This is a genomic window from Bacillus sp. L_1B0_5 (genome assembly GCF_000836715.1).
Classification (GTDB): domain Bacteria; phylum Bacillota; class Bacilli; order Bacillales; family Bacillaceae_G; genus Bacillus_A; species Bacillus_A thuringiensis_S.
The window spans coordinates 57672-115342 of sequence record NZ_JXIS01000051.1 but is presented as its reverse complement, the minus strand read 5'-3'; the positions used below and the strand labels follow the sequence as shown (position 1 = coordinate 115342).

Here is a 57671-nt window from a genome sequence, read left to right as displayed (position 1 = left end):
TAAAACCAGGAGTTACCCCAAAAACTTCTGGTCCGTTAGTACCAAGTTCTTTACTAAAAGCTAACGTTAAAGCATTAATAGCTGTTTTGGAAGAATTATATCCTAGTGTATTAATTGGATGTGTTTCACCATTAGCAAACATTGTTAGTGAGGCCATGTCAGTTGTTACATTTATGATTTTACTGTTGCTTGATTTCTTTAATAATGGTAAAAAGGCTTGCATCATTTGGAAAGTTCCAAAAAAGTTAACTTCAAATCCTTGGCGTAAAGTTTCAATATTTAATTCACTAGGTAGCGTATTGAAGTCTAGCGCTATGCCTGCGTTATTAATTAATAAATGTAAGTGGTCAGTCGTTTCGTAAATTTTCTTTGTTGCTTCTTGAATGGATTGTGCATTTGAAATATCTACTTGAATATAGGAAACGTTTGAAACATTTAAAGATTCTACGGCTTGTTGTCCAAGTTGTTCATTACGAGCACCTAAAAATACGTGATAATCTTTTTCTGCTAATTGACGAACAAGTTCATATCCAATTCCTTTATTCCCACCTGTTATGAAAGCATATTTTTTCATATTGAATTCCTCCAGTAGTGTTATAGTAGGTTACAAGGAAAAGGATATAGCCTAAACTTAAGTTTAGGTCAAGAGAAATTTTTAAAAATAAATATAGAATATCTATATATAAGATTGAGAATTCTTATCATTTAAGAGAAAGTCTGTTATTATAAGAGATGTAGGTATTATATTTTCAAGGGGATGAAAACATGGAGTACAGAATTGAAAGAGATACAATAGGAGAAATAAAAGTTCCAGCTGATAAATTATGGGCAGCACAAACACAGCGTAGTAAAGAAAACTTTCCAATTGGAACAGAGCAAATGCCGCTTGAAATTGTAAAAGCATTTGCAATTTTAAAGAAGAGTGCAGCGCTTAGCAATCAAAAATTAGGAAAGCTATCAGAAGAAAAAGCAGAAGCGATTGTAGAAGCTGCTGATGAAGTGATTGCAGGGAAATGGAATGAACATTTTCCGCTTGTCGTATGGCAAACAGGTAGTGGTACACAGTCAAACATGAATGTGAATGAAGTAATTGCAAATCGTGGGAATCAAATTTTGAAAGAGAAGGGATCTGACGTACATATTCATCCGAATGATGATGTGAACATGTCACAAAGTTCAAATGATACATTTCCAACGGCGCTTCATGTAGCTTGTGTAATCGCAGTAGAAAATCACGTATTACCAGCAATTACGAAATTAAAAGAAACTTTAGCAGAAAAAGTAACTGCATTTGAACATATTATAAAAATTGGTCGTACACATTTACAAGATGCAACGCCGTTAACTTTAGGGCAAGAAATTAGCGGATGGCACCGTATGCTTGAGAAAACAGAGCGTATGATTGCAGAGAGCAATACATATATGAAAGAGTTAGCAATTGGTGGAACTGCGGTTGGAACAGGTATTAATGCTCATCCTAAATTTGGTGAGATGGTATCAGAGGAAATTAGTCAATTTACAGGTAAACAATTTGTTTCTGCACCAAATAAGTTCCATGCATTAACGAGCCATGATGAAGTTGTATATACTCACGGCGCATTAAAAGCATTAGCTGCGGATCTAATGAAGATTGCTAACGATGTACGTTGGCTTGCAAGTGGTCCACGTAGTGGTCTTGGAGAAATTATTATTCCAGCAAATGAACCAGGAAGCTCTATTATGCCAGGTAAAGTAAATCCAACGCAAAGTGAAGCATTAACGATGGTTGTAGCGCAAGTGATGGGGAATGATGCAACAATCGGATTTGCTGCGAGCCAAGGTAACTTTGAGTTAAACGTATTTAAACCTGTTATTGCTTATAACTTCTTACAATCAGCTCACTTATTAGCGGATGCAATTGTTTCGTTTAATGACAATTGTGCAGTTGGTATTGAAGCAGATGAAGAAGTAATTAATGAAAATGTGAATCGTTCACTAATGCTTGTAACAGCGCTAAACCCACATATCGGATATGAAAATGCAGCGAAAATTGCGAAGCATGCTCATAAAGAAGGATTAACTTTAAAAGAAGCAGCATTGCAATCTGGACTACTAACAGAAGAGCAATTTGATGAAATTGTAGATCCAAAGAAAATGATTGCTCCAAAAGAGTAATAGAAAAAGCCAAGGTTCTTAGTATAGAATCTTGGCTTTTTTGATGTTCATTTTTATGTTTCATCTACTTGCAATACTGCAAGCTTCAAAAAATATTATTTGTTAGCAGGCGTATTCATTACTTTCATCTGTGGGCAGTTCTCTTTTAAGAGTGAAATGAACTTTTCTTCTTCTTGGGGTACAAAAACTGTTACTGAGTCAAATAAATTGTAATGGATTTCTAATTGCTGTCTAGTCCATTTTTTTGAATGAAGTTTTTTACCGGAGTATTTAACGTGACGAATGTCTTCAAATGGAATTTCAGTATGAAATATGAAACCGTGTTTTACAATAAGAGATGATGCAGTTATATTGTAGTGAGAAAAATAGAATGAAGAAAGATTCACGACATTTAATAGCATCATGAGAGTGAAAAAAATAGAATGTTCATTTTGGAAGAATAACGAAACGAAAAAAATAATTATAAATAATGTAATGAAAATGACGTGGAATGGATTTTTTTTCGCTTTAAACTTCAAGTTAGTCACCTCGGTATACTTGTTCTTTAACTAAATTAAATCATAACATTGTGATAAAACGTGTGAATATGCAGAATTGCATATTCGCACGTTTTATTATTCATGTAAAATTTCTTGATGGGATAAATTCAAAAGAAGTTTTGTAATAGTGGAGTGACATGAAGTGACTTACAAGAATAGAAAGATAGCGTTAGTCATAATTGGTTGTATGATGATTATGAGTAGTTGCGCTAATAAATTTGTTGAAGATAGAAACCGAAAGCATGTATTTGTACAAGCAAGTAAGGTTTTAGTAGAGACTGTAAATAGAATATATAAAGTGAAACTTTAATCAGTGGGGGTCTTACTGCCCATTAATGCGGGATAAAAAGTAAAAGGTGTTTTCTTATACGGAAACATCTTTTTTGTAGTTAAAATTGAATACTGAAGTTTTGGAATGAGTGAATACCGGTTCCATATTTACTAATCGCATAAGTATTCCGTGCAATTTGCTTAACGATAAACCAAGGGTCTTGAAGAATATTCATGTTCTATTCCACATCATATAAAATGAATTTGTATAAACACATTCGCTTTTCGTTGTATTAAACCCTTTCGATAGATGTTTTTATAAAAGTTTATAAAATGGGTAAACGAAACATTGAAATGTTTATTTGTGTTGTGATAAGATGATGAAGTGATAATAAACGTTATAGTAATTCGTTTGGTTTTTAAATAAACATTTTGAAGGAGTGTTTAGTGTGATTGATATTTCGGAGCAGTTTTGGGATGCGTCAATAGAGGAATTAAAGAAAGGGTATGTGTTTGATGAAGAAAAAGAGGAGTACATTTGCTTAGCTTGTGGTGAAAGATTTATTAAAGGTGTTATTTATCAAGATAACCAAGTTTTGTATGAAGCAGAGAAATTCGTCCAATTGCATATTCAAAATGAGCATACGTCTATGTTTGATTATTTATTAAATATGGATAAGAAATTTACTGGTTTAACAGATTTACAAAAGAAAATGGTTCAATTTTTCCATATGGGACTGAATGATAAAGAAATAGTAAAAGAGATGGATGGCGGAAGTACATCAACAATTCGTAATCATCGATTTACACTGCGAGAGAAAATGAAGCAAGCAAAAGTATTTTTAGCGCTAATGGAATTATCAGAAGAAAAATCAAAAGTACAAACGAAATTTGTACCAATTCATAGAACAGCAACGATGGTGGATGATCGATACAATATTACGGAAGAAGAAAATGATGAAGTATTAAAAGCTCATTTTACAGAAGGATTAGATGGACCTCTTTCTAAATTTCCGAAAAAACAAAAGCGTAAATTAATTATATTACGTCATTTAGTAAAGAAGTTTGATAGTAATAAAAAGTATACTGAAAAAGAAGTAAATACAGTGATAGAAAATGTATACCCTGATTTCGTAACTTTAAGAAGATATTTAATCGAATATGGATTTTTAGATCGAACAGCCGATGGAAGTCAATATTGGGTGAAGTTATAATCATGCGAAAAGAAAATGAATAGAAGCACAGTATAATAACAACTATACAAAGAGATAGATATTGAAAAAAGATTTTTAATAAAAGGAGAAATGAAATTTGAAACCACCTGCAGATAACAATAAAGAAGGTGCGGAGTCGCATAAGTTGGAAAGTGAGAGTAAACCGATTTGGAAATCGATGTCGATGTTTTTAGTACCGTTATTATTAAGTAATGTACTACAATCAGTTGGACAATTATTTGGTATGGTAGTAGTAGGAAGATGGCTTGGAGTTAATGATTTAGCGGCTATATCAGCATTTTTTCCTTTGTTCTTTTTACTTGTTTCATTCGTAATTGGAATAGGTTCGGGTAGTTCTATTTTAATTGGTCAGGCGTTTGGTGCTAAAAACGAAGATCGTTTAAAAGCTATCGTTGGTACGACGTTGACATTTACCTTTATTATTGGAGTTGTGTTAGCGATAATAGGCAGTATTTTTGCGATGGATATTATGCGTCTAATGGGAACGCCAGAAAATATTATTGAAATAAGTGTACATTATGCACGGATTTTATTTATATCGATGCCAGTATTATTTTTATATTTCGCATACACAACATTTATGAGAGGTACAGGAGATTCTAAAACGCCATTTTACTTTTTAATTGTAAGTACAGCGCTAAATATGATCTTATTACCGATTCTTATTTTTGGATGGTTAGGAGCTCCGAAATTAGATGTGTATGGAGCAGCCTATGCCTCTGTTATATCCACAGTTATTACGTTTATTGTCATGCTCGTGTATTTAAAGAAGAAAAATCACCCATTACAACTAGATGGAACGGTTAGAAAATATCTTCGAATGGATGGGGAGTTATTAAAGTTATTGTTAAGGCTCGGTATTCCAGCGAGTATTAATATGATATTAGTTTCATTATCTGAAATTGCGGTAATCGCATTTGTAAATCGTTACGGATCGGATGCAACAGCTGCTTACGGCGTTGTGAATCAAGTTGCAAGTTATGTACAAATGCCAGCAGTTAGCCTTGGTATTACAGTTTCTATTTTTGCAGCACAATCAATTGGGGCGAATCAATTTGATCGATTGCAGAAAGTTGTGAAGGCCGGAATTATTATGAACTACGTCATCGGTGGTGTGTTAATATCTCTTATTTACTTATTCTCAAGAGATATTTTATCACTATTTTTAACGAGTCAAACTACAATTGAAATTGCTCATAGCTTAGTTATGATTACGTTATGGAGTTATTTAATTTTCGGTCATGCACAAATTATTAGTGCGACAATGCGAGCGAGCGGTACAGTACTTTGGCCAACTGTTATTGGAGTTGTTTCAATTTGGCTTGTAGAAGTACCCGTAGCATATTATCTTTCTTACCATACAAGTCTTGGAATAGAAGGCATCTGGATCGGGTATCCAGCAGCATTTATTGTCAGCTTAATATTACAGTATGCATATTATAAGCTTTCATGGCAAAAGAAACGAATTACACGATTAGTTAGTTAAATAGAAAAATGTCCCTAAGTTATTAGACTTAGGGACATTTTTTCGTAAGTGCAGGTTTACAAATAGCTTTTTAAAGTTATATCAAAATGTTGTCTAATGAGTGTTTTATCACTCATATAAAACTCCCACGCTTTTTCCGGTTCACCGATAATCTCAAAGGATTCCTCTGTAATATATAAAGCGCAATTATCCTCCAGTGCAATTCCTTCTATATTCCCTTGATGATTTTGTAAAAAGGAATGGAAGGCGTTCATTCTGTTTAATTGATTATAATGTGGACAAAATCTTTTATTAACAATCCCCCATCCGTTACTCTCTATATAACCAGCACCTTCATAATCTGATCGGATACTAGACGTGAACCAACACATAGCACCAGCGCTATAACCAGCAATAAGTGTTCCTTGTTGCAGAGCCAATAATAATTTTTCATCGAGTCTATGTTCTTTCCATTGCGTAAGCATGTGAATATAGTTCCCGCCACCTAGATAAATTAAATCGGCTGAATGAATCATCTCGTCTATTTCATACTTAGAAGGTGAATCTGTTGTAGTACGTAAAATTTGTACTTCACAATGTAATTGTTTTTCAAACGTGTCTAAAAATAATTTTATATAGCTTTCATCATCATGACTAGCCGTTGGAATAAACAATATTTTTGGGTACTGTTTATTTGTTAATTCTATAAGGCGTTCATTAATAGGCAAGTGATTTGAATCTTGTAAATCACCGCCACCAATGACAGCTAATTTCATAGTAAAGCACCACCTAATCATTTTTGTTATATAAAAATTCGATAGAAGAGAGTTACATTCCTTCCGTAATGTAATCAATAATTAGAAAATATAGCTTAAGTATATCGGAATAGTAAAGAAAACACTGACTATATATATCAATGAATTAAAAACCTTTCATTGATATATAATATTTCATACTAATGTTTCAAAATATGGAAAAAATATGTTTAAATAGATATAATGACGCATTAATTCATATTGAATTTATGCTTATATTTTAAAAGGGCATCGGAAATAATAGTGATTTTCCAAAACGGTTTTTACTTTTAATAGGAACTTGTATTACAATATGGTAAAATTATTTCAATATATTTATTTAATATGAAATACAAAGAGGGAGCGTGAAAAAAGTGGATTTTCGATTTGAATTTACAACGAAGCTGAAAGAATACTTAGACGATGAGAAGGATGAAAAAATAATAAAAGATGGACACAGAGATGTAATTTTTCACTATTTATATGCGTTAGAGACTGAAATTGGCGTTGTTAAAAATCCTAATTTTACTTTTTTTGCATCAGGAAGACGTTCACATATAGTGTTAGAAAACGTTGAATTTAAAACAGAAGTAAATGTAAAAAGTAATATAATTGAAATTACAAAAATCGTGGATAATGTAGCTATTCCATTAGATACTATCGTAGCGAAAGATCGGGAATTATTTGCACTTGGGCGTAATGAGAAGTTTAGTGTGCAAATATTAGAGCAGTATCTCTTTGATACATTTGGAGATAAGTTAGGCTTATAATGAATAGAATGAGGTACGTATTTATAGGTAGTGAATTTTAGTTTATATTACTCGTGTTTGACCTCTCATTTAATTTGTACTACAATTCGTAGTGTGAAAGGAGTCATACGATGTTTACGCAAAACTATAGGTTAAATGAGCAAGGATTAAATCATTTCTTTGGACCGCTTGAAGCGAAGATTATGGAGATTATTTGGTCTACTGAAGGTATTACTATTAAAGAAGTCCAGCAGAAATTAAGTGAAGAATCGTCTGTGAATTTTAATACTGTTATGACAGTTATGAACAGGCTAGTAGAGAAATTACACCTAGAAAAACAGACTGTAAAAAGAAGTGGCATATATCGTGCTATACAAACGAAAGAAGAATTCTTATCCAATCAAACGAAGAAAATGACACAGGAATTAGTGGGGGAATTTGGAGATTTAGTTGTAACTCATATGATAGATGAGTTAGAGCAGGCTGATCCGAATTTAATAAAAAAATTAGAAGACAAATTGAATCAGTTAAAAAAAGAGGATCGATGAAATGAAATGGCAAATGCGTAAAATCGTATTGTTAGCGCTCATTGTTAGTACCCTCTTTTTCAGCTTGTTATTGTATTACGTTACATATCCATTTCTTTTTCAAAATAAGGCATTCTTCCTTTCAAAGTTTTGCTTGTTTCAGTTAGAAAAACATATGAAAGAACTATCAATGGTTCGTATTATAATAGCTGGGTTATTATTAATTACTGTATTGACCGTGTGTAAAAGAATTTGGCGGCAATTTTTTCGTGGTAAAAAATTACAAAAAGCACTTATCCCATTCATTAGAAAAGGGAAACAAATACATATACTGCCGACTGCGGAAGTTGCAGCGTTTACAATTGGATTATTCCGTCCGAAAGTTGTCATGTCGGAAGGTTTGCTTCAGACGTTTTCAGATGAAGAAATTGATGCAATTATTTTCCATGAAGAATATCATCAAAAGAATTGGGATCCGCTAAAATTATTTTGTTTTACGTTATTAGCAGAAGGAATGTTGTACATTCCGATATTAAAAGGATTGTTACAACGATATCATACGTATCAAGAGTTAGCAGCAGATAAATATGCGATGCAAAAAATGAAGTCTTCATTTGAGTTAGGTAGTGCGTTATTAAAATTAATTAAAATAAAGACAATGGAAAATCGATGTGTTACAGCTTCATTTGCAAAAACAGCAATAAATTTACGAATCGAGCAAGTGTTAAATGAAGAAGTTGTGAAGCTTAATATCCCGTTACATACGAATTCGGTATATGTAACAATAGGTTTATTCTGTGTGTCGATTGTACTTATTGTCGGGGAGTGCATATAGCCTCTTTTTTTAAGAATAAACACTACTCTATGTAGTGTGAGTTAAGGTGTTGTCATTTATGTCATCATGCTTTTTACCGCTATATACATCTTATTTATCATATATTACAGGTGTTTTATTGTATACAAATCAAATGATGGAAATCACAGCGTTCATTATTCGTCTATTTGGTGTGGAGTTACAGGATTTTAAAATAAGGAGGAAAAAGAGTGAAGAAACTAATTGCTATTATACTAGTAGGGGCACTCGTTTGGGCGGGGATCAATTTTTATAATTCAAAGAAAGAAGAGAAGGAAAGAAGAGCGAAACAAGCAGAGTTACAAGAGAAAGAAGTATTACCACAAGTAGGTTTTAAAGCACCTGGCATCACATTAAAAGGATTAGACGGAAAGTTGCAGTCGTTAAATGATGCAAAGGGAAAACCGTATATTATTAATTTTTGGGCATCATGGTGTGGGCCGTGTGAAATGGAGGCACCTGACTTAGTTCATATGTATGATAAATATAAAAAGGATGTTTAAATTTTTGCGGTGAATGCAACTGTTAGTGACCCAGTACAAGAAGCAAGCGCATTTGCTAATCGCTATGGGTTTGAGTTTCCTGTTCTATTAGATATGGACGGAGTAGCTGGACTAGATTATAAAGTATTCTCTTTACCGACGACATTTTTTGTTAATAAAGATGGAATTATAGTAGATCATGTACGAGGTGTATTACCACCAGATCAATTAGAAAAGAAATTTAAGAAATTGATTGAGAATTAAAAGGAGATTTCGTGACGATGGAGTGGATCGTGAGGTTACAACCCATATCTCTTATAATTGGAAGTCTATTTGGATTTATGTTGATGAAACGAAAGATGAGGCATCAAAATGTATTATATGAAAAAATGATGGATGCCGTAACAAATGCTTTTCTTATCATCGTATTTGTATGGAAGTTTGCACCAGCAATTTTAAATCCTGTATGGGCTTTTGTGGCGCCAGTGCAAGCAATATTAGCTGTTGGAAGTATGCAACATATTGTAGTAGGATGCGTGATTGCGAGTGTATACATTGTTTGGAAAAGTAAAAAGGAGCAATTTTCGCTTCGTATTTTACTTGATGCATTGCCTTTTGGTCTGTGTGTGAGTATTATCTTTTATTTTCTATTACATCATGAAGTAGGTGCACAAACGACACTACCATGGGGAATGAAAATATATGAATCTAAACTTTTATATCACCCTATTTTCGTATATGAGATCATCCTTGCTCTTTGTATAATGGGCTTGTTATGGATGAAAAATGAAAGGCTCGGAAATGGAAAGAATATAAGTGTTTTTCTAATTGTTGAGGGGTCTTCACATATCATTATTTCAATCATTAGTGAACAAAATTCAGTTTTATTCGGTCTATCAATACAGCAAATAATGAGCTTTTGTATTATTAGTTTAGGGATTTTGTTGATACCGAAAAAATAAAAATAGCCATGTACAGAGAGTATCTGTGTATGGCTATCTTTTATAAGCGTATTTCTTCATCATATGCTAAATCATTATATTGTAGAAATCTAAAAACCCCTTTATTAGGGGTTTTTAGGTTTCTATAGGTCTGCATGTGTTTCTTGTTTATCTGTATCCCATTTTGGAAGTTGTTTTGCTTGTTGACTTTCAGTAAAATTATTAAATCCAAAAGCAAGTATGCATGTAAAGGTTAAAATAGCTAAACTAATCTTTTTCATTATCTTAGTGCCTCCTTAGTTAATAATTTTTGTTTTGCTTCGTAAGTTTTGAAAAAATATTTTTGAGATTTCTCTATTTTATTCACTTTATGAAATTCTACTGCTAATAATTCGTAATATTCTTGTACATAATCGTATAATTCTTTACTGTTAAAATATGTAGTGCCTGCAATGATTGCGTTTTCTAAGTCGTCTAGAATACCAGTGTGTTGTGTTTTTAAGATAGTGAAATGGTGTTTATATTCTTGATTATTTAATTCATTACAAATTTCTAAGCCTTTTTGAACCCAATCGTTTGCAAGTTCTTTTTCATTTAAACTAAAATGTTCTTTGGCTTGTAGAAAATTGGCTTTTAGGTGTTTAGGTAATTTGTTTGTAACTATTGTAAGATGTCTAATAGCAAGGGTTGATAGATTTTGAGAAGAGTAGAGCCAACCTAAGTTATTTCGAACTTTTAAGATTAGTGTGTCGTCTTTCAGTTTTTGTAAAATATTGATTGCTGAATTATAGTTCTCTTCGGCTTGCTCGAATTGTTTTAAATAAACAGAACATGAGCCTAAAATATTTTCGCATAGAGCTATTTTAATTTCATAACGTGGATATTTTGAGAAGATCTCTTTAGCTTGATTTGCATAATTGATTGCTGTAAGTGGTTTGTTTGTATGGTGATTAAATATAGCGAATTTATATTTATATTCAGCTTCTTCTAGTTCGCCTGGTACATGTTTTAAAAGGGATTCAGCTTTTTCGTATTCTTTTTTTGCTTCATCATAATTTCCAATAATGGTAGCATGTTCAGCTTTAAAAAAGTGATAATAATAAGTAATAAAGTCTTCAGTTATTGGATTGTCTAAACGCACAATTTGACTAAAAGTATCATACTTAATGTTTGTCCAATCGGTTAGGACCTTATATTTAAAGTTTAGTAGGGAGTAGTAAAGCGATAGATTTTGATCAGCTTCAATTTTATTAATCTGTTCCTCTATTTTTTCTTTTAATTGTTTCGCTTCAATTAACTGCTCCGCTACCATTACTTGATATAAAATGTTTAATTCGTTGACAATCTGTTCATGTTCTTTTAATAACACACTCATTATATATTCTCCCATCCGATAAAAGTATCCTAATTTAATTATTTCTATAATAGCAAAACAGAAGAAGTATAAGAATGATTTTACCATATTTTTCAACAAAATTCTGAAAAATCAATTAACTTCCATATAAATATTACAAATGCCTCTGGTAGTGGTGGGATGAATCTGACTCATGATACGTTAACATCAATGGGGGAGGGATAGTTTCACTTGTAAATATGTTTTTAGTAGGATTGTTCGGATTGGGTCCAACTGTTAAGTTTTTAACAAAAATTTCACTTTCTTATTTAATAAAAACAGGATAATCCGTATTTTATAAGAATCATCCTGTTTTTATTGATATATTAAAAAATCGGTGGAGTAACAGAAAATAAAACTACCGCATTTTTCTCAAAATGATTCACCCATTTATGCTTTAAATAAGCAGGTATTTTTACACTATCGCCAGTTTCTAATATGTATTCTTCCTCGTTTAAATATAATGTGATTTTCCCATCTAAGACAAATGCTAATTCTTCTCCTTTATGTTCTAGTACATTTTCTGATGAAGCTGTATTAGGCGGGATAGTCATAATTGCTGTTGCTAAATTTCCAGTAAAATCAGGTGAAAGCATTTCATATGATAAATTATCGATAATCATTTTCTTTCGTTTATGGGAACGTACAATTAAATCGTCTGTATTTGTTTCTTCCAGTAAAAAACTAAATGTTGGAACATCAAGAGCTTTAGCAAGTACTTTTAATGTTTGAATAGAAGGGTTAGCAGACCCGCGCTCAATTTGACTTAACATAGATGGTGTAATATCGGCCATCTTTGCTAGTTCTTTACTAGTTAAACCCTTTTCTTTTCTTTGTTTTTCAATCTTTTTACCAATATCTATATTTTCCATAATGAAAATCTCCTTAATGATTATTAAATTATATTTAAATAAATTAAACTAAAATTAATTTTTATGTTAAACTATATTAAAATTAATTTAATTATAATTTATTAAATCGCAAGCTACAAGGTGATGAGGAGGAAGAGGAATGAAGGAAATAGAGAAATTAAAAGAACAATATCCACTATTAAATAAGCTAATCGCAACGGAAGAAGTCTTTTGGATGAATCCGAATACGAAAAAGTATGAGACGGCAATAAAAGACTCGCCACTGAATGAAGGAAAGGTAAAAGACGCGGAAGAGAGATTAAAGCGTTTTGCACCATATATTGCGAAAGTTTTTCCTGAAACGAAAGAGACGAACGGCATAATTGAATCACCTTTAGTGAAAATACCTTCTATGAAAGAAGCTTTAGAGAAAAATTACGAGCAACCTATTTTAGGGGAATTATTATTAAAATGTGATAGTCATCTTCCGATATCAGGATCAATAAAAGCTAGGGGCGGCATTTATGAAGTATTGAAACATGCTGAACAACTAGCATTGCAGCATGGAATGTTAACAGAAGAAGATGATTATTCTATTTTAGATAGTGATACATGTAGGGAGTTTTTCGCGAAATATTCAATTGCGGTAGGTTCTACAGGTAATTTAGGATTGAGTATTGGGATTATGAGTGCAAAACTAGGTTTTAATGTCACTGTTCATATGTCAGCAGATGCGAAACAATGGAAAAAAGATTTATTAAGAAGTAAAGGTGTAAATGTTATTGAATATGAAGATGATTATAGTAAAGCTGTAGAAGAAGGAAGAAGGCAAGCTGATGCTGATCCTAGCTGTTATTTTGTAGATGATGAAAATTCACATGATTTATTTTTAGGATACGCAGTAGCGGCATCACGATTACAAAAGCAATTAGAAAAGTTAGAGATTGTAGTAGATGAAGAACATCCTCTATTCGTTTATTTACCATGTGGTGTCGGGGGCGGACCTGGCGGAGTAGCATTTGGTTTAAAGTTATTGTATAAAGACAACGTTCATTGTTTCTTTGCAGAGCCAACACATTCTCCATGTATGTTACTCGGCTTAATGACAGGCCTTCATGACAAAATTGCTGTTCAAGATATCGGAATTGATAATGTAACAGATGCGGATGGACTTGCGGTAGGAAGACCGTCTGGATTTGTTGGGAAAACGATGGAACCATTTTTAAGTGGAAATTATACAGTAAGCGATGAAGAGTTATATAGATTGTTAAAAGAACTGGCTGATACGGAGAATATTTATTTAGAGCCTTCTGCACTAGCAGGTATGATAGGGCCAGTGAAAGTATGTAAAGAAGATGAGTATTTACAAAAGCAACAGTTAACAGAGAAGGTGACAAAAGGTACTCATATTGTGTGGGGAACGGGTGGAAGTATGGTTCCACAAGATGTAATGAGTGATTATTATAAGAAAGGTTTAGAATTAACAATATAAGAAAAATGAGGCTAGTTGTAGCCTCATTTTTTTCATGTACATAAAAATCTTTGTTATTTTCATAATAGTTCTTTATAGTATATATAAAGGATAACTAATATTGAATAAATACAACAAAAAGCTTTATTTTACATAATAAGAGGATGTGTATACGATGTCATTACAGACTAAATATATAGCGGGTATTTCGCTTGGGGTTATGGGTGTCGGTTTTGCGGCTTCTATCCCTTTTCAAGGAACGGTAGCAGGGGAGATTATACAAGGGGGATTTGAAGCTGGATTGGTTGGTGGACTTGCGGATTGGTTCGCGGTTACAGCATTGTTCCGTCATCCGATGGGGATCCCAATTCCGCATACCGCATTGCTACCTAAAAATCGTAAACGGGTAACGAAAGGGCTTATTCATACGTTAGAAAATGAATGGCTGACGAAAGAAAGTATTACGAATAAAGTAAAAGAGATGCAGTTAGCACAAATGGTGCTGCAAATTGCTGAAAGAGAAATACAGTCTGATGCTGTGAAAAAAGGGATTGTAACGATTGCAGAGAAAGCGATTGTAACAATAGATACAGAAAAGCTAGCTGTTATTATTGAAAAAGAATTAAAAACATATTTACATACAATTAATACAAGTAACATTTTACAAGTGCTTGTTGATCAATTAGTTGTGCAAGAATATGATGAAAAGACACTTGATCACATATTAGTAAAAGTGAAAGATTGGACAGCGCAAGATGAAGCTCGTTACCAACTCGGAAGCTTAGGTATGAAGGCAATGGAAAATATAAAAGTAGATGGGTTCTTGCAGTTTACTTTGAAATCATTTATGAATATTGTAGATGAAGATAAAATTGGTGGCATTTTGCAGAAGTTTATCATTAGTAATATTAACAGCTTACAAGAGGCGGATAATAGCACAAGACAACTTATATTGGCGAAGATTCGTCAAGAAATTATAAATGTAAAAGAAAATGAAGCTTTATTACAGGAATTAGAAAATTGGAAAGAAAAGTGGATTGCGAATTGGAATGCTACTGACAAAATAAAAGAGATGCTGGAGCAAGTGCAACAAAGAGCAGTTACTTTTGTAAGAAATGAAGAATTTGCTGATAAATATGTTATTCCATTTTTACAAAAACAAATGAATCAAATAAAAGAAGACGAAATGACTGTTCAAAAAATAGAAGATTGGTTACAAAAACAAGTTGTGAATCTTGTTGAGAAGAACCATTCGAAAATCGGTAAGCTTGTACAAGAAAACCTGGATAAGTTAGATGATAAAACATTAATCGAAATGATTGAAAATAATGTCGGTAAAGATTTGCAGTGGATCCGTGTGAACGGTGCTGTGTGTGGATTTATGATTGGATTAATTTTAGAAGGAATTAAAGCGATTATATAAGAAAAACCTTCCACAATTGTGGAAGGTTTTTCTTATTTTTCGATAACGCTCATATTCAAATTATAAGCTTTCTCAATATTTAACTTGTACGTCCCATTTCCAGTTTTAATCGAATTTTTATACCAATGTTCTTGCTCGTTTAATTCTGGATGTTCTTCTGAAGAATTATTTTCTTTTTTCGTTAAATCTTCTACTTGCTCCCAAGGTGTGTTTCCGTGTGTTTCTCTTTGATTTGTTATTGCTGTTAAAGAAACATCACTTTCTTTAGCTAAATGAACAGATACACTTGAGTTGTTTTGTACAAACCAATTATTTTGTAATTGGCCAGGATAAAGAGATAGCTCGTTATTTGAAGCGCGAATTTCCACATTTTTATTTTGCGGAAGAACAAGCGTTGTTTTCACCTGTGGTGCTGAGTTAAATAACGTATGCTGAACAGGTAATGATTTTAAAGTGATGTACATCGTTTCTCCAGCCGTTTGAACCGAAAGGAAATCATCTCGTTTTAAATTGAGTTTTTCATTTGCTTTCGTCGTCATTTCATAAGTTCCCAAAAGATGAATTTGATTTGTATTATTTCCCTCTATCGTTAGAGGTTGATGTCCCGCATCTACTACGATTTTTTTGATAGATTCAGGTATATCAAATTGTCCGTCTGGAATATTACTCGTTTGCCTCGTTGTGTTAATAGAATGACGAACTTCTTCTAGTAATCCAGTTGATAATAAACAGTAAAAAGCAATTCCGACACTTCCTAAAACACCGATAAAGAAAATACTAAAAATATCATATTTAATAAATGATTGTTCCTTCTTAGAAAATAGAAGGTATAGTAAAACTTCAGCTCCAAGTATGATAAGTAAAACTGGCCACCATGCAGTTAATGTATCTAATACTTGAATTCCTTTTACGACTGAAAATAGTAAAAAGCATCCTAACGATATAATAGAAAGCCCCATTGAGAATGTTCCAACACGCCAAGTCCTCATTCGCTTGTCCCACCTTTGTTTTCTTTATTTCCAAGTAACAATTTAAAGCCGCCGCCAATTAAAAGGAGCGCAACGATAGATGTCTGGAAATAGCGATAATATAGTTCACTAAGATGAATATTAAATATAGTTACAAAATAATCATTCAAAATAGGAAGGACTGTTTGATTTAATAAATAATAACCACCGAGTGTAATTAATCCGATACCAATCCATCTTTGATGATTTATAAAATAATCGATAATGGGTTCGTCTTGTACTCGTTCTTTTCCGTATTTTGCTGTTTGCTGTAACGCATCAAAAAAGCTATAGAACCAAATGATTGGTACTAAAAATAAAAACGCAGAAAGTCTTAATAAGTCGAGTAAATAAATAGATAGTAAAAAGGCTGCCATAAGTTGAAGACCACGGCGTTGTAAACCTAAATACATATGACCTGCTCCAGGGAACATCGCTAAAATAGAAGCAAATGTTTTACTTTTCTTTCCTTGCTCTCGATGTTCTTCAAAATCTTCGAAAATAGTACGGTCAATTAATTGCTCGTCGCGTTCTTTTTTCTGTAGTTGCTGAACAACGTCAAAGAAATTATAAATCCATAAAACAGGTAACGTAATAAGAAAGATAAGGAAACTTCCTTGAGATGTTAATAATGTTACAAATATAATCATGCTGCCTAAGCCAGCGCAAGCGACTAAAAACGTAAGGCCGCGTTGCATAAGTCCTAATTGGAAATGGCCAAGTCCAGGGATGATGGATAGGAGAATGATATAAAATCGTTCGCTCTCTTTAGAAGAATTTATCAATTCTCCAGCTTCTTGTTTTTTCGTTTGTTTTATAATGGTGATAACTAAATCTAGTAAGTTAATTACCCATAGAACAGCTAGTAAAAATAGAGAAAGAAAAGCAATATCACGTCCTCTTACTACTATGGTACAAAATACTGCAAAGGAGAATAGAAATAAAGATCCTCCGCTATATAGAATAAACCGTCCTAGCTTTTTTAAGTATAAATGTCCAAGCCCAGGAATTAGCCCTAATACAAGTGCTAAAAAGGGGTTTTTATTCATGCTTTAAACCTCCGTCCTTTTTTGATGTATCTACCGATTTGTTTACAATTTGTTGTGAGATAGAAGACTCGTTATGTTTTGAAGATTTCTCGAAATTTGATGTCGCTGTAAAAATATATTGGAATAAACCACTTACCATAAAAATAATTGTAGCTGCAGTCGCAATTATGTAGTGAATAATTGTGCGTTTTAGTGAGTTTGTTTTTATATTTTCATTAGGTTGTAGCGTTTCAAAATTAATTTGCGTCATAACTTCGTTCGTAAATGAATCATCATTTATCATTGGAAGGTTTTCATGTTGTTCATCAATACTTTCCATATAAAGTGCTAAACAATGATCACATTCATAAAGGTGTTCTTCCATAGATTCACGTTCATTGTTTTCTATAAAATCTAATGTATAATTGCGCCAATCTTCTTTTGAATAATGCATCATAGAAACTCTTCCTCCTTCCAATGTTTTTTTATCCATTTTCTTGCCCGATACAGTTTCATTTCTACTGTTTTCACTTCGATGTTTTCTTGGAAAGCAATTTCTTGATAACTTTTTTCCTCTAAGTAATGCGCGAGAACAACGTCACGGTAATTTTCCGGAAGTTCTTTCAGTTTTTGAGCAATAAGTAATTTTTGCTCTTTCGTCAATAGTAAAGCTTCAATGTTATGAGAGGATTTTATATTTTCCTCTGTTTCTTTACATAAGGAGAGTTCTTCGTGTTCTCTAGCTTTCTTTCTCTTATAATCAATAGCGTGATTGGTGGCAATACGTGCCATCCACGTTTTTAATCCGCGAAATTGATAATTTGGGAGAGAGGTATGAATTTTTACGAATACTTCTTGTGTAACATCTTTAGCATCTTCTTCATGTCTTAAAATAGAAAAGATAACTTGAAAAATATAATGACGATATGTTTGTACAAGGATACGAAAAGCATGCTCGCTTCCTTGCTGTGCTTTTTCAATTAATTGTTTTTCCTCAATCGGTCTCTCCCTCCTTTTTGACGCATTCTATTATATAGACGTAAAGAATGATAAGTCACCCTACACATTTTATAAAAAAAGAATAATATATTTTTTGCAGGAGAGCTAGATGAAAAAAGGTGTGAAAAAATGGTAAAGAGAAGTATATAATGAGCAAGTAGGAAATGTTACGGGAAGAAAGGATGTGAATGTTAGTAGGGGATGGTCCATACTAACAAACATGAAAATTAAAATATTAATAGCAGATGATAACTCTTTTATTAGAGAAGGCATGAAAATTATTTTAAATACATATGAAGAGTTTGAAGTTGTAGATACAGTAAATGATGGGAAAGAAGCAGTGGAGTATTGTAAAAAGAACGACGTTGATATCGCTCTATTAGATGTTCGTATGCCAAATATGAACGGGGTAGAGGCGACGAAATTCATTTGTGAAGAGACGAAAACAAAACCGCTTATTTTAACGACGTTTGATGATGATGAATATATTTTGGATGCAGTAAAAAACGGAGCGAAAGGTTATTTATTAAAAAATAACGATCCGGAGCGGATTCGTGATGCGATAAAAGGAGTATATAACGGTCAAACTGTTATGCAAGATGTTGTCCTCGATAAAATTAAGTCTAATTTAATGGAAAGTAAAGGGGAAGAATGTAAAATTGATAAGAGCCTTTTCACAGAAAGGGAGCTTAGTATTATCGCATTAATTGCAAAAGGTTTCTCAAATAAAGAAATTTCGAAACAGCTTTTTATATCTGAAGGAACAATCGCAAATTATATTACATCAGTTTTAGGGAAAACTGGACTTGAACATCGCACACAAATTGCGATTTATTACTTAACAGGGAAAGTAGATTAATGATATGGAAATTTGGTTAACTGTAAGTAAATTAATTGTCTTTTTATATATTGTGTTTAGTTATATTTACGCAAATGTAGCAAATTTACCGTGGGTTATATTTACTTTACTTATTTACCTCTCTGTAAATGTAATGATTTCTATATTTAAAAAAGATACGTATAAAAAAATATTAATCTGTATGTCAATTGGTGTAGTTATGTTATTTACATGGAGGGTTCATCCATTTTTTATGTTGTTTTTACCGTTGAATTCATACGAAATTACATTCTATTACATAGAAAAGAATTGGCCACGCTTTGTCATTATGATGCTCCCAATTACGATTGCAGATGAAAGTATTCGAATGACTTATGGATTAATTGCTGCATTTTCTTTACTCGTTTTAACTATTGCAGATCGATATATATCGCGTGTAGTAAAGCTTGAATCGCAAAATGATAAGATGCGAAAAGATATGCAACGACTTACGAAAAGCTTACATGAAAATAAAGAGTACATAAGACAATCTGAATACACATTTAAGTTAGAAGAGAGAAATCGGTTATCACAAGAAATTCATGATAAAATTGGCCACTCGATGACGGGTGCACTAATTCAAATGGAAGCAGCAAAGAGATTAATGGGGATAGATAAAGAAAAATCTGCGGAGTTATTACAAAATGCAATTCATATTTCAAAAGATGGAATTGAAAGTATTCGCATTACATTAAAAAATATGAAGCCACCAACTGAGCAAATTGGCATTCACCGCATGAAATTATTCATAGAGGAATTTGCCGGTAAGAATGATGTGAATATTCCTTTCGTGTACAAAGGGAACCTAGATATGATTTCTCCCATTCAGTGGAAAATTATCGGTGAGAATGTTACAGAAGCACTAACAAATGCAATGAAATATGCTGATGCGACAGTTATTTCTATAGATATTCATGTGCTTAACAAGATGGTTAAGGTGCAAGTGAAGGATAACGGAAACGGGGTAGCTCTTGTTAAAAAAGGTCTCGGTATTATGGGGATGGAGGAGCGAACGGCGTCTGTAAACGGAAAAATTATTGTAGATGGGACAAGTGGTTTTTCAGTAACGATGTTGTTGCCAATATAAAGAGAATGGTACGAGGATGAACCATCTCATATGAAAAAAGTGAATATTCTCATGTGAAAAGAATGAACTTCTGCACTGAGCAGGTTCATTCTTTTTGTTTATACTAAAAGCAGAGAAACCGAAATAGGGGTGAAAATGATGAATACATTAGAAATTAAAAATTTAACGAAAAAATTTGGTGATTTCATCGCAGTTGATAATATGTCTTTATCTATTAAAGAAGGAGAAATATTTGGCTTTTTAGGATCAAATGGTGCTGGTAAGAGTACAACGATAAATATGATTGCTGGTTTGTTAAGAAGTAATGAAGGTGAAATTAGCATACTAGGAAAAAATATAAAGAAACATAATCGATTTGCGAAAATGAACATCGGCATTGTTCCGCAAGATATTGCGATTTATGAAGAGTTAACTGCCTATGAAAATGTGAAATTCTTTGCTGGATTGTACGGATTACGAGGAGCCGAATTAAAAGCTAGGGTAGAGGAAGCTCTTCAATTTGTAGGACTTAGTGATAAACAGAAAAGCTATCCGAAGAACTTTTCTGGTGGGATGAAGCGAAGACTGAATATCGCTTGTGCAATTGCTCATAGACCGAAGTTAATTATTATGGATGAGCCGACAGTTGGAATTGATCCGCAGTCAAGAAACTACATTTTGCAGTCAGTACGTAAATTGAATGAAATGGGAAGTACAATTATTTATACGAGTCACTACATGGAAGAGGTAGAAGAGATTTGTACGAAAATAGCAATAGTAGATCACGGTAAAGTAATTGCAGAAGGAACGAAAGAACAGTTAAAAGCGATTATTACTGATACGAAAGATATTTGGATTGAAGTGAAGTCAGTAGAAAATTTAGATGTAGAAAAGTTAAAAGAGATCAACGGTGTGAAAGCAGTTCAAATTGAAGAAAACGTAATTAAAGTGAATTCTGATGCGGGATTAAATAATTTAAATAAAATCATTCAACACTGTATCAATCATGATATTGAAATTCGTTCATTAGAGGAGCAGGCTCCCAACTTAGAAACAGTATTCCTTACATTGACGGGAAGAAACTTACGAGATAAATAAAAAGTAAATGAAGAAAAGGTAAAGGGAGGTTCATCAATTGAACATCTTCAATATTGCAATTATGCATATTAAAAGAGATTTCAGAGACGTAAGAACTTTAGTTTTTATGTTAGCATTTCCGATTGTACTTATGCTTGTGTTAGGAACAGCGTTAAGTAATGCATTTAATAGCGATAGTCAATCGATTAAGGATATACAAGTGCTATATAAAGATGAAGCGAGTAGCACGTTTTCTCAATCATTTGAAGCATTTACGAAAGAAGTGGATAAATCAGGTATTCATTTTAAAAAAGCTTCCAGCAGTATAGATGGGAAAGAAGAAGTGAAGCAAAATAAATATGCTGCTTATGTAGAGTTAAATAAAGATGGTGCAAAATTTTATGGAAGTGACAAAAGTAGTATTGAGGGAAGTATTGTGGAAGGAATGCTTACAACATTTGTTGATAAGTACAATGTAGCGGTCGAAGTTGCAAAAGTAGATCCTACTAAGGTGAACACAGTTATTTCAAACGGAAATCATAATGATTATATAAAAGAAACATCCTTACAAGCTGCGAAAAAACCCGGTTCTATGGATTACTATGCGGTTGTAATGACAACGATGATTGCACTATATGCTGCGATGGGGGCGAGTTCTTTAATTCGAGGAGAACGAATACGTAAAACAGGAGATCGTCTCATTGCTGCACCTATAAGTAAAGCTGAAATATTCATTGGAAAAGTACTTGGTAGCCTAGTAGCAAATGCCCTGTGCATATTACTCGTCATGTTATTTAGTAAATTTGTTTTTCAAGCGAATTGGGGCGACCATCTTGGAATCATATTTCTTATTTTATTAACACAAGTTTTTCTAGCAATTAGCTTCGGTTTAGGAATCGGATATATTACGAAAACAGCTGAAGCGTCTAGGGCAATTATTATGGTTGTTGTGCAATTAGCTTCTATTTTTGGTGGTGCATATTTCGTAGTAGAAGAAAATTTCGTTACGAATTTATCACCATTAACGTGGGCAAATACAGCTGTTATGAAAATTATTTATGCGAATGATGTAGGGGCAGCGCTACCAGTCATTTCTTTAAACCTTGGAATATCAGCACTCTTTTTATTAATTGCGATTATTGCATTACGTAGACGGGAGGGGCTATAGTATGAAGGATATTTTATGGCTCATACAAAAAACGTTATCTGTGCTTTTGAAAAATAAAAAAAGTTTACTCATTATAATTAGCTTGCCGATAATAGGGACGCTCATTTCCTTCTCGATATACGGAAATGCAGGGCAAGGAACGTTAAATATTGGGATTGTAAATAAAGAAAATGAGCCGATAGCAAATGATACGATAAAGTTTTTAGAAGGATTAAATCATGTGAATGTGAGTAAGGTTAAGGAGTCTGAAGTAGAAGATAAACTCACTTCCAAAAAACTTGATGGAGTTATTACGTTAGATTCTGGGTTTTCAAAAAGTGTTCGAGAAGGGAAACCAGATCATATTGAAATTTCATCGATTAAAGGTGATCAAGTAACAGGATTTATAAAAACATATTTATATAATTATATTGATAATATAGCAGCTATTAGTAAAGTAGCAGGAACAGATCAAAGTATATTTGATAATATGTACGCAGGATATCAAAAAGGTTCATTTAAAATGAAAACTGAGACGCTAGAAGATACTTCGAAAAATAAAGATATGACAAATCAAACGATGGGTTACCTTATTATGTTTATGCTGTTTTCAGCAGCGAACTTATCAGGTTATATTTTAAAAGAAAAAGAAAATAGAACGTATTTTAGACTCTTATCAACGCCGATAGATGGGAAGAAATTTATATTATCTAATGTCGGGGTAAATATGATAATACTAACAGTACAAATTTTGATTACAATCCTATTCCTAACGAATGTTTTTCATACGAATATCAATATGCCTTTCATAGTGATGATGGGCGTACTAATGCTATTTGCATTAATAGCAATTGGAATATCATTAGTCCTTGTAGCTTTTTCGAAAAACTCAGCATCGGCAAATGCGATGCAAAACATGATTATTGTACCAACATGTTTGCTCGCTGGATGTTATTTCCCGTACGACATTATGCCAAAAGCAGTACAAAAAGTAGCTGATTTTCTTCCGCAGAGATGGTTGTTAGATACAGTATCAAAACTACAACAAGGAATACCGTTCTCGGAGTTGTATTTAAACATTTTAATCTTATTCGCCTTTGCGGTAGCATTCTTCTTAATTGCGATTTATAAGTTTGGAAGAAATAATGATGCGAGGAATTTTGTTTAATGTGAAAAGGTGTGGCTTAATGCCATACCTTTTTTGTTTGTAATTTAGAGTATCTTTTGTAATATAGGAATGCTTTTGTAGAGCACTTCGTTATGTGAAGCATGCACAACATATTTATTTCCCTCTAGAAGAAAAACGCTATGTAAAACAGCGTTACCGTCACCATGTTTTGTAAGTAAATCACCGACGACTTTGCCGTCTGTCCATTTCAGTTTGGAGTGTGAAGGGATAACTTGTAAATATTGAATTGTTTCCTCTTCATCTCCGGCAATGAGTGTAGTTTCAATATTTCTTTTTTGTATAATAAATCTATTTTCATTTAATGTATCGAGGAAAGGGTTTTTCGTTTGTATAGTACTATAAGGAAGAAATGTAAGAGAAGAGTCAGATCTTATAAATAAATAATTTCCGTAATCTTTACAAGGAATAACATCTTGTAATCCTGGAAAGTAAAGATGTATCGCCTCAACCTTATTCATTTTATGTAAGATGCTTAAGTAACGAATATATTGTTCCATATAAAAATGAACGATATTTATTTTAGAAGAGGCATGGATAGGGAGACTACCTCCAGTCCAATAACTATAATTTGGTGGAGATCCAGCGTTTGGTGTGCAGAGTATTATAAGTCGATTCACATCATTTTTATATGTTTCACTTTGAACGTAAGAACGTCCAAGAAGCCCGCCCATACTATGACACATTAGATTTAGTTTATCGCACCCTGTAATTTTTTTAGCATAGGCAATCGTTTGTAATAAATATTTTTGTGTAGAAAAAACAATGCGCTGCCGCCAGTCATAAAAACAGATGAACAAGTCTTTATTTCGTTCGTACCCCATACTTTCTAACATCATGATGAATGGTTCGTAAACAAATGCAGAAAGTCCAAAACTCCAATCACCAGTACCTGGAATAATAATATTACTCATTGAACCGAAAAGACCTGGGATAAAAACAATAGGGATTTTTCCTCTTTTCATATTTCTCTCTCCTTTAATCGTTTGGTATCAATAGAAATACATTTCGTATGAAAACATATTTAAATGAAACACTACAGAGTAGAAAGTAATTTGATCGGAAGGAAATCAAAATGATTAAAAAAATATTGCGAGTTACTTCTATTATTATTGCTATTTTTGTTTTTATTTTAATTTGGATGCATATCGATGTTACCTTAGGTAGGAAAATGGAAGCTGGGAAAAACATGCCGACAGAGTATGCATCTCACTATAGTGACTTTCAATTATATGTAGAAGGAAAATCATTATATGAGCAGCTATTTGAAGATATAAAAAAAGCGAAAAGCTCCATCTACACTTATTTCTTCATTTTGTCGGATGATAAAAGTAGCCATACTTTTTTAAACTTATTAAAAGAGAAGGCAAAAGAAGGAGTAAACGTCTATTTATCAGTTGATCGCATTAATGATTTATCATTTGAAAGGAAGATGATAAATGAATTGCGGGAAAGTGGTGTACATTTTACATATAGTAGAAAACCTGAATTACCATTCGGATTTTATTCACTTCACCATCGCAATCATCGCCGTATTACGACGATTGATGGGGAGATTGGCTATACAGGTGGTTTTAATATAGGAGATGAGTACTTAGGGAAAGATAAGCGATTTGGATATTGGCGTGATTATCATGTACGGCTTAAAGGAGAAGGAGCAAAAGATTTAGAACAGCAATTCGCTTTAGATTGGAAACGAGATACGAAAGAAGAGATAAAGAGAAGTACGAATAAAGCTAGTAAAGGGAATACTTTACATACTATGACTAGTTACAATGGGCATTACGTCGCTGAAACATATATACAGTTAATAAAGCAAGCGAAGCATTCAATCGTCATTACAACACCTTATTTTATAGCGAAAAATAAAGAATTAATGAATGCTTTAATTGAAGCGCAAAAACGTGGTGTTACAGTAAAAATACTTTGGTCATATAAACCAGATATCCCCCTTATTAAAGAGGCGGCATATCCGTACATACGTCAAGCTGTTAATAACGGGATTACGGTATATGGTTATAAAAAAGGGATGTTTCATGGAAAGTTAATGCTAATTGATAATGAGTTAACTGTTATAGGTACAACAAACTTTACTGCCCGTAGCTTCTATATAAATGATGAGATGAATTTGTATATTCATGGCGGGACTATCGTATCGGACGTGAATAAGGCATTAACAGAGGATTTTCGTGATTCAAAAGAAATGACGAAAGAGTTTTTTGAGAAGTTATCTTTTTGGGAACGTTGTAAGGAAAAAGTGGCGGGATTGGTTGATTTTTATTTGTAACGATGAATTAGGAAAGGGTGCCTACAAAAGGCACCCTTTTTGGTGGGAAATCATTATTTCTCATGCACCAGCATCGTAACATCATCATTAATCAACGTCCCCACATGTTCGCCTAAACATATTTTCTTCATGACTCCAGGCTCATCAAAGTTAAAGACGTGTGCTGGTAAATTGTAGTCCCGGGCAAGCAGTAATGCCGCTTGATCCATAACTTGTATATTTTGTCTAACGACATCATTATAGTTTAGTTTACTGTACATTTTTGCTGATTTGTTATGCTTTGGATCACTTGTAAAAACGCCATCGACACCCTGTTTTGCGACTAATATGGCATCGCTATTCATCTCAATGGCTCTTTGTACGCTTGGATAATCTGTCGTCACGAACGGTTGCCCGTTTCCGCCTCCAAAGATAACGATATAGCCGTTATCTAAATGGTGGACTGCACGCAAGCGAATATATGGTTCAGCTACTGCATTAAATGGAATGGAAGTCATAACGCGTACTTCTCTATTTGTTTTACTTGTTAAAACACCGCGAAGCATTAAGCTGTTAATGATTGTACCTAACGTACCGATATTATCAGCTTCTACGCGATCAATTCCCCACTCTTCAGCTAGATGTCCCCTAAAAATGTTACCGCCACCGATGACGATGGATACTTCGATACCTAAATCAACAATGGATAAAATTTCGTTTGCGATATGTTCTAATCGTTTGGAGTTAAAGCTATTTCCAGTTTGATCGGCAAGTGCACCGCCGCTTAATTTAATTAAGACACGTTTATATGGTCTCATAACAATTCCCCCTATATAGATCGCAATAAAAAAGGAACAAAGGCGAATGCCTTTGTTCCTTTTTAAGAAAATGAAAAAGAAAAGAAGAAGATAGGACGAATTGCTTTGTATAGTTTTTCATAACATCCACTCCTTTTCATTTTGATTTGTTGTAAGTATATATCTTTTTGATTATACGAAACAATCTGATTACTTATCAAGTTTATTTTATCGTTTTTTAACAAAATGGTGTCAATGAAAAAAAGAAGAAAAATATTCGAATTTTTTGTGACAAACTTGTAGGTTTTTGTATGATTTTGTAGGTTCGCTTATAAGATGTGTGAGTAGCTTTTATAAATTCAAATTGAAAGCGTTCGCATGAAGGGGATGAACATAAATGAAAAAATTCGGATTGGCAACACAAATTTTTGTCGCGCTTGTTTTAGGGATTGTAGTAGGGGCAGTCTTTTATGGCAATAAAACGGCGATTTCTTATATCACACCAATTGGGGATATATTTATTCACTTAATTAAGATGATTGTAGTACCAATTGTTATTTCAGCATTAATTGTTGCAGTAGCTGGTGTAGGAGATATGAAAAAGCTTGGGAAACTGGGCGGTAAGACAATTCTTTATTTCGAAATTATTACGACGATTGCTATTTTAATGGGATTACTTGCAGCGAATATATTCCAACCAGGTACTGGTGTTGATATGAGTAATTTACAGCAAAGTGATATTTCTTCTTATAAACAAACAGCAGATGCAACGGAGAAGAAAGGTTTTGCTGAGACAATTGTTCACATTGTACCAAAAAACGTATTTGAATCGATTGCACAAGGTGACCTATTACCGATTATATTCTTCTCAGTATTATTCGGCTTAGGAGTTGCGGCAATTGGGGAAAAAGGAAAGCCTGTTTTTAACTTCTTTGAAGGTGTACTCGAAGCAATGTTTTGGGTTACAAATCAAGTTATGAAATTTGCACCATTTGGTGTATTCGCATTAATTGCCGTTACGGTTGCAAAATTTGGTGTAGCAACATTACTTCCGCTAGGAAAACTAGTGCTAGCTGTATACGTAACTGTTATACTATTCGTTGTGATTGTATTAGGTATTAATGCACGAATGGTTGGAGTAAACATTTTTACATTAATAAAAATTTTAAAAGAAGAACTGATTCTTTCGTTTACGACAGCAAGTTCAGAAGCTGTTTTACCTAATATAATGAGAAAAATGGAAGAGTTCGGTTGTCCAAAGGCAGTTGCCTCTTTCGTAATTCCGACAGGTTATACATTTAACTTGACTGGATCGGCTATTTATCAAGCGTTAGCGGCATTGTTTGTTGCACAAATGTACGGTGTGCACATGTCACTAACGGAGCAAATAACGTTATTATTCGTTCTCATGTTAACATCCAAAGGTATGGCGGGAGTTCCAGGTGCATCGTTCGTTGTTGTATTAGCAACGTTAGGTTCAATGGGGCTACCACTAGAAGGTATCGCGTTAATTGCGGGAATTGACCGCATTTTAGATATGATTCGCTCATCTGTCAATGTATTAGGAAATGCATTAGCGGCCATTGTTATGTCGAAGTGGGAAGGCGAATTCGATAATGAGAAAGCAAAACAATATGTAGAAACAGTCAAAGAAACAAAAGCAGCATAAAAAATCGTTAAGGAGTGAATAATCATGGCAACATTAACTGAAGTTAAAAATGGTGTTCGAATTGAAAAAGATTTTTTAGGTGAAAAAGAAGTACCAAACTATGCATACTATGGCGTACAAACAATGCGTGCAGTTGAAAACTTCCCAATTACAGGATACAAAATCCATGAAGGTTTAATTAGAGCATTCGCAATTGTAAAAAAAGCAGCAGCACTTGCTAATACAGATGTAGGAAGATTGGAATTGAACAAGGGTGGCGTGATCGCAGAAGCTGCTCAAGAGATTCTTGATGGAAAATGGCATGATCATTTCATCGTAGATCCAATTCAAGGCGGAGCAGGTACTTCAATGAACATGAATGCAAATGAAGTCATTGCCAATCGTGCTCTTGAATTATTAGGAATGGAAAAGGGAGACTATCACTATATTAGTCCAAATAGTCATGTAAACATGGCGCAATCAACAAATGATGCATTCCCAACGGCGATTCATATCGCAACGTTAAATGCATTAGAAGGCTTATTACAAACGATGGGTTATATGCATGATGTATTTGAATTAAAAGCAGAACAATTTGACCATGTTATTAAAATGGGTCGTACACATTTACAAGATGCTGTGCCAATTCGTCTTGGACAAGAGTTTAAAGCATACTCTCGCGTACTTGAACGTGATATGAAACGAATTCAACAATCGCGTCAACATTTATATGAAGTAAATATGGGGGCAACTGCAGTTGGTACAGGCTTAAATGCAGATCCAGAATATATTGAAGCAGTTGTAAAACATTTAGCTGCAATCAGTGAATTACCGCTTGTTGGTGCAGAAGATTTAGTAGATGCGACACAAAATACGGATGCTTATACTGAAGTATCTGCAGCACTTAAAGTATGTATGATGAATATGTCTAAAATTGCGAATGACCTTCGCTTAATGGCATCAGGTCCACGTGTTGGTTTAGCAGAAATTATGTTACCAGCTCGTCAACCAGGTTCATCTATTATGCCAGGGAAAGTAAACCCTGTTATGCCAGAAGTTATTAATCAAATTGCGTTCCAAGTAATTGGTAATGACCATACAATTTGCCTTGCTTCAGAAGCAGGACAATTAGAATTAAACGTTATGGAACCAGTACTTGTTTTCAACTTACTGCAATCAATTAGCATTATGAATAACGGTTTCCGTGCCTTTACAGATAATTGCTTAAAAGGAATTGAAGCGAATGAAGATCGCTTAAAAGAGTATGTTGAGAAAAGTGTAGGAATTATTACAGCCGTGAACCCTCATATCGGTTATGAAGCTGCAGCTCGCGTTGCGAAAGAAGCAATCGCGACAGGGCAATCCGTTCGAGAACTTTGTGTTAAAAATGGTGTACTGTCACAAGAAGACTTAGAGTTAATTCTAGATCCATTCGAAATGACACATCCGGGGATTGCGGGAGCAACTCTTTTAAAGAAAAATTAAAAGAAGAGGGGGGACAAGCCCCTCTTTTTTGTTTACAATATAGAAATGCTATATATGAATAGAGGTAGGGATGTTATGAGCAAGTTTACAGTAGCTTCTAATGGTGCATTAGAAACAACATTAAGAGGAGCAGAAGTATTATCAACACCACTTTTAAATAAAGGGGTAGCTTTCACACAAAATGAAAGAGAAGAGTTAGGTTTAAAAGGGTTATTACCGCCAGCGGTTTTAACGTTAGAAGAACAGGCACGCCGAGCATACGAACAATTTAGTTCTCAGCCGGATGATTTATTAAAGAATGTATACTTAACTGCGTTACATGATCGAAATGAAGTATTATTTTATCGTATATTAACAGATCATTTACGTGAAATGTTACCGATTGTATATACACCAACTGTCGGTGTAGCAATTCAAAGATATAGTCATGAATATCGTAAACCACGTGGTGTTTATTTATCGATTAACGATCCATCAGGTATTGAAGAAGCATTCACCAATATTGGTGCAACAGCTGAGAACATTGATTTAGTCGTTGTAACAGATGGAGAAGGCATATTAGGAATTGGTGACTGGGGCGTTGGTGGTATTAACATTGCAATCGGAAAATTAGCTGTTTATACGGCCGCAGTTGGAATCGATCCTAGCCGCGTATTACCGGTAATTTTAGATGTAGGTACAAACCGTGAGGAACTATTAAACAATCCATTTTATATTGGAAATCGTCATCCTCGTATAACAGGTGAAGCTTACGATGAATTTATTGATACGTTTGTACAAGCAGTAAATAAACAATTCCCGAAAGCACTTTTACATTGGGAAGACTTTAGCTCTCGTAACGCACGAAAAATTTTAGATAAATACCGTCATGACGTTTGTACGTTTAATGATGATATTCAAGGTACAGGTGCAGTTTCACTTGCCGCAGTATTATCGGCAGTGAAAGCTTCTGGTGTACCATTAAGTGAACACCGCGTTGTTGTATTTGGTGCTGGTACGGCTGGAATCGGTATCGCAGATCAAGTTAGAGATGCGATGGTCCGCGTAGGCGTATCTGAAGAAGAATCATATAAGCGTTTCTGGTGTATTGATCGTAACGGGTTAGTTACAGATAATATGGAAGATCTTCTTGATTTCCAAATTCCGTACGCAAGACAAGAAGCGGAAGTAAGTGAGTGGAAGCAAAATGATGTGATCGGACTTGCTGAAGTTGTGAAACATGTAAAACCGACAATTTTAATTGGTACATCAACTGTTGCAGGCGCATTTAAAGAAGAGATTATTAAAGAAATGGCTTCTCACGTAGAAAGACCAATCATTTTACCAATGTCGAATCCAACACCGCTTGCTGAAGCAAAACCAGCAGATGTAATCGAGTGGACAGAAGGAAGAGCGTTAGTTGCAACAGGAAGTCCATTTGAACCAGTTACATATAACGGTGTAACGTATGTGATTGGACAATCAAATAATGCACTTATTTTCCCAGGGCTTGGTCTTGGAACAATTGTAGTACGTGCAAGCGTTATGACGGATGGAATGTTCGCAGCAGCAGCTGAAGCAGTTGCAAGTATGGTAGATACAAGTCAGCCAGGAGCACCTATTTTACCAGAGGTCGAAGAATTACGTAATATCTCAGAAATGGTTGCAATTGAAGTAGCGAAAGTTGCAGTTGCAGAAGGTGTTGCAAGAGTGAACTTAAGTGATAACGATATCAAGATGGCAGTGAAAGAAGCAATGTGGAAGCCAGAGTATCGCCAAATAAAAGCGGTAGAAAAGGTTAGAATATAGAAACGAAGCCCGTTTATAACAATAAGCGGGCTTTCGCTTTTACTACTGAAAAAAGTATAGGAAGTGGCACCTTTGAATTGGAATCAATTATGGAAGAAAGATATGTCCCTTTTAATTATATTAATGGTCGTTGTTCCGATTGCTGGGGAGCTGAACTTTCATCCCTTTAATGATACGTTTCGAGTTAGCTTCGGTACACCGCTATTCTTCTTTTTATTATTATTTTTAAGAAGAGTACCAGCAGGAGTTGCAGGTATTCTTGTTGGTATATCTGTAGTCTTATTCCGAGTATGTCTTGACTGGATTATGCAAGGTTCATTTTATATGACAGAATCATTTTATTTGCGTTATCCTGTGTTCTTCTATTATTTTATTTATGGCAGTCTTTTTTCGCTTTGCAGGGTAAATAAGTTCCATCAGAAACCAATCATTATTGGATGCCTTGGAATTTCAATTGAAATTGTTGCAAGTATGTCAGAACTTGCGTTTTATCACATGTTAGTACTCGGTACAACAATAACGATTTCTGAAGTAAATAAACTTATTATTATTGCTATTTTTCGTAGTTTCTTTGCACTTGGTTTTTTAAATATGATGAATTTATATGAAACGAAATTAAAAGAATCGCAAGTTCGAAAAGAAAATGAAAATATGTTAATGCATCTTTCTAATTTATATGTGGAATCTGTTCATTTGAAAAAGACGTTACAAAATGCGGAGTTAATTACACAAGAAGCATATCAACTATATCGAAATTTACAAGTAAGCGCTGATTCAAATAGTAAAACAGCATTGAAAATAGCAGGGGAAGTGCATGAAATAAAAAAGGATAATCAAAGGATATTTGCAGGATTATCTAAACTGTTATTAGATAAAAATGTGGCTGAATATGTAGAAGGACATGAGTTAGCAGAGATGATTGTTAGAATAAATGAGAAGTATGCTGAAATGCTAGAAAAGGATATACGTTTTTCTAAACATATAGAAGGTGAGCATGCTGCATACCATGTGTATACAGTGCTATCAATTTTTAATAACTTAGTTGCGAATGCTGTTGAAGCAATTGAAGATAAAGGTTTCGTTATTATTAAGCTATATAAAAGAAATCAGCATATATTTTTTGAAGTAATTGACGATGGGCCTGGTATTACACAAAAGTATAAGAAATTAGTATTTAAGCCAGGATTTACTTCCAAGTATGATCAAACGGGAACACCGTCAACTGGTATTGGGCTTTCTTACATAAATGAAATGGTAACAGAGCTAGGCGGAGAAGTGAAATTAGAAGACCGAGAAAATAAAAGAGGATGTAAGTTTATCGTTTGTTTACCGGAGGATAGTTTAAAGCGGGAAGGGGAATAGATTTGTTTTATTATATCGTAGACGATGATGAAGTTTTTCGTTCGATGCTTTCGCAAATTATTGAAGATGGAGATCTTGGAGAAGTAATTGGTGAGGCGGATGACGGAGCTTTTATTGAAGCCGATCAACTAAATTTTAAAAAAGTAGATATTTTATTTATTGATTTGTTGATGCCGATGAGGGACGGAATTGAAACAGTTCGTCACATTGCATCAACTTTTACGGGGAAAATCATTATGATTTCTCAGGTGGAATCGAAGCAGCTTATAGGTGAGGCATATACACTTGGTGTAGAATATTATATTACAAAACCATTAAATAAAATCGAAGTTGTATCTGTTGTACGCAAAGTGATGGAGCGTATTAGATTGGAGCGTTCTATACATGATATTCAAAAATCATTGAATAACGTGTTTCAGTGGGAAACACCGCAATTGCGTACTGAATCAGTGCAAGAAGGAAAAAAGATAGGGGATTTAGGGCGCTTTTTACTATCAGAACTCGGTATTGCGGGAGAGAATGGAAGTAAAGATTTACTTAGTATGCTGGAATATTTATATGGTCAAGAAAAGGCACAGGCATTTGAGTTTGGCTTTCCTGCGTTAAAAGAAATTTTTCATCATATTACGATAAGGAAATTAGGGGATATAGCTTTAGATGCGGATATTGATAAAGAGAAAAAAGCGTCTGAACAAAGAGTACGTCGAGCTATTTATCAGTCGTTAAATCATTTGGCTTCTTTAGGATTAACAGACTTTTCAAATCCAAAATTTGAAAGCTATGCTCCAAAATTTTTCGATTTCACTGTAGTTAGAAAACGGATGACAGAAATGACGAAAGATGAACTCGCACCTTCTGGTCATACGCGAATTAATACGAAGAAGTTTATTCAAGTGTTGTATTTTGAGGCGAAGAGGTTGATGGAGATAGAGTGAAAAAGATGCTTATAAATAAGCATCTTTTTTGTTAAATCAACATTTTATATTTTCTCGTGGAGCATGTAAAATGTTAAGTAAGAGAAAATGGTTTTATATTAAGGAAGTGTCAAAGCGATGAGTTTCACATTGAATAAATCGATTATTAAAGAAGTGTGCGGAGAGACCTCATATAAAAGAGGTGAAGCCTATTATAAATCAAATAAAGTGATAATAAATCATTATGATGAAAATAAAGAAATTTGCGAGGCGACAGTAAAAGGGAACGAGGATTTCCATGTTACAGTAGAAAAAGCTAAAAAGGGTGATGTTGTTGCGAAATGTAGTTGTCCTTCATTAGCGTCTTTTCAAACGTACTGTCAACATGTTGCAGCAGTATTAATACAAATAAACTATAATCAACAAACAGGTGGAATGAGTTCCGCTAGTAACAGAAGCGATCAATTGACAAGTGGTATGTTTCAGCTGTTTGCGGACAAACCACTGAGGCCAAAAAGTAAACAACACCGTTTTGATACACGTGAAATATTAGATGTTGAGTTTATATGTACACCAGTAGCTACGAGAAGTGGTGGGGCTCTACTTGGAATTCAATTGAAACTTGCCAAAGTGTATTTCATAAATCATATTAGAGAATTTCTTTCTAAGGTGGAGAAAAGAGAGTTTTTTCATTGTTCAAATGAATTTACATATACACCAGATGTACATAGTTTTAAACAAGAAACGGATGCAATTATTCAGCAGCTCATTAAAATGTATCATAACGAAAAAATGTATGAGGATGCGCTAGAAGTACATGCGAAACAAGATGAAAGTATGATATTTATACCACCAGCTTCATGGAAAGATATGCTCTCTTCACTTTCTAAAGTTGAATATGTACAGCTGAAACAAAATGAACAACTGTTTCAGGGATTACAAGTTTCAAAAGGTTTGTTGCCGTTACACTTTGAATTTACGAAGGGAAATAATGGCGGATTTACACTTCATATAGATGGTCTAAATCGTGTGCAAGTTATGGATATGTATAACAATGCACTTTATGATGGGAAATTATATCACTTACACATTGAAGATTGTATGCGACTTATTGAATTACAAAAGATGATGAGTCGCTCAAATAGTAATCAGTTTTATATTCCAGAAAGTAAGATGGAACATTTCGTCGCGAAAGTTGTACCAGGATTAATGAAACTCGGAACTGTACACATTGATGAAGTAATATCGGATCGTGTTGAAACACCTTCGCTAAAAGCGAAATTGTATTTAGACCGCGTGAAAAATCGCTTATTAGCAGGCCTTGAATTTCACTATGGGAACGTCATGATTAATCCGCTAGAAGAGGATGGACAGCCGTCTGTTTTTAATCGTGATGAGAAAAAAGAAAAAGAGATTTTAGACATTATGAGTGAAAGTGCCTTTGCAAAAACAGAAGGCGGTTACTTTATGCATAATGAAGAAGCTGAGTATAACTTTTTATATCACGTCGTGCCAACATTAAAAGGTTTAGTTGATATTTATGCGACGACAGCAATCAAATTGCGAATTAGTAAAGGGGATGCAGTTCCTCTTATTAGAGTGAGAAGAAAAGAAAGAATTGATTGGTTGTCATTTCGTTTTGATATAAAAGGAATACCAGAAGCAGAAATTAAAGGTGTATTAGCGGCTCTTGAAGAGAAACGTAAATATTATAGATTGGCGAACGGTTCGTTTTTGTCGCTAGAGAGTAAAGAGTTTAATGAAATTAATCAGTTTATAAAAGAATCAGGTATTCGGAAAGAATTTTTACATGGAGAAGAGGTAAATGTTCCGCTTATTCGGAGTGTAAAATGGATGAACGGACTTCATGAAGGTAATGTTTTAAGTTTGGATGATTCAGTTCAAGAGTTAGTAGAAAACATTCAAAACCCGAAAAAATTAAAGTTTGCTGTGCCAAATACTTTAAATGCAGAAATGAGAAAGTATCAAGTATACGGGTTCGAATGGATGAAAACACTTGCTCATTACCGTTTTGGCGGTATTTTAGCAGATGATATGGGACTTGGAAAAACGTTGCAAAGCATTGCTTTTATAGATTCTGTTTTGACTGAGATTCGAGAAAAGAAACTGCCAATATTAGTCGTTTCACCATCATCTCTTGTTTATAATTGGTTTAGTGAATTGAAAAAATTCGCCCCGCATATTAGAGCAGTTATTGCAGATGGAAACCAAGCAGAGCGCCGGAAAATTTTGAAAGATATAACGGAATTTGATGTCGTAATCACGTCATATCCATTACTGAGAAGAGATATAAGATTATATGCAAGACCATTTCATACACTATTTCTTGATGAAGCACAGGCGTTTAAAAACCCTACAACGCAAACGGCAAGAGCTGTGAAAACAATTCAAGCTGAATACCGTTTCGGACTAACTGGTACACCTGTAGAAAATTCATTAGAAGAGCTATGGTCTATCTTCCATGTCATCTTCCCGGAATTATTACCAGGAAGAAAAGAGTTCGGTGATTTAAGGCGTGAAGATATAGCGAAGCGAGTGAAACCATTCGTATTAAGACGATTAAAAGGGGACGTATTAAATGAGTTGCCAGAGAAAATAGAGCACTTACAATCATCGGAGTTATTACCCGATCAAAAGAGTCTCTATGCTGCTTATTTAGCGAAGTTAAGGGAAGAAACGTTAAAGCATTTAGACAAAGACACGTTACGTAAAAATAAAATTAGAATTTTAGCTGGTTTAACGAGATTGCGACAAATTTGTTGTCATCCCGCTTTATTTGTTGATGATTACAAAGGAAGTTCAGCTAAATTTGAACAATTGTTAGAGATTTTAGAGGAATGTAGAAGTACAGGGAAGAGAATATTAATTTTTTCTCAATTTACGAAGATGCTTTCCATTATTGGTCGTGAGTTAAATCGACAAGCAATTCCATACTTTTATTTAGACGGGAGTACACCAGCGCAGGAACGTGTAGAGCTGTGCGATCGGTTTAACGAAGGAGAAGGAGATCTATTTCTCATTTCTTTAAAAGCTGGTGGTACCGGACTTAATTTAACTGGTGCAGATACAGTAATATTATATGATTTATGGTGGAATCCAGCTGTTGAACAACAAGCGGCCGATAGGGCGTATCGAATGGGACAAAAAAATACAGTGCAAGTTATAAAGCTAGTAGCTCAGGGAACAATTGAGGAGAAAATGCATGAACTGCAAGAAAGTAAGAAAAATTTAATCGCTGAAGTGATTGAGCCGGGAGAAGAGAAATTGTCCTCGATCACAGAGGAAGAAATTCGAGATATTTTAATGATTTAATATAAAAAAGCTATGCCTTCAAATTTATGAGGGCATAGCTTTTTTGTTGTAATAATTATATTTTGTTTTGTACAAAGTAAAGAAATCAAATGTTATTTAAATTACTTCTTTGTACCTTTACTTTTGTATGGTTTGGCAGCTGCCTTTTTCTTTGCACTTGATTGCCAACGGTTCCATCCTTTACTTCCTGTACCTTGTCCTACACCTTTTTTCGGTTTTGCTTTCGTTTTACTCATATGATCACTCCGTTATATAAAAATCTTATTTGATAATAGTCAATGATTTAGAAAATACTCTTTATAAATGACTATGATTGCTTTAAGTAAAAATAAACTGCTTGAATGCTATAGTATATCATGAAATTGCAAGTAAACTGAAAGGAATTATAAAGAAAATGAAAATAATAAGAAATACTGCGGATTCTATATTCCGAACGATCACATTAATTGTTGTGTATACGTTAGTTTCGGTCAGTGAAACATTTTTTGGATTGACGAGGCAGAAAAAGTAAAGATGTTAAATTAACAACAATCAATAAAGCCGTAAAATAAAGAATTGAAAAACATTTTAAAACTTTTTGTTGACTTTCTTTATTTTTTGTATAGAATAATCATTAATAAAATGTTTCAGAGATGTGACAACAAAACGACTATGAAAGGACGAGTAGTAGTAGGACGTAGTTTAAGCGAGTCAGGGGTGGTGTGAGCCTGATACGAAGCCTATTATGAAGAACCTCCTGGAGTTGCTAACCGAAATCCTTTATAGGAAAGTAGACTTAGCCGGGAACTTCGCCGTTACAAGAAGAACAGTATCGAGATATTTCATCTCCGTATTGTATAAGTGAGCAACCTCTGTTGCTAATTTGGGTGGTACCGCGGAACCAAAGCCTTTCGTCCCAGTTTTTTGGGAAAGAAGGGCTTTTTTTGTTGGCTTCTTTTCACAACATCCAAACATTTTAGGAGGAAACCACCATGTATCAATCATTAATGACAGTAAGAGAGACTCAAATCGCAATTAAGGAAGTTAAAACATTTTTCGAGGACCAATTAGCAAGACGCCTTGAACTATTCCGCGTATCTGCACCATTATTCGTAACGAAAAAATCAGGATTAAACGATCACCTAAACGGTGTAGAACGCCCAATTGAATTTGATATGTTACATTCAGGAGAAGAATTAGAAATTGTTCATTCACTAGCGAAATGGAAACGATTTGCATTACATGAATACGGATACGAAGCTGGTGAAGGTTTATATACAAACATGAACGCGATTCGTCGTGATGAAGAACTTGATGCAACGCATTCCATTTACGTTGACCAATGGGATTGGGAAAAAATCGTTCAAAAAGAATGGCGTACTGTCGATTACTTACAAAAAACAGTACAAACAATTTATGGAATATTCAAAGATTTAGAAGATCACTTATTTGAAAAATATCCGTTCCTTGGAAAGTATTTACCAGAAGAGATTGTTTTCATTACTTCTCAAGAACTAGAAGATAAATATCCAGAATTAACACCGAAAGATCGTGAACACGCAATTGCAAAAGAACACGGTGCAGTCTTTATTATCGGAATTGGTGATGCACTTCGTTCAGGTGAAAAGCATGACGGACGCGCGGCTGATTATGACGATTGGAAATTAAACGGTGATATTTTATTCTGGCACCCAGTACTACAATCTTCATTTGAATTATCATCAATGGGAATTCGTGTTGATAGTAAATCACTTGATGAGCAGTTAACGAAAACTGGTGAAGACTTCAAACGTGAGTATGATTTCCATAAAGGTATATTAGAAGACGTACTACCATTAACAATCGGCGGTGGCATTGGACAATCAAGAATGTGCATGTACTTCTTACGTAAAGCACATATCGGTGAAGTTCAATCTTCTGTATGGCCTGACGATTTACGTGCAGCTTGTAAAAAAGAAAACATTCATCTGTTTTAATAGAAGTGAGGGAATAGCTTAAATATAGAGCTATTCCCTCTTTTTTAATTGTGTAAACGAATGGTTTACAGAGAGTTTTACTAATGGTTTCTTTCATTTATATCTCTTTTTATGTAATAATTTGTTAAAGGAGGGGACGTTATGAGCATAGGAGAACAGCTAAAAAACTACGAGAATCAAAGTTGTTTTCGCAAGAGGATGTTGCTAAAAAGATTGGTGTGACAAGGCAAGCAGTATACAAATGGGGAAATGATAAAGTTATCCTGATATTGATAATCTAATTTTACTAAGCGAAATGTACAATGTTACGCTTGATGAGTTAATAAAAGGGAAACAGAATATTAAAGAAAAAATACATATTGATGAAGAAGATGAGGATTTTGAAAAAGAGAATGAGTTTGGTTTTTATATTGGGTTTGGATTGCTAATTATGAGTGCATTCATTGATTATGAAGGAATACAAGTATTTGTATTAGGAGTTGCACTATTCATGATGGTTTTTTATTCGAATGTGAAGAAAGTTATTTTGAATGAATATAGATCGTTTTTTCAAGAGAAAGAGCGAAAAGATATATGTGATAAAAAGTGAGAAGAGTTAGTTATATTTCCTAGGAAAGGGTATAACGAATATTTTCATTGTATTATAATGATTTTGGGATATCGGTAATATGAAAGCTATTTGGGTAGATCCTTGAAATCTATATGTAAAATGATAATAAAGTTATTTAATTTTAAAAGCTCAAACAAGCATAACCCCGTTCTAAAGCTAGGACGGGGTTCAAAATATAATAATAAAATCGCTTAAGATTCTACGTTTTATTCAATGATAGTGCCTTTTTATAAAACGTCACTTACTTATTTATTACCGAGTTCTTCCGCTAAACCGATTAAAATTCCTTCGACTCCACGAATGTAGCAGAGACGATACGAGTTCTCGTACTGAACTACTTCGCCAACGAGCTCTGCACCATGCTTAGTGAGTCTCGATACCATTTCGTCAATATCTTGAACGGTGAACATGACGCGTAGATAACCGAGGGCGTTTACAGGAGCTTTTCGGTGATCTGCTATAGTAGGAGGGGTGAGAAATCGCGAAAGTTCAATTCGGTTGTGGCCATCTGGAGTGACCATCATAGCGATCTCTACGCACTGAGAACCGAGTCCAGTTACGCGACCAGCCCATTCACCTTCGACATTGGCTCGACCTTCGAGATTCAAGCCAATCTCCTCAAAGAAAGAGATTGCGTTATCAAGAGATTCTACAACGATGCTGACATTGTCCATTCGTAGTAATTTGTTTTTTGCCATAGTCTTATCTCCTTATGTATAAAAGTTCATTATTTAATCATCCTCATAATTATACTACTAAGTAGTTACAAATTCCTTTCAGTCAAAAACACCTTGTCACAGTATAGGAAAAATTGACAAGGTGTTTTTTTATATGTCATATAGCATCTTGTTAACGAACAGCTTTTATTTAATAGGAAGGAAGTAGATTAATATGATTTTTTTATAAGTGTTACTGAGCATATCAAATTAGCTCATTTGCACTAAAGGCTCAATTTTCGCCATAAATGATTGATGCAGCGCCTCAACCCCTGTTACTAAATGAAGGCGGTCAATAACGACAGACACTTTAATTTCTGATGTACTTACCATTTTAATATGAATATCTTCTTCTTTTAAAGTAGTAAACATATTTGCAGCGACACCAGGATTAGATACCATGCCAGATCCTACGATTGATACTTTTGCTAAATGATTTTCATATTCTACTGTTTCATAGTGAAGTGCCTCTTGATTTTGTTCCAATACTTCTAATGTTTCTCTTAAATCATTAGAATGGATGGAGAAGGAGAGATGAACAGTTCCTTCATTTGTAATACTTTGAATGATGATATCTACATTAATATGTGCCGCTGCTAATGTAGAGAAAACAGTTGAAAGTGAACCTTGTTCTAGTCCTTTAATTGTGACACGTGTAATATTATCTTCAAATGCAATACCTTTAACGATTGATTGTTGTTCCATGTTACATTCTCCTTTTACAATTGTTCCGTTTTCTTGTTCCATACTTGAGCGAACTTCTAAAATGACATTATGATTTTTAGCAAACTCAACAGCACGCGGGTGTAATACACCAGCACCGAGGTTTGCAAGTTCTAACATTTCGTCATAAGAAATTTCATCTAATTTATAAGCATCTTTTACAACTCGTGGATCCGTCGTATATACGCCTGTCACATCCGTATAAATATCACATTTTTTTGCTTTAAGTGCAGCGGCTAGTGCGACAGCAGTCGTATCAGAACCACCACGGCCAAGCGTTGTAATTTCATTTTCTACACTTATACCTTGGAAACCAGCTACGATAACAATCGTGCCTTCAGCAAGATAAGATTGAATACGATCTGTATGAATGTCAGTAATCCGTGCACTACTATGTACAGATTCTGTCGTAATACCAGCTTGCCACCCTGTTAATGAAATTGCATGATAGCCTTTTGCTTGCAGTGCCATTGTTAATAATGAAATAGTTACTTGTTCTCCTGTAGATAGAAGCATATCCATTTCACGTTTACTTGGATTTTCTGTAATAACGTTAGCGAGTGCGACAAGTTCATCCGTGCTTTTTCCCATTGCTGAAACGACAGCGACAACGCTATGACCTCGTTCATATTCTTCAATGATTAAATTTGCTACATGTTGAATGCGCTCGACGCTTCCGACAGAAGTGCCACCAAATTTTTGAACAATTGTTTCCATTACAAATTCCTTCTTTCGTCTATTTTTAAGAATAGATTAGGAAATATATAAATCCCAATACTCCTGTAGTTACCAGAAAGACAAACAAAAAACACCATCTCAAATAAGTGAGGATGGTGCTGTTACAGGAAAAGGGAAACAGAAAACGGAGCTAATAAAAAAACCGCCAAAAAAGGAATATCATAAAAAATGATATCTCTTTTTTGTAGATAGCTCTTCATACATACACGTCTGTACATATGACAGTTCTGTTTCTATTCGAAAACAGCCCCAATTGATAAATGCAGAGAAACTTATCAATTTCGGCAATACTTCCTTTCATCTAAGTTCATAGACATCTCTGTGTCTCCATTAGAATACTCATAAGTATCGCAACCTCTATCTCACGTTTTAGGCGAGAGTGTTTGATTTATGAAGTTGTTGGTAACATTTGTTTTATAATAATTTAAATTTTTCGGGGAATCAAGTGTTTTATATATATTTTTAAAATTCTTTCTTTTTCCAGGGAAGTTTGTGAAAAATGTAGCAAAATAAATTCATTGCATGTACATTAAACTTATAGTGCATAGGAGGTGGGAGAATGAAAAGGAAACAGCCTATTTATGTTGCGACAAAAATGAAAACGACGATGGAAAAATTATGGGAATATACGCAAGAACCAGATATACATACAGAGTGGGATGCTCGCTTTACTGAAATTTCGTATTTAGAGAAAAAAGAAGGAGAACCACAGAAGTTTTTGTATAAAACAAAGATTGGATTTGGGCTTGAAATAGCTGGAGAAGGGGAATCAATAGGTGAAATAAGAAAAGAAACTGGTGAAAGAATTTCCTCTTTAAAATTTTGGACGGATAATACATTATCTCTTATTCAAATAGGACGTGGTTATTGGAAGTATACGCCGAATAAAGAATACATCCATTTTGAGACACAATATGATTATGATACAAGATTTGGTCGTATAGGAAATGTAATAGATTCCTATATTTTTCGTCCGTTATTAGGTTGGGCGACGGCTTGGAGTTTTGATGCCTTAAAATTATGGTTAGAAAAGGGGCTTCATCCTAGGTTACTAATTAGAAGAACAATGACGTATTGGCTCGTATGTTTTTTATTTGCTTTTGTATGGATATATCAAGGGATAGTGCCAAAACTACTGTTTACTCATTCAGAAGAAGTAAAGATGCTTTCTGTATTAATCGGTTCAAATGAAAATAGTGTATATATACTTAAAATAATTGGGGTGTTAGAAATAATTTTCGGTGTCGTATGGCTGTTGCCACTAACAAAACGAAAATTATTTATCCTGCATATTATTGTGTTATTGGTTCTAACGATAGCGGCAGGATTTACGAATATTGCAAGCTTTACAGGTCCGTTTAATCCGATTACATTAAATATTCTTCTAATGGGGTTATCAATTGTCGGTTATATAAATAGTTTCGATTTACCAAGCGCGAAAAATTGCAAGAGGACGAGAAAGGGATAAGTGTATGGCTAATATGTATGAACGATTATTAGGGGATATCTATAAAAATCTTCATCCTGAATTGCAGAAGCGTTATGCGATTACAGAAGAAAATAGTTTTACAGGGGAAGGAAAGATGGATGAAATTTACGGTGGTTCTTTTTTCGTAAAATTCATATTAAAAATTGCATCGAGGTTTCGAATGTTTTTCTCAGAACGAGGAGAGGAAATTCCATTTACGATACAAAATACAGCTGAGCGAGATGAATATGGACAAGAATTAGTAAGGTGGAATCGTACTTTTTATTTTCATAATAAGAAAAGATATTTTAATGCAGTTATGCAATTGGATGAAAAAGAAAATGAAATTGTAGATTATTTTGGCGAACCACATTTACTCGTTTCTACACTGCATTTTCATATCGATGAGTTAGGTGCAATGCATATTTCTTCAAAGAAACAATGGTTTTATATGTTTGGAAGAAAAATTCCGTTACCAAAATTTTTGTATGGTGAAGCAAAAATTGTTGAAAGTTATGATGATGAACTACAATGTTTTCGAATTCATGTACAAGTACGAAACCCGTTAATTGGCTCGCTTTTTTCATATAAGGGAACATTTGTGGAAAGGAAATAAACGATATGAAAAATATAATATTTGGGCTTGCTTGTTATGTTGTTTTTCTATTATGTGAGCGGTCGAATACAAATCCTGTTGAAGCAATTATATTATTATCTGTTTTATTATTTATGCCAATATCGTTTTGTATTATTGATAAAAGAAAAAGAGATGGATCGTATTTATTATTTTATAAATTCGTATCGTTTTTATATCCAATCGCAGCAATTTGTACAATGCTAGCTTTCGTCACAAATCACTATGTATTTGCGCTAGTTTGGTTTGTATATACAGGAATTGTTGCGTTATTTGGTGTAAGTAGATTGCTAGAAAGAGGATGGAAGCCGTTAGAAGAGACCGCCATAGATAGTGCGTTTATTTATTTGTTTTTAGGTGGTTTTTGGTTTTTTGCTTCAGTAGCAAAACTTTCAATTATGCATTTTAGCTCTGACATTGTTTTACTCACAGCTGCACATTTTCATTATTCGGCGTTTCTATTGCCATTATCAGCTGGTTTAATAGGGAGAAAAAGAGAAAAGAGAAGTAAAGTATATGATGCTATTATGTTTATCATTATGATTTCACCTATGACAGTTGCAATAGGAATTACATACTCGAGAATATTTGAATTTTTTGCAGTGTTTCTATATTTATGTGCGATTTATGGATATGGATTTTACGTTTGGAGAGCAAAATTTAATACTATCAGTGCAAAGATTCTTCTAATCATTTCGTCTAGTACGCTCATGGTTACAATTATGTTCTCACTCATATACTCATATGGGAATTTGAAGCATGTAATGACGATTACAATTACCCAAATGGTTTGGATTCACGGTGTTGTCAATGGAATTGGAGTAGCGTTACCAGCATTTGTTGGCTGGATGATCGAAAAGAGTGTTCCGAATTATAAATACTACGGAAAACCAATGAGTAAGTTAAGAGGAAATGTGGCAATTGGTGAAGCGTTTTTATATGGCAGAAATTTAGTAGACAGTAAGGAATACAATGGTTTAGTTGATAAAATGAATGATTTTCATAGTGAGGCATTTGAAGCAACGAAGATTCCTTTAACCATTATTCATTTTTATGAAAATACAACAGAGTATGAGTTGCAATCGAATATTAAATGGGCTCATTGGTTCCGCACATTTGCATTTTGTTATGAGAAAATGAGCAAGCGTGTAGGACAAATACATTTAGGAATGGGCGACAAGTGGGAACCGATGCATGGCTCTATCATTGGTGTAATGGATGAGGAAGATGGAAGAGAGAATGTAAGAGCTTGGCTAAGGAAAAATGAAGCAGGTGAATCTATTTTTGTAGCTCTTTATTCAAAGCATACAAATAAGGATGAGACATATATGAATATCGCCTTGCCTTTACCTTATTCGAATATGACTGGTATTTTGAGGCTATGTAATGATAATCATGATTTAATCATTACTAGTAAGTTAAGAGAAAATGTCCAGGGAGATGAGGGGATTTATTTACATACTCGGTTCTTAACAATCCGTTTACCGTTAGCAGAGACTTTCATCATTACAGAGGGTAAGGATGAAATGTTAACAGCTCATCATAGCATGTGGCTATTTGGACTTGAATTTTTACATATTCATTATAAGATTGAAAGAATTGCACAGAGGTAAGAAAGGCTTGGATAGGTTTCCAAGCTTTTTTATGTATGGGTAATTGTCATAGAAACTTGTTTATCTAGCTCATCATCCCAAACACGTTGAATTTCAAAAGTGCCTTTTTCAAAAAATAATGGGAATCTTTCTTTAAACCAAGTTTGCATAGGTAGCTTTAGTGCTGTATCGATTGGTATCCATAAGAAAGAATAAGCCCTAAAGAAATTAGGACTTATTCTTCATTAAATACAAATGTTTGTTTCATTTTTTTACCTTCATTTACCGGATGGCCGTTATAAGAGAAATTCTTTTCTTCCCAAGTGATCACAACTTTAAAATTATGACTATTAAAGTCTAATGGGAATACCATGTAGTCAAAGCTTGTATGACTTTTAGAAATATTTTCATTAGGTGTAGTAGGTTTAAAGGTAGCCTTAGAGGTAGGATTGTTATCAAGTATTTCCACGGATACGTTTGATACATCATGACCGATGTTTTTTACGAGTAAACTATACGTATCAAATACACCTTGTTTCGGCTGGATTGCTTGCTTGTTTGAGTTATGAGATTTATCAATTTCGACATACCATTGTTTAGACTTTGATGCAATCGGTAGTGACTGAAATGTGTAAGCACTAGCTTGCATTGGTAGTGCTAAACATATAAGCGTAAAGAGAGTTAATATTTTTCGTTTCATTTTTTGAGAGCTCCCATTCTTTAATGGATTTACTTGTTATTATCTTCTTTTTACGAGTAAATATACCATATAATGTAAAGTGGGTATTGTGAGTAGTGAATTAATATCTTATTCACTACTCTTATAGCTGGCATAATTACGTATGTAGTAAGAAAGAATAAATTTATTTTTTCTATACTTAGATTGCCGCCCTTTTTAAAAGGGCTATTTTTACGTTTTAATAAAAAGAATATACTAAGAGTTCCGTATAAATTATTTATTTTAATGTAGTTAAATGTGCTTATATATGTGAAATTAGAGAAGGAAGCTGTGTAGAGATGTTTCTACACAGCTTTTTAGGATATGAAAAAATTGCCAAAAATATGTTAAAATAACATTGTCATACAACAAGGGGGATTTGTTTTATGGAAAATGGACATCTTGCTAAAGTAGACTTAACGAAAAAAATTGAATCAAAATCTAAGTACAATAAGAAACTCGAAAAATATCAAAGGCGCTTATTAGCATTACAACAAATTTTGAAAGAAGAAAAAATCGCGGTTATGCTTGTTATGGAAGGATGGGATGCGGCTGGTAAAGGTGGGGCAATTAAGCGGGTGACGGAACATCTTGACCCACGTGGGTTCCAAGTAAATCCAATTGGAGCGCCTGCACCTCATGAAAAACGTTACCATTATTTGCAACGTTTCTGGCGCAAAATTCCACAGTACGGGCAAATTACTATTTTTGATCGCTCATGGTACGGTCGTGTGTTAGTTGAGCGTGTTGAAGGTTTTGCTACAAAGGAAGAGTGGATGAGAGCATATGATGAGATTAATGATTTTGAAAAACTACTAACAGATGACCATTACATAATAGGGAAGTTCTTCTATCATATAAGTAAAGAGGAACAGTTAAAGAGATTTAAAGATAGAGAGAAAAATCCTTTGAAAAGATGGAAAATTACAGACGAAGATTGGCGTAATCGTGAAAAATGGGATGAGTATGTTGAAGCGATGGAAGACATGTTTGAAAGAACAAGTAAGCCAAATGCGAAGTGGCATATTATTGAAAGTAACGATAAATTGTATGCCCGTGTGAAAACGTTAAAAATCATTATTTCATTCATAGAAGATTATTTCTTAGAACATGGTATAGAATTGCCTTCTTATTATTATGAAATGAAAGAGGATATTGAAGTTTTGCAAGATGTAGGTGTTAAAGAGTAAATAAGAAAATGGCCCTGTGAATTGGTGAAACCAAATTATGGGGCTTTTTTATTTAGAAACATTTTACAATTAACAGAATAAGGTATATAATCAATAATCATATTAACATTGTTAATATGATTATTGATTATATGATATGTGGGGGTTTTACTTTGAAGGGAAGAGATGTTGTTTTAGGTTTATTAATGGAAAAGGAATTGTCTGGTTACGATATTAAAATTGTGTTTGAAGACGTATTTACTCATTTTTTTGATGGAAGTTTTGGAATGATTTATCCAACGTTACGACAATTGGAGAATGAGGGGAAAATAAAAAAAGAGGTTGTCATGCAAGAGGGAAAACCGAATAAGAAAATGTACTTTATTACAGATGAGGGGCGTGAAGAATTTTATCAATACATGCAGACACCTGTAGAGAAGGATGTTTTACGTTCGGATTTTTTAATGAGAATGTATTTTGGTAACTATAGTGATGATGTAACAATAAAAAAATGGATTAAAGATGAAATTGAAAGAAAAGAAGCGTACATTGCAGATCTTCGATTGAAATATGAAAAGTGGAGAGTAGGTATTACTTTCGTCGAAGAAATTTCACTAGACGTAGGTATTGCATCGTATAGTGCACAAGTGGAGACTTTGAAGAAAAAATTAGAAGAGTTAGAGGCGAAAGAAAACAATAAAACAGAAGAATGAAAAACGCGTTCACAATAAATAAAGGGGTATATAAAGATGGAGCAATCAAAGGGTATTAAGATTGTCTTTTTAATGTGTCTAGGTATCTTTCTTTGTATGATTGATACGACAATTATGAATATAGCTTTACCGGCAATACAATCGAGTGTAAATACTTCATTAGAAAAGATGTCTTGGGTATTAAATGTTTATACAATGACGATTGCAGTACTTGCCATTCCGTTAGGGCGGATAGCTGATATCTTTGGAAAAGCAAAGATGTATATTCTTGGTCTGGTGATTTTTGGTGGTGGATCGGTACTTTGCGCTTTTGCTAATACAGGTGATTTTATTATTTTTTCTCGTTTTATACAAAGTATTGGGGCAGCGATTTTATTTCCAACAAGTATGGTAATTGGTGTATCAGCTATGCCATTAGCTAAAAGGCATGTTGCGCTTGCGATTTTAGGAGTAACGCAAGGATTGTCAGCTGCTATGGGACCAGTAATAGGTGGAATTATTACGCAAAATTTAGGATGGAGATGGGTGTTCTTCGTTAATGTTCCGGTTTGTATAATAGGAATCGTGTTATGTTGCATCATGCTACAAATAAAAAATGAAGAACGTATTATCTCAAAAATAGATTGGATAGGACTACTATTAAGTAGCACAGCAATTTTTTCATTTACTCTCATATTAGTAAAAGGTAATACATGGGGATGGCAAAGTAATATTGCTTTGTCTTGTTATACAATTAGTACTATTTCTCTTATTCTATTTGTTTTAGTAGAACGAAAGATTCATAACCCAATGGTGAATTTAAAGTTATTTCAAGATCGAATGTTTGTCGGAGCGTCGATCGTTGTTATATTAAGTAATTTATTTTTAATTGGAGTTACTGTATTGCTTCCGACGTTCTTGACGAAACTACAAGGTCGAACGGAAATTGAAGCGGCTTTTTTAGTGACACCTATTTCAGCAATGATATTTTTTGTCTCACCAGTTGCAGCAACTTTAATTAAAAAACTCGGAAAAGTAACTATTATTTTGTCAGGATTTCTTATTATGGGGCTAGCCTACTATTGGTTGCAAATGATCGATGTTCATTCAACAAATATAGAAATTATTATTCCATGTATAATATTAGGTGTTGGATATGGTTTAGTAGTGGGGCCAATTACAGTTTTAAGTGCGTCTTCATTTGAAGGAGAATTGTTAACTGCTTCTCAAAGTGTTGTATCAATGTTACGACAAGTTGGAATTGTATTGGCGGTCGCAATATTTGTCTCTAACTTAACTCACAATTTAACTGTAAATAAAGAAAAGGTATATCGTTATGCAGAAGAAAAGGTGCGGAATATTCATGTGAATAGTGCTGAGCAAGCTGAAATTTTACAAATGACTAAAGAGAAAATAGAGAATCAAAGTTTAGAGTCTAATATAAATAAGAAACAAAATGCAATGGCAATGGGATTAAGTAAAGAGAAAAAGGAAGAATTGATTCGCGACAAGACGGCTGAAATATTAAGAGAAGTTCCAGTAGAATATAGAGATGTAAAAAGAGAAGAAGTTATGAGGCAAGTGACAAAAGAAGTTGAAAAACAAGAGGAAAGTATAAAGAAAGAGGTACTCACATTTTCGAATGATGTGAATCATTATGCCAAGAATCAGATGGCTATGAGTTTTACAGATTTATATAAAGCAAGTGTGCCAATTATTTTAATTTGTGCTTTCGTAAGCTTGTTGTTTTGGGAAGGGAAAGCTTTGAGTAAAAAGAGAAGGGGACGGATAGTAGAAGAAGCGTAAAGGAAAACAGGCTGCTATTAGCCTGTTTTCCTTACGTTAGTATGAAAAATCTGGATTTAATTCTTTAAATTTATGACTATAATGCCTTTTATTATTAAAACCAACAAAATCAATTCCGACGCAAGATTCTAAATTTCCGTCTACAATCGTAGAATCCACGAAGCTTAAATGTTTTAATTTTTGTAGTTCTTTAATGAATTGTAGATTTCGTATGTTACCACAACTTGATAAGATGAGAGTTTCTAATTCCGTTAAATAGCGCAAATATTCGTGGTTTTTAAGTTTACTGCAATGGTCGAATTCGATGTATTTTAAAGTTGAAGCATTGTTTTCAATTTCATCAATATGCTCTAAATTTCTTAAATAATTGAGTTCTAAATGCTTTAATTTAGGTAATGACCTACATCCTTTTAATGAATTAATGTTCCCTTGTGTAATGCTTAGTTTTTCAATTTTTTGTAAAGACATTAATTCTTCAAGGTTCTTTTGTTTCGGTTTGTATTTCCAAATGTATAGTTCTTTTAGGTTAGGACAAGATTCGAAGCCTTTAATGTTTTTATTACACTGTATGTGAAGTTCCTCTAAATTTGTAAAGCTTTCTAGCTCTGTTAAGTTTAGTGGAACTTGTGGTTCTTCTAGTGATAAAGATTTTAAGTTTTTTAATTTATATAGGGCTGAATAATCAGTAATATATATACTACTAATGTGTAAGCTTTCAATTTGCGGGCAGTGTTCAAGAAAATTAATATGGTGCAAACTATACCTAAGATCATTAATGTAAACATCAGTAAAGTTGTTTGTATTAATGAAGTATACGTATTCATCCAGTCTGTTTTCATGGATTTGTACTGTGCCATCCATAACTAAAAAGTTTTGTGGTTTCTTTTTGATAGATATTTGTAAAGGATTCATGTATTGAAATATTTCTGTCTTGTTTTCTAAAATAGTTTCAACACTTCTTTTGACAGTTGGAACATTGTCTCTTTGTTTGTAAGCTATTAAGGTTGACTTTATTTCTGACGGATCTGCTAATAAAATTTTTGGATCCATTTCATGTAGTACATCTTCATTTGCAGGTATACAGCTAACCATTGCATCAAGTGCTATTAAACTTAAGGGGTGTCCTTTTGTTAGCCAAGATTTAATTCGTCTCCAAGTTAGTTGTGATACTGCAGCTAATTGCGCCCAATCGTTATGAAATGATACTGCATGTTCCTCTATCCAATCTAATGTTTCTGAGGATTGAAAAGAATGCAGACAAATGAAGGAAGTGGTCGGAAGCTCACTTTTTAATACTGTTTTTAGCCTTTGTATTACTAAAGAAAAGGCTTCTTCAAATGGTAAACAATAAGCTGCAGCGTGAGAAAGAGGTGCAAGTAAATCTTCATCAAATGCCTTCCATAGTTTTCTTATCCAATCTGAGGCGACTTCTCCTAGTACACATATAACAATCTCAAGTAATCTAGTTTTAATTACACCATTCATTGTGTTTGAAAAGCGTTTTATAACAGCATCTAATACTTCGTTTTGATCGTACCAATTAAGAGCTTCAATTTCTGCTTCTTGAAGAAACCATCTAGTCATGGTGTAATCAAGTAATTCCTCTAAACTAGAGCGAACTTCTTCTAAAGTGGGCACGGGTGTAAGTTTGTGCTCATTCATCTCTAATTTTGGTTGCTTCGCTTTGCCATCTTCTTCATAAAAACTATCATGCAAATAATATTTATAAGGTGAGTGAATCATTACAAGGTGGTACCATTCTTTAGGATGTAAAGATAACGAAATAAGACGCTCATGACATTGATTACATAATTTATAAGGTTGATTTGCTTCATCGGATTCTTCTATTTTATATACTGGATCATGTTTGCAAGCTTCACATAATTCTACTGTTTTTTTCATTGTTTTCTCCTTGCATATTGTGAATAGTAGTATTTTTAATATAGCATGGGATAAGTCGAGTATGATTAGAAAGTTTTTTAGAATGAAAGGGATGAATGGAAAATGCCATTGAATATGTAACGTTATACATAGTACATTAACAAGAGGGATTAATTTTAAAAGGAGGATGGGGAATTGCTAGATAAGGCAGGGGCTTTAATAGATGATCATGTGTACACAGAAGAAGAGCAACAAAAACTATACAAACGAACGTTAATAATCGTCAGCATTTCACAAATGTTTGGCGGTGCAGGACTAGCTGCTGGTATTACAGTAGGTGCACTTCTTGCGCAGCAAATGCTTGGAACAGATGCATTTGCAGGATTACCAACTGCTATGTTTACATTGGGATCGGCATTAGCAGCTTTCATAGTAGGGAAGCTTTCGCAACGATATGGACGCCGGATAGGTCTTGCAACAGGGTTTATAGTAGGTGGATTTGGAGCAATTGGTGTTGTAATGGCAGCTTTAACAAATAGCATTATTCTTTTACTTATTTCTTTACTCATATATGGTGCCGGTACAGCTACGAATTTACAAGCTCGTTATGCAGGTACAGATTTAGCAGATAAGAAGCAGAGAGCAACGGCTGTTAGTATTACGATGGTAATGACGACTTTTGGTGCAGTTGCAGGACCAAATTTAGTAGGAGTAATGGGTAGTTTTGCTCAATCAATTGGAGTTCCTAAACTTGCAGGTCCGTTCATATTATCGGCAGCAGCATTTATACTGGCGGGTCTAGTTCTTTTTGTTATGCTTCGTCCAGATCCTTTGATTATTGCTAACATAATAGAAAGATATAAACAGGAACATACATATAAAGGACAACCAATAACAGAAGAAGCGAAAGAAAATAAACGAGGTATTACAGTTGGAGCAATCGTAATGATACTTACGCAAATAGTGATGGTTGCGATTATGACGATGACGCCAGTTCATATGGGACACCACGGTCACGGTTTAAGTGCAGTAGGACTTGTGATAGGTTTTCATGTAGGTGCAATGTATCTTCCATCTCTCGTTACAGGAATGTTAATTGATAAAATTGGCCGAACTACAATGAGCATAGCTGGTGGAGTGATTTTACTTGCAGCGGGTGTCATAGCTGCGATAGCGCCAAGTGATTCTTTATTATTATTAATCGTTGCTTTGTCTTTACTTGGGCTAGGGTGGAACCTCGGATTGATAAGTGGTACAGCACAAATCGTTGATTCCACAACACCGTCTACACGTGCTAAAACACAAGGGAAAATAGATGTTTTTATTGCGTTAGCTGGAGCTTCTGGTGGAGCAATGTCAGGTATGGTAGTAGCGAATTCAAGTTATGCGGCATTGTCATTGGCTGGAGGCGTGTTAGCGTTATTACTTATTCCTGTTGTGATATGGTCTCGAAAAGGGGCAAGAAATTAAATGAAAAAGAGGTTCTAGTTACTGACTAGAACCTCTTTTTATACACTTAAATTAAATTCCACTCTACAATAAGTCCTAAATGCGTAAGTCCGCCACCAAATCCGTATAGTAAAAGTGTGTCTCCGTTATTTAACTTTCCTTCTTTTATAGCTAAATTTAAAGCGAGTGGAATGGTGACTGAAGAGGTATTCCCCAAATATTCCACGCTCGTTAATGTTTTTTGTATTGGAATTTGAGATTTTTCGCAAATAGATTCGATCATTCGTAAGTTAGCGCTGTGGGGTATGAACCAGTCTATATCATCTACTTGCATATTTGCGTTATGTAATAAATTTTTTATGCTTTTTGGCACTGTTCGTGTTGCCCATTTATATACTTCTCTTCCATTTTGAACGATTTTTTCATTTGTTTGCAGTGGTGTGCCATTCATAGTAGTAGATAAGTTTGTTCTATATAGATGAATGCCGCCATCACCATTTGTTCCCATGTGAGCAGCGATAAAGCTTTGGGTGTCTTCATCTCTTTCTAATAAAATAGCTCCAGCACCATCACCGAATAAAATACAGGTCGTTCTATCGGTGTAATCAGTAACTTTAGATAATGTCTCTGTCGCTACGACAAGTACTTTTTCATGTGATCCAGAAGTGATTAAGCTATTACCGACGTGTAGTCCATATGTAAAACCAGCACAAGTTGCATTTAAATCAAAAGCTAGTGTATGAGGTATGTTGAAGTATTGTTGTATTTGGCAAGCAACACTAGGGAAAACGTAATCAGCAGTAGTAGTAGCGACAATGATACAGTCGACATCTTCTAAGTTTTTCTTATATGTTGTACATAAATTTTCAATTGCTTTAATGGCTAAGTTTGAGGAGTATTCTTCATCGCTAGCGATTCTTCTTTCCTTCATTCCTGTTCTTTGTACAATCCATTCATCATTCGTATGGACCATCTTTTCTAGATCGTTATTAGACAATATTTGATCTGGAACATAAGTACCAATTGCAGTAATACGAGATTTAGAATGCATAGGAACATCTCCTAACTTTTATTTTTATAACCTGATACTAATATCAGGTTATAAAAATGTCAATAAAGATTTTTGTTGTATTAAAACGATAATGATTAACTTGCTATGAAGGAATTTGGCGAGTGCTGTAAAAATAATATACGAGAAGTTTCTAAAATTGATAATGAAGGGAGTTCAGCTCCTTGAAAAGAATTTTACACATGTTTCCTGTCATCATCATTTGTAGCTTTATTCTTATTATTTTTCCTGAGAAATCTTATGCTTGTGATTGTATTAAAGTATCAACAGAAGATGCATTTCAAAAAAACGATGTAGTGTTTGAGGGGAAAGTAATTGAGGTTGGAAGGAAAGAAGAGGTCGGAACTGAAGTGTTATTTGAGGTGAAGAAAATTTGGAAAGGGACAACTTCTTCGCAAATTATCGTATATACAAAGGGTGGTGATTGTATGTTTCGCTTTGTAGAAGGAGGAGAGTACTTAGTATTTTCTACTCAAAGAGGATCAGAAAAACAATTACATACACATAGTTGTAGTGGAACGAAGAGATTGGATGAGGCAGGGGCGGACAAATCGGTTTTAAGTCAAATTGCAAAAGAGTCTGTTCCGACGAAGAAAGTGGATTTAAAGGGTGAGATGGTGAGCGGTTTGAGTTTGTGGCAAGTGGCTATTATTTCCATGGGGCTTTTATGGATAATTGCTTTTGTTATTTTTATTGTGAGAAAAACTCGCAAAAAATGACGATTAAAGTAAAAATATAACGATTTTCTTTAGTGTGATATAGGTTGTTAAACCTTGTGAAAGCGAATTACTTATGCTACACTTTATGTAACTTAAAATGAACGGAGGGGCTTCCTTTGATCTTAATCAGATTACGTCTCAATACTTTGTGCCAATAATTGAATAGCGCTCAAAGGCTCTGTCTGTGTACAGAGTGAACGGGATTGGTCTGCCTATTTTAAAGGAACCCTTTATTAAGCTTATATGTGAAAAAGAGGGAGGGACGAATACGCCCTCTTTTTGTTTTGCCTTTATAAATAGAATGGGATTGTATAAGTGAACACTTATTGTGGATACGTATACAATCTTGGGACTTTTTGACTATAAAATAGGATGAAAGCATAGCTTTCTTCTATTTCTTCGGTGAACCCTTATCCGTTTACGAAAACACAGGCAGCGCGACCTGTGTTTTTTATTTTACGTAATCGAAATGGAGGAATAAATATATGGAAGAAGTATTACAAAGAGCAGTTTTAGTTGGAGTAAATGTAGGTAATGAAGATGATTTTGCATATTCGATGGAAGAGTTAACAAATCTTGCGGAAGCTTGTGATGTAGAGGTAATTGGGCAAGTAACGCAAAATTTACAACGAGTAAATCCATCGCATTATATCGGAAAAGGAAAGATTGAAGAAGTAGCAGCGTATGTACAAGAAATAGATGCGAATATGGTCATCTTTAATGATGAATTATCTCCTTCACAAATTCGAAATTTAGAAGAGGATTTAGATTGTAAGGTAATTGATCGTACCATTTTAATTTTAGATATTTTTGCGCAACGTGCGAAAACGAAAGAAGCACAGCTACAAGTAGAAGTAGCACACCTTCAGTATATGATGCCTCGTTTAATCGGCCTTCGTGAATCGTTAGGGAGACAGAGTGGCGGCGTTGGTACGAAAAATAAAGGTGTCGGTGAGAAGAAGTTAGAGTTAGACCGTCGTAAAATTGAAGAACAAATTTCAGTTTTGAATAAAGATTTAGAAGCGCTCGTTGCCCAGCGTCAAACGCAGCGAAAGCAACGTAAGAAAAATGAAATACCTGTTGTAGCATTAGTAGGTTATACGAATGCAGGAAAGTCAACGACGATGAATGCAATGCTTGAAATTTATAATGGTACAGAAGAAAAGCAAGTATTTGAAAAAGATATGTTATTCGCGACGTTAGAAACATCTGTACGAAATATTGATTTACCAGATAATAAATCATTCTTATTAACAGATACAGTTGGATTTGTAAGTAAATTACCACATCATCTTGTGAAAGCGTTCCGTTCAACGTTAGAAGAAGTAGCGGAAGCGGATTTACTTATTCACGTCGTAGATTACGCAAATCCAAATTATGAACAATTAATTGATATTACAAATGAAACGTTAAAGAAAATTGGAGTAGAAAATATTCCAACGATCTATGCTTATAACAAATCAGATATGATGGATGTTGAAATCCCGAAAGTACAAGAAGATCGCGTGTATTTATCTGCGAAGAAACATGTTGGCATTGAAGAGCTGGTAGAAATGATTCGCTCCCATATTTATAAAGAATATACGAAGTGTGAAATGTTAATTCCATATGATCAAGGACAGGTAGTTTCGTATTTCAATAATCATGCACACGTTTTATCTACGAGTTACGAAAACGAAGGTACGAAATTAGAGGTAGAATGTAAGACGAGCGATTACGAGAAGTATAAGCGTTTTGCAATTTAATGTAAGAGGCAACCCAGTATGTGATTGGGTTGTCTTTTTTTTGTAATGTTTTATCGCTGAAAGTTACAAGCATGCAAGCCAATGACGGGAGTTAAGTTATATTTCTGGAAAAAGAAATGAAAGCAGTATAGAATAGAAATGTTTCAAAACTCAGAATTTATTACACCTACTGTAATAAATATATATTTTGTACAGAAAGGGGAGATTCATATATGCAGGCAGTTTCACAAAAAAACACTGTAGAAACACCGACAATATATCGAATTTTATTTGCGATTAGCTTTGGACATTTTTTAAATGATTCGATGCAAGCAGTTGTGCCGGCGTTGTTTCCTATTTTGGAAAAAACAATGAATTTATCTTATATGCAAGTAGGATGGATTGCGTTTGCGTTAAATATGACGTCATCGATTATGCAACCGGTGTTTGGAATGTATTCAGATAAGAAGCCGTCACCATTTTTATTACCACTCGGGATGTTTTCAAGTATGCTTGGAATGATTGGACTCGCGTTTGCACCAAACTTTATTATTGTTATTATTTCTGTTTTATTTATTGGTTTAGGTTCCGCAGTCTTTCATCCAGAAGGCGCTCGTGTTGCGTATATGGCGGCAGGTGCAAAACGAGGGTTAGCGCAAGCGATTTATCAAGTTGGGGGAAACACGGGGAATTCTTTAGCTCCAATTTTTACAGCGCTAATTTTCGTTCCGCTCGGTCAAATTGGTTCATTAGGTTTTACAGCATTTGCAGCAGTAGGAATTGTATTATTAATTTTCGTATCGAATTGGTACAAAAATGAATTAGCAACCGGCGCTGTAAGAAGGAAAAAGAGAGCTGCGCTTGAGGCGGAAAATGCAATT

51 protein-coding genes, 3 pseudogenes, 1 riboswitch and 1 other annotated feature (2 of these 56 cut by a window edge) are annotated in these 57671 nt (G+C 34.1%); of the genes and pseudogenes, 35 read left to right on the top strand and 19 right to left on the bottom strand.

Annotation, left to right across the window (positions count from 1 at the left end; all coding sequences use genetic code 11):
- Positions 1–574, bottom strand: partial view of an SDR family NAD(P)-dependent oxidoreductase gene (locus RT27_RS18190; RefSeq protein ID WP_016082135.1) — the 5' portion only. Its footprint begins 137 nt before the window's first position; 574 of the gene's 711 nt are visible here — the first part of the coding sequence; the start codon lies at positions 572–574; its stop codon lies beyond the left edge, outside the window.
- 191 nt (positions 575–765) lie between these two features.
- Between RT27_RS18190 and fumC the strand changes: the two genes are divergently transcribed.
- Complete coding sequence (fumC, locus tag RT27_RS18185; RefSeq protein ID WP_016082134.1) at positions 766–2154, top strand: class II fumarate hydratase; 1389 nt, start codon at positions 766–768, stop codon at positions 2152–2154.
- A 95-nt stretch (positions 2155–2249) separates the two neighbouring features.
- Here fumC and RT27_RS18180 read toward each other — a convergent pair whose 3' ends face one another.
- Complete coding sequence (locus RT27_RS18180) at positions 2250–2672, bottom strand: PH domain-containing protein (RefSeq protein WP_016082133.1); 423 nt, start codon at positions 2670–2672, stop codon at positions 2250–2252.
- A 163-nt stretch (positions 2673–2835) separates the two neighbouring features.
- On the opposite strand from RT27_RS18180, the gene RT27_RS35285 reads away from it, so the two are divergent.
- The 3 genes from RT27_RS35285 (at position 2836) to RT27_RS18170 (ending at position 5684) form a co-directional block, all read left to right on the top strand.
- Positions 2836–3003, top strand: a complete 168-nt coding sequence (locus RT27_RS35285; protein ID WP_016082132.1) for a hypothetical protein — start codon at positions 2836–2838, stop codon at positions 3001–3003.
- A 409-nt stretch (positions 3004–3412) separates the two neighbouring features.
- Positions 3413–4177, top strand: coding sequence for a DUF2087 domain-containing protein (locus tag RT27_RS18175; protein ID WP_016082130.1), 765 nt, complete (start codon positions 3413–3415; stop codon positions 4175–4177).
- A 97-nt stretch (positions 4178–4274) separates the two neighbouring features.
- Positions 4275–5684 carry an MATE family efflux transporter gene (locus RT27_RS18170; protein ID WP_029441942.1) on the top strand — a complete coding sequence of 470 codons (1410 nt, stop codon included), beginning with the start codon at positions 4275–4277 and terminating at the stop codon, positions 5682–5684.
- 56 nt (positions 5685–5740) lie between these two features.
- Here the strand turns inward: RT27_RS18170 and RT27_RS18165 are convergent, their stop codons facing one another.
- Complete coding sequence (locus RT27_RS18165; RefSeq protein WP_016082128.1) at positions 5741–6439, bottom strand: peptidase E; 699 nt, start codon at positions 6437–6439, stop codon at positions 5741–5743.
- 392 nt (positions 6440–6831) lie between these two features.
- On the opposite strand from RT27_RS18165, the gene RT27_RS18160 reads away from it, so the two are divergent.
- From RT27_RS18160 to RT27_RS18140, 5 genes and pseudogenes are all read left to right on the top strand, one after another.
- Positions 6832–7227: a DUF3942 family protein gene (locus RT27_RS18160; protein ID WP_000347524.1), complete on the top strand. Its 396-nt coding sequence runs from the start codon at positions 6832–6834 to the stop codon at positions 7225–7227.
- Between the two features lie 110 nt (positions 7228–7337).
- The gene (locus tag RT27_RS18155) at positions 7338–7754 is read left to right on the top strand and encodes a BlaI/MecI/CopY family transcriptional regulator (protein WP_016082127.1); all 417 of its coding nucleotides are present in this window, start codon (positions 7338–7340) and stop codon (positions 7752–7754) included.
- 1 nt (position 7755) lies between these two features.
- Positions 7756–8568, top strand: coding sequence for a M56 family metallopeptidase (locus RT27_RS18150; RefSeq protein WP_016082126.1), 813 nt, complete (start codon positions 7756–7758; stop codon positions 8566–8568).
- Positions 8569–8777: 209 nt separating this feature from the next.
- Positions 8778–9332 (top strand): annotated as a pseudogene (locus tag RT27_RS18145) (TlpA disulfide reductase family protein).
- A gap of 17 nt (positions 9333–9349) precedes the next feature.
- Complete coding sequence (locus RT27_RS18140) at positions 9350–10030, top strand: prolipoprotein diacylglyceryl transferase family protein (protein ID WP_029441944.1); 681 nt, start codon at positions 9350–9352, stop codon at positions 10028–10030.
- Between the two features lie 122 nt (positions 10031–10152).
- Here the strand turns inward: RT27_RS18140 and RT27_RS35280 are convergent, their stop codons facing one another.
- The 3 genes from RT27_RS35280 to RT27_RS18130 all read right to left on the bottom strand — a co-directional run bounded on the left by RT27_RS35280 (position 10153) and on the right by RT27_RS18130 (position 12274).
- Positions 10153–10290 (bottom strand): hypothetical protein, encoded by a 138-nt coding sequence (locus RT27_RS35280; protein WP_000724012.1) that lies wholly within the window; start codon positions 10288–10290, stop codon positions 10153–10155.
- Complete coding sequence (locus tag RT27_RS18135; RefSeq protein WP_043936887.1) at positions 10290–11384, bottom strand: tetratricopeptide repeat protein; 1095 nt, start codon at positions 11382–11384, stop codon at positions 10290–10292. Before RT27_RS18135 ends, RT27_RS35280 begins: the two co-directional genes overlap by 1 nt.
- A 344-nt stretch (positions 11385–11728) precedes the next feature.
- Entirely contained in the window at positions 11729–12274 is a 546-nt protein-coding gene (locus RT27_RS18130; RefSeq protein ID WP_016082121.1) for an XRE family transcriptional regulator, read from the bottom strand.
- A gap of 139 nt (positions 12275–12413) precedes the next feature.
- Between RT27_RS18130 and RT27_RS18125 the strand changes: the two genes are divergently transcribed.
- Together RT27_RS18125 and RT27_RS18120 are read left to right on the top strand one after the other, a co-directional pair.
- A complete protein-coding gene (locus tag RT27_RS18125) occupies positions 12414–13745 on the top strand; it encodes a D-serine ammonia-lyase (RefSeq protein WP_043936885.1) in 1332 nt (443 codons plus the stop codon).
- A 154-nt stretch (positions 13746–13899) separates the two neighbouring features.
- A complete protein-coding gene (locus tag RT27_RS18120; RefSeq protein WP_043936884.1) occupies positions 13900–15147 on the top strand; it encodes a DUF445 domain-containing protein in 1248 nt (415 codons plus the stop codon).
- Between the two features lie 32 nt (positions 15148–15179).
- Here RT27_RS18120 and exsE read toward each other — a convergent pair whose 3' ends face one another.
- Genes exsE through RT27_RS18100 form a run of 4 tightly spaced genes read right to left on the bottom strand, consistent with a single transcriptional unit; the run spans position 15180 to position 18124 of the window.
- The gene (gene exsE / locus RT27_RS18115; protein ID WP_043936883.1) at positions 15180–16136 is read right to left on the bottom strand and encodes an exosporium protein ExsE; all 957 of its coding nucleotides are present in this window, start codon (positions 16134–16136) and stop codon (positions 15180–15182) included.
- Positions 16133–17203, bottom strand: a complete 1071-nt coding sequence (locus tag RT27_RS18110; protein WP_016082117.1) for a hypothetical protein — start codon at positions 17201–17203, stop codon at positions 16133–16135. Before RT27_RS18110 ends, exsE begins: the two co-directional genes overlap by 4 nt.
- Positions 17196–17639: a hypothetical protein gene (locus RT27_RS18105; RefSeq protein WP_016082116.1), complete on the bottom strand. Its 444-nt coding sequence runs from the start codon at positions 17637–17639 to the stop codon at positions 17196–17198. The genes RT27_RS18110 and RT27_RS18105 overlap by 8 nt, the downstream gene beginning before the upstream one ends.
- Positions 17636–18124, bottom strand: a complete 489-nt coding sequence (locus RT27_RS18100; RefSeq protein WP_082044832.1) for an RNA polymerase sigma factor — start codon at positions 18122–18124, stop codon at positions 17636–17638. The genes RT27_RS18105 and RT27_RS18100 overlap by 4 nt, the downstream gene beginning before the upstream one ends.
- 277 nt (positions 18125–18401) lie before the next feature.
- Here RT27_RS18100 and RT27_RS18095 point away from each other — a divergent pair, with 277 nt between their 5' ends.
- The 5 genes from RT27_RS18095 (at position 18402) to RT27_RS18075 (ending at position 23516) form a co-directional block, all read left to right on the top strand.
- On the top strand, positions 18402–19040 hold the full coding sequence (locus tag RT27_RS18095) for a response regulator transcription factor (RefSeq protein ID WP_029441951.1): 639 nt from the start codon (positions 18402–18404) through the stop codon (positions 19038–19040).
- A 4-nt stretch (positions 19041–19044) separates the two neighbouring features.
- Entirely contained in the window at positions 19045–20145 is a 1101-nt protein-coding gene (locus tag RT27_RS18090) for a histidine kinase (protein WP_043936880.1), read from the top strand.
- Between the two features lie 138 nt (positions 20146–20283).
- Entirely contained in the window at positions 20284–21222 is a 939-nt protein-coding gene (locus RT27_RS18085; RefSeq protein WP_001093818.1) for an ATP-binding cassette domain-containing protein, read from the top strand.
- A 37-nt stretch (positions 21223–21259) separates the two neighbouring features.
- Positions 21260–22369 (top strand): ABC transporter permease, encoded by a 1110-nt coding sequence (locus RT27_RS18080; protein ID WP_043936878.1) that lies wholly within the window; start codon positions 21260–21262, stop codon positions 22367–22369.
- Between the two features lies 1 nt (position 22370).
- A complete protein-coding gene (locus RT27_RS18075; RefSeq protein WP_043936876.1) occupies positions 22371–23516 on the top strand; it encodes an ABC transporter permease in 1146 nt (381 codons plus the stop codon).
- Positions 23517–23560: 44 nt separating this feature from the next.
- Here RT27_RS18075 and RT27_RS18070 read toward each other — a convergent pair whose 3' ends face one another.
- Positions 23561–24499 (bottom strand): acetyltransferase, encoded by a 939-nt coding sequence (locus RT27_RS18070; protein ID WP_043936874.1) that lies wholly within the window; start codon positions 24497–24499, stop codon positions 23561–23563.
- 110 nt (positions 24500–24609) lie between these two features.
- On the opposite strand from RT27_RS18070, the gene cls reads away from it, so the two are divergent.
- Positions 24610–25821, top strand: coding sequence for a cardiolipin synthase (gene cls, locus RT27_RS18065; RefSeq protein WP_043936873.1), 1212 nt, complete (start codon positions 24610–24612; stop codon positions 25819–25821).
- A 53-nt stretch (positions 25822–25874) separates the two neighbouring features.
- Here the strand turns inward: cls and pyrH are convergent, their stop codons facing one another.
- Positions 25875–26618, bottom strand: a complete 744-nt coding sequence (gene pyrH, locus RT27_RS18060; RefSeq protein WP_001248059.1) for a UMP kinase — start codon at positions 26616–26618, stop codon at positions 25875–25877.
- Positions 26619–26994: 376 nt separating this feature from the next.
- Here pyrH and RT27_RS18055 point away from each other — a divergent pair, with 376 nt between their 5' ends.
- The 6 genes from RT27_RS18055 to RT27_RS18030 all read left to right on the top strand — a co-directional run bounded on the left by RT27_RS18055 (position 26995) and on the right by RT27_RS18030 (position 37127).
- Entirely contained in the window at positions 26995–28266 is a 1272-nt protein-coding gene (locus RT27_RS18055; RefSeq protein WP_000713291.1) for a cation:dicarboxylase symporter family transporter, read from the top strand.
- A 24-nt stretch (positions 28267–28290) separates the two neighbouring features.
- On the top strand, positions 28291–29730 hold the full coding sequence (gene aspA / locus RT27_RS18050; RefSeq protein ID WP_000224200.1) for an aspartate ammonia-lyase: 1440 nt from the start codon (positions 28291–28293) through the stop codon (positions 29728–29730).
- Positions 29731–29805: 75 nt separating this feature from the next.
- Entirely contained in the window at positions 29806–31518 is a 1713-nt protein-coding gene (gene malS, locus RT27_RS18045) for an oxaloacetate-decarboxylating malate dehydrogenase (RefSeq protein ID WP_029441958.1), read from the top strand.
- Positions 31519–31581: 63 nt separating this feature from the next.
- Positions 31582–32880 carry a sensor histidine kinase gene (locus RT27_RS18040; protein ID WP_080681731.1) on the top strand — a complete coding sequence of 433 codons (1299 nt, stop codon included), beginning with the start codon at positions 31582–31584 and terminating at the stop codon, positions 32878–32880.
- A 2-nt stretch (positions 32881–32882) separates the two neighbouring features.
- Positions 32883–33815, top strand: coding sequence for a response regulator (locus RT27_RS18035; protein WP_016082107.1), 933 nt, complete (start codon positions 32883–32885; stop codon positions 33813–33815).
- A 117-nt stretch (positions 33816–33932) separates the two neighbouring features.
- Positions 33933–37127, top strand: coding sequence for a DEAD/DEAH box helicase (locus RT27_RS18030; RefSeq protein WP_016082106.1), 3195 nt, complete (start codon positions 33933–33935; stop codon positions 37125–37127).
- Between the two features lie 101 nt (positions 37128–37228).
- Here RT27_RS18030 and RT27_RS32455 read toward each other — a convergent pair whose 3' ends face one another.
- On the bottom strand, positions 37229–37363 hold the full coding sequence (locus RT27_RS32455) for a DUF3934 domain-containing protein (protein ID WP_000047588.1): 135 nt from the start codon (positions 37361–37363) through the stop codon (positions 37229–37231).
- Between the two features lie 406 nt (positions 37364–37769).
- Positions 37770–38028 (top strand) — a binding site (T-box leader).
- Between the two features lie 70 nt (positions 38029–38098).
- Here RT27_RS32455 and asnA point away from each other — a divergent pair.
- Together asnA and RT27_RS18015 are read left to right on the top strand one after the other, a co-directional pair.
- On the top strand, positions 38099–39082 hold the full coding sequence (asnA, locus tag RT27_RS18020; RefSeq protein ID WP_000284919.1) for an aspartate--ammonia ligase: 984 nt from the start codon (positions 38099–38101) through the stop codon (positions 39080–39082).
- Between the two features lie 141 nt (positions 39083–39223).
- Positions 39224–39671 (top strand): annotated as a pseudogene (locus RT27_RS18015) (helix-turn-helix transcriptional regulator).
- Positions 39672–39937: 266 nt separating this feature from the next.
- Here the strand turns inward: RT27_RS18015 and RT27_RS18010 are convergent.
- Positions 39938–40390: a VOC family protein gene (locus RT27_RS18010; protein WP_001107258.1), complete on the bottom strand. Its 453-nt coding sequence runs from the start codon at positions 40388–40390 to the stop codon at positions 39938–39940.
- Between the two features lie 228 nt (positions 40391–40618).
- On the bottom strand, positions 40619–41848 hold the full coding sequence (locus RT27_RS18005) for an aspartate kinase (protein WP_043936869.1): 1230 nt from the start codon (positions 41846–41848) through the stop codon (positions 40619–40621).
- Between the two features lie 202 nt (positions 41849–42050).
- Positions 42051–42237, bottom strand: a riboswitch (Lysine riboswitch).
- 191 nt (positions 42238–42428) lie between these two features.
- On the opposite strand from RT27_RS18005, the gene RT27_RS18000 reads away from it, so the two are divergent.
- Genes RT27_RS18000 through RT27_RS17990 form a run of 3 tightly spaced genes read left to right on the top strand, consistent with a single transcriptional unit; the run spans position 42429 to position 45584 of the window.
- A complete protein-coding gene (locus RT27_RS18000; protein WP_016082102.1) occupies positions 42429–43337 on the top strand; it encodes a DoxX-like family protein in 909 nt (302 codons plus the stop codon).
- Positions 43338–43341: 4 nt separating this feature from the next.
- Complete coding sequence (locus RT27_RS17995) at positions 43342–43953, top strand: DUF4166 domain-containing protein (protein WP_029441962.1); 612 nt, start codon at positions 43342–43344, stop codon at positions 43951–43953.
- A 5-nt stretch (positions 43954–43958) separates the two neighbouring features.
- Positions 43959–45584 (top strand): YndJ family protein, encoded by a 1626-nt coding sequence (locus RT27_RS17990; protein ID WP_043936867.1) that lies wholly within the window; start codon positions 43959–43961, stop codon positions 45582–45584.
- A 29-nt stretch (positions 45585–45613) separates the two neighbouring features.
- Here RT27_RS17990 and RT27_RS33670 read toward each other — a convergent pair.
- Both RT27_RS33670 and RT27_RS17985 read right to left on the bottom strand, forming a co-directional pair.
- Positions 45614–45769: pseudogene (locus tag RT27_RS33670) on the bottom strand (DNA mismatch repair protein MutT); the annotation flags it as partial.
- Between the two features lie 29 nt (positions 45770–45798).
- On the bottom strand, positions 45799–46263 hold the full coding sequence (locus RT27_RS17985) for a hypothetical protein (RefSeq protein WP_000823337.1): 465 nt from the start codon (positions 46261–46263) through the stop codon (positions 45799–45801).
- Between the two features lie 404 nt (positions 46264–46667).
- Between RT27_RS17985 and RT27_RS17980 the strand changes: the two genes are divergently transcribed.
- The 3 genes from RT27_RS17980 to RT27_RS17970 all read left to right on the top strand — a co-directional run bounded on the left by RT27_RS17980 (position 46668) and on the right by RT27_RS17970 (position 49948).
- Entirely contained in the window at positions 46668–47471 is an 804-nt protein-coding gene (locus RT27_RS17980; RefSeq protein ID WP_016082097.1) for a UDP-galactose-lipid carrier transferase, read from the top strand.
- Positions 47472–47623: 152 nt separating this feature from the next.
- On the top strand, positions 47624–48163 hold the full coding sequence (locus RT27_RS17975) for a PadR family transcriptional regulator (protein WP_000678333.1): 540 nt from the start codon (positions 47624–47626) through the stop codon (positions 48161–48163).
- A 36-nt stretch (positions 48164–48199) separates the two neighbouring features.
- Positions 48200–49948: an MDR family MFS transporter gene (locus RT27_RS17970; protein WP_043936865.1), complete on the top strand. Its 1749-nt coding sequence runs from the start codon at positions 48200–48202 to the stop codon at positions 49946–49948.
- A gap of 36 nt (positions 49949–49984) precedes the next feature.
- Here RT27_RS17970 and RT27_RS17965 read toward each other — a convergent pair whose 3' ends face one another.
- On the bottom strand, positions 49985–51850 hold the full coding sequence (locus tag RT27_RS17965; RefSeq protein WP_043936863.1) for a hypothetical protein: 1866 nt from the start codon (positions 51848–51850) through the stop codon (positions 49985–49987).
- 174 nt (positions 51851–52024) lie between these two features.
- Between RT27_RS17965 and RT27_RS17960 the strand changes: the two genes are divergently transcribed.
- A complete protein-coding gene (locus RT27_RS17960; protein WP_043936861.1) occupies positions 52025–53299 on the top strand; it encodes an MFS transporter in 1275 nt (424 codons plus the stop codon).
- A gap of 46 nt (positions 53300–53345) precedes the next feature.
- Here RT27_RS17960 and RT27_RS17955 read toward each other — a convergent pair whose 3' ends face one another.
- Entirely contained in the window at positions 53346–54329 is a 984-nt protein-coding gene (locus RT27_RS17955) for a ketoacyl-ACP synthase III (RefSeq protein ID WP_016082094.1), read from the bottom strand.
- Between the two features lie 200 nt (positions 54330–54529).
- Between RT27_RS17955 and RT27_RS17950 the strand changes: the two genes are divergently transcribed.
- The 3 genes from RT27_RS17950 to RT27_RS17940 all read left to right on the top strand — a co-directional run.
- Positions 54530–55066, top strand: coding sequence for a cobalamin biosynthesis protein CbiN (locus tag RT27_RS17950; RefSeq protein ID WP_043315684.1), 537 nt, complete (start codon positions 54530–54532; stop codon positions 55064–55066).
- A 485-nt stretch (positions 55067–55551) separates the two neighbouring features.
- Entirely contained in the window at positions 55552–56811 is a 1260-nt protein-coding gene (hflX, locus tag RT27_RS17945; protein WP_043936859.1) for a GTPase HflX, read from the top strand.
- Between the two features lie 212 nt (positions 56812–57023).
- A protein-coding gene (locus RT27_RS17940) for an MFS transporter (protein ID WP_016082092.1) crosses the window boundary here: on the top strand, positions 57024–57671 show its 5' portion. Its footprint extends 564 nt past the window's final position; the window shows 648 of its 1212 coding nt (coding positions 1–648); its start codon is at positions 57024–57026; its stop codon lies off the right edge, out of view.

Coding starts and splice junctions, on each gene's coding strand:
- fumC (WP_016082134.1), top strand. CDS start 766: ATGGAGTACAGAATTGAAAGAGATACAATAGGAGAAATAAAAGTTCCA.
- RT27_RS18165 (WP_016082128.1), bottom strand. CDS start 6,439: ATGAAATTAGCTGTCATTGGTGGCGGTGATTTACAAGATTCAAATCAC.
- RT27_RS18155 (WP_016082127.1), top strand. CDS start 7,338: ATGTTTACGCAAAACTATAGGTTAAATGAGCAAGGATTAAATCATTTC.
- RT27_RS18150 (WP_016082126.1), top strand. CDS start 7,756: ATGAAATGGCAAATGCGTAAAATCGTATTGTTAGCGCTCATTGTTAGT.
- RT27_RS18140 (WP_029441944.1), top strand. CDS start 9,350: ATGGAGTGGATCGTGAGGTTACAACCCATATCTCTTATAATTGGAAGT.
- RT27_RS35280 (WP_000724012.1), bottom strand. CDS start 10,290: ATGAAAAAGATTAGTTTAGCTATTTTAACCTTTACATGCATACTTGCT.
- RT27_RS18135 (WP_043936887.1), bottom strand. CDS start 11,384: ATGAGTGTGTTATTAAAAGAACATGAACAGATTGTCAACGAATTAAAC.
- RT27_RS18130 (WP_016082121.1), bottom strand. CDS start 12,274: ATGGAAAATATAGATATTGGTAAAAAGATTGAAAAACAAAGAAAAGAA.
- RT27_RS18125 (WP_043936885.1), top strand. CDS start 12,414: ATGAAGGAAATAGAGAAATTAAAAGAACAATATCCACTATTAAATAAG.
- RT27_RS18120 (WP_043936884.1), top strand. CDS start 13,900: ATGTCATTACAGACTAAATATATAGCGGGTATTTCGCTTGGGGTTATG.
- exsE (WP_043936883.1), bottom strand. CDS start 16,136: ATGAGGACTTGGCGTGTTGGAACATTCTCAATGGGGCTTTCTATTATA.
- RT27_RS18110 (WP_016082117.1), bottom strand. CDS start 17,203: ATGAATAAAAACCCCTTTTTAGCACTTGTATTAGGGCTAATTCCTGGG.
- RT27_RS18105 (WP_016082116.1), bottom strand. CDS start 17,639: ATGATGCATTATTCAAAAGAAGATTGGCGCAATTATACATTAGATTTT.
- RT27_RS18095 (WP_029441951.1), top strand. CDS start 18,402: ATGAAAATTAAAATATTAATAGCAGATGATAACTCTTTTATTAGAGAA.
- RT27_RS18090 (WP_043936880.1), top strand. CDS start 19,045: ATGGAAATTTGGTTAACTGTAAGTAAATTAATTGTCTTTTTATATATT.
- RT27_RS18085 (WP_001093818.1), top strand. CDS start 20,284: ATGAATACATTAGAAATTAAAAATTTAACGAAAAAATTTGGTGATTTC.
- RT27_RS18075 (WP_043936876.1), top strand. CDS start 22,371: ATGAAGGATATTTTATGGCTCATACAAAAAACGTTATCTGTGCTTTTG.
- RT27_RS18070 (WP_043936874.1), bottom strand. CDS start 24,499: ATGAAAAGAGGAAAAATCCCTATTGTTTTTATCCCAGGTCTTTTCGGT.
- cls (WP_043936873.1), top strand. CDS start 24,610: ATGATTAAAAAAATATTGCGAGTTACTTCTATTATTATTGCTATTTTT.
- pyrH (WP_001248059.1), bottom strand. CDS start 26,618: ATGAGACCATATAAACGTGTCTTAATTAAATTAAGCGGCGGTGCACTT.
- RT27_RS18055 (WP_000713291.1), top strand. CDS start 26,995: ATGAAAAAATTCGGATTGGCAACACAAATTTTTGTCGCGCTTGTTTTA.
- aspA (WP_000224200.1), top strand. CDS start 28,291: ATGGCAACATTAACTGAAGTTAAAAATGGTGTTCGAATTGAAAAAGAT.
- malS (WP_029441958.1), top strand. CDS start 29,806: ATGAGCAAGTTTACAGTAGCTTCTAATGGTGCATTAGAAACAACATTA.
- RT27_RS18030 (WP_016082106.1), top strand. CDS start 33,933: ATGAGTTTCACATTGAATAAATCGATTATTAAAGAAGTGTGCGGAGAG.
- RT27_RS32455 (WP_000047588.1), bottom strand. CDS start 37,363: ATGAGTAAAACGAAAGCAAAACCGAAAAAAGGTGTAGGACAAGGTACA.
- asnA (WP_000284919.1), top strand. CDS start 38,099: ATGTATCAATCATTAATGACAGTAAGAGAGACTCAAATCGCAATTAAG.
- RT27_RS18010 (WP_001107258.1), bottom strand. CDS start 40,390: ATGGCAAAAAACAAATTACTACGAATGGACAATGTCAGCATCGTTGTA.
- RT27_RS18005 (WP_043936869.1), bottom strand. CDS start 41,848: ATGGAAACAATTGTTCAAAAATTTGGTGGCACTTCTGTCGGAAGCGTC.
- RT27_RS18000 (WP_016082102.1), top strand. CDS start 42,429: ATGAAAAGGAAACAGCCTATTTATGTTGCGACAAAAATGAAAACGACG.
- RT27_RS17995 (WP_029441962.1), top strand. CDS start 43,342: ATGGCTAATATGTATGAACGATTATTAGGGGATATCTATAAAAATCTT.
- RT27_RS17990 (WP_043936867.1), top strand. CDS start 43,959: ATGAAAAATATAATATTTGGGCTTGCTTGTTATGTTGTTTTTCTATTA.
- RT27_RS17985 (WP_000823337.1), bottom strand. CDS start 46,263: ATGAAACGAAAAATATTAACTCTCTTTACGCTTATATGTTTAGCACTA.
- RT27_RS17980 (WP_016082097.1), top strand. CDS start 46,668: ATGGAAAATGGACATCTTGCTAAAGTAGACTTAACGAAAAAAATTGAA.
- RT27_RS17970 (WP_043936865.1), top strand. CDS start 48,200: ATGGAGCAATCAAAGGGTATTAAGATTGTCTTTTTAATGTGTCTAGGT.
- RT27_RS17965 (WP_043936863.1), bottom strand. CDS start 51,850: ATGAAAAAAACAGTAGAATTATGTGAAGCTTGCAAACATGATCCAGTA.
- RT27_RS17955 (WP_016082094.1), bottom strand. CDS start 54,329: ATGCATTCTAAATCTCGTATTACTGCAATTGGTACTTATGTTCCAGAT.
- RT27_RS17950 (WP_043315684.1), top strand. CDS start 54,530: ATGTTTCCTGTCATCATCATTTGTAGCTTTATTCTTATTATTTTTCCT.
- hflX (WP_043936859.1), top strand. CDS start 55,552: ATGGAAGAAGTATTACAAAGAGCAGTTTTAGTTGGAGTAAATGTAGGT.